Origin of the sequence: Mucilaginibacter polytrichastri (genome assembly GCF_001911425.1) — a bacterium.
GTDB classification, from domain to species: Bacteria; Bacteroidota; Bacteroidia; order Sphingobacteriales; family Sphingobacteriaceae; genus Mucilaginibacter; species Mucilaginibacter polytrichastri.
This window is the reverse complement of sequence record NZ_MPPL01000001.1, coordinates 2,290,616-2,341,492: the sequence shown is the minus strand read 5'-3', so window position 1 is coordinate 2,341,492 and position 50,877 is coordinate 2,290,616. Positions and strand designations below refer to the sequence as shown.

Below are 50,877 nucleotides of genomic sequence, written 5' to 3'. Positions count from 1 at the left end.
AATCCTAAGTTTGACAAAAAGGTAATCCGTGTCTTAATGTTTATGGCAGGTGCGGCAGTTTTGGGTTATTTAATAAATAGGGGCGTAGGTAACTTTGTGGTATTCGCCATTCTGTTATATCTGCTCAACCACTTTGTGTTGCTAAGAGTGATAGATAGTTTCCAGAAAAACCTTTGGCCACGTTTCCAAAATTGGTACGCACGTATATTGGAGAAAGCGGTTAAAAGCCCATGGTGGATACTGGGTGGTGTTATTGTACTATTTTTTGTGAGTATTGCGTTTACCATTGTGAGTAATCTTAAGGTAGAGCAATTTCCGTCAGGCGACCCCAACTTTGCTTATGTGTATGTAACCATGCCAATTGGTACAGATCAGAATTATACCAATGAAGTGATCGGTAAATTGGAAAAACGCGTTGCACAAGTTGTTGAACCTGATAAAGATGTGGTATCATCTATCATCTCGAATGTTTCCGTAGGTGTAACGGACCCAACGGATGAAGATCAGGGAACTTATTACAATAAGGGAAAGATCACTGTTGCGTTTGTTGAATTTGCCAAACGAAATGGGAAAGATACCAAGGCCATATTAAACAGAATCCGTGCAACAGTTCAGGGTGTGCCGGGGGCAAAGATCTCTGTAGCACAGGAAAACTCTGGCCCTCCGGTGCAAAAGGATATCAGTTTAGAAATAACAGGCGATAACCTGGATACATTGGTAAAAACGGCCGATCGGATGAAGAAATTTATTGATCAGCAAAAAATTGCAGGTATTGAAGGTTTAGTGCCCGATGTACAAAATGTTAAACCAGAGATTGTATTTGATATTAACCGTGAACGTGCTAATCGCGAAGGTATTACCACGCAACAAATCACTGGTGCTTTATTCACTTCGGTATATGGCTACAAAGCTTCTGATTTCAGGAATACGAAAGAAGATAATTATGAGATCGATGTGCGCGCACAAGAAGATCAGCGTTATAATATTGACTTGCTTCGCAACATGAAAATCACCTATCGTGATTTAGCTAGTGGTGGTGCTATACGCCAGGTGCCTATTTCGGCCTTTACAGACATTCGTTATACCAATACTTATGCTAATATTAAGCATAAGCAGTCGAGACGTGTACTTACCTTAGGGTCGAGCGTGATAAAGCCTAATAACCCAACAGAAGTTAATGCGGCCATAACTAATGCCCTTCGCAGCTTCAAATTTCCTGATGGGGTAACTTATAAAATGGGTGGCGCACAGGAAGACCAAATTGAAACAGCTACCTTCCTGGGTACAGCATTGATGATCTCTTTCGGGCTGATCCTCATTATCCTGATGGCACAGTTTAACTCGGTAGGTAAAACGCTGATTATTCTGAGTGAGATCTTCTTTAGTATTATTGGTGTGTTGCTTGGTTTAAGTGCCTTCCACATGACATTCTCTATCGTAATGACAGGTGTGGGTATTATTGCCCTGGCCGGTGTGGTGGTACGTAACGGAATTTTACTGGTAGAGTTTACAGATATGCTGATGGAGGAAACCCATAATGTGCATGATGCCGTTGTTGAAGCTGCCCGTACCCGGATGACACCGGTGTTGCTGACAGCCAGCGCCGCCATTATGGGCTTAATCCCACTAGCGGTTGGTTTCAATATCGACTTTGTAGGCTTGTTTACCAATTTTAAACCGCACATTTATTTTGGTGGTGATAATGTTGCATTTTGGGGGCCATTATCATGGACTATGATATTTGGTTTAGGTTTTGCAACCATTATCACATTGATATTAGTACCCTGTATGTACATCATCCGATTGCGTATTAAAGATCGGTTTAAAAAAACACCGGTTGTTAAGGAAGCAGAGTTGACCCCTGCGGTGTAATTCAAACATACCTATAAGAGACAGAAAGTATTGTGCCTCTACGACAAATAAAGGCCGGAATGCATTGCATCCCGGCCTTTCTAATATATTTTTACGTACGGGTATAGTACTTGAAGTGTCTCGTTATAGGGTATTATATATCAATTTACTAATCAAGCCTTTCAATTTTAATAATTTATTCAGCTTGCGTTTGTGTTTCAATCTTTTATATAAACAAGTAAGTAGCCTGTGGGTTATAGATAATAGAATTTTAATAGAAATATATGGCATTAAAAATAACAGATCAATTTTGGCAAACCCTTAGTTTGGGTATAATTGCTGGTATGCGTTCAATGGCGGCACCGGCAATAACCAGCCATATATTAAGCCATCACCATTCTAAAGCACTGGAAGGTTCGCCTTTAAATTTAATGCAGTCAGAAAAAGTAGCTTTAGTGTTAAAGGTATTGGCAGTTAGCGAGTTTGTGGGTGATAAAATGCCATCGGCACCTAACCGAATTAAACCAACTGCATTGGGCGCCCGATTTTTATCTGGCGCACTGGCAGGTGCAAGCATTTATAAAGCAGCAGGGGGCAACGCTATAACGGGCGCATTACTAGGAGGCGCAACAGCGGCGGCATCTACATTTGCCAGCTTTTATATCCGTAAAGCTACCGTTAAAAAAACCGGTATTTTAGATCCTGTTATAGGTTTTATTGAAGACGCTTTGGTGGCAGGTGGTGGCGCAAAGCTCATTACAACTGCTTAATCACATCATTCCCAAGTTCTGCCGAAGGGGGCGGTTGAAACAAATTACTGATCTCGGCACGTATCTTAGGCAGGCTTTCAGGGAAATTTTTCTGAATAAATGTGATCATGTTTTCGCGGATATAACAGCGCAGGTCAAACGCGTCAGAAGAATTACCGGAACTCATGAGTAAACGTATTTCAATAGTTTTTTCCTTGGCATCTGTAACCTGTAATACCTTTACTTTGCCATCCCAAAGTTTGGTTTTGGCAAGTAGATCGTCAAATTCTTTACGCAACGGTTCAATAGGGATGGAGTAATCCATGTAAATAAAAACTGTACCCAAAATATCGGCTGATATACGCGTCCAATTTTGGAAAGGCTTGGTTATAAAGTAATTGATGGGTAATATCATCCTACGCTGATCCCAAATCCGTAACACCACATAGGTGAGTGTAATATCTTCTACACGGCCCCACTCGTTTTCAACTATCAGTACATCATCAATACGTATAGGTTGCGTAAAAGCGATCTGGAACCCCGCTAAAAGGTTTCCCAGTGAGGTTTGTGCGGCCAAACCCACAATAATACCCCCAATACCAACACCGGTTAATAAACCTGTGCCAATTTTACGCATGCTCTCAAAGCTGAGTAAAATTATAGCAATGTTTACAAACACAATGATAGCCACCACAAGTTTGCGGATAAATGATAGTTGCGTCCGGATTTTTCGCTCTTTTAAATTATCAACTTTATTAAGGTCATAAACATGATATACATAATCTTCTGCTATACGTATGCAGTTAATTAGTATGTTGGCAAAGGCAAGGGTTAAAAGAATATCTATGAACTGATTAAGCGGGTCGTAATAGAGCTTATTCATGCGCATCAGCGGCAAAGCGATGTTTAGCAGAAATAGGGGTATAAAATAAGTAAATGGTACACCCAAGTGTATTATAAAAGACTTAAAAAATGAATAAATTTTATAGTCGGCTTTCTTCTCGTAATACTTTAATATGCGGGTAATAATAGCCTTGGCTATTAAACCAATAATGATAGAAACACTTGCAATTAATACATTCCATACAATAGATGGCATGCGTTCAGAAAATTCGAGCAGGTCTGGGGGTAGCTTGTTGGGTAAACTCATTTAGTATCAGCAAAGGTTCAATAGCAACATAAGGTACAAAACAAAAAAAAGTTTTAAATCAACTTAATTGTCGTTTAGACACAATGGGGGATATGTTTTTACGTTTATATAAGTATTTATGTATTATAACGGCCTTAAACCACTGTCATACAGAGGTAAAAACCAATAAATTAGTCAGGGGTACAAGTGTATAGTACGTATCTTTGTGTTATATTAATAAGTAAATAGCCGATACAATAGTATTGTTTATATAAAGAAACTTCTAAAGTTAGAGGTGATTGTTTTAGAGTGATTGAAGCAGGCCGGATTTATTCTGGTCTGCTTTTTTTATATCGTTATGATATTCTGGTATCTACCATAATATCACCAACCAATATTTTATGCACAGGGCAGGCATCGGCAATTTGTATTAGCCTTTTCTTTTGTTCATCGCTAAGTTCGCCTATAAACTGCAGGGTTCTTTCAAAGAGGGTTCCGCCTTCAATTCTAAAAAGTTCTACTTTAACGGTTATTTCATCTACTACCCACATCTTTCGGTCTATATACATACGCAAGGTAATGGCTGTACAGCTAGCCAGGCTGCCCGTTAACAAACCCATCGGTTCTATACCGGTATTAGTACCTTTAGAATCCTCTGGCTCGTCTACAACAATACCGTGCTTGTTGCTGGTAACAACTGTTTGGTACTGGGTTAAACCAGTTTTAGCCTGTGCGCTGCCTAAAGATTCGCGTATTAAATTCAAAGCCATTAGTAAATATTCAGGATCAATCTTTGTTAATATTCATCAAATCCCAGTTATTCTGATCGTCATTGGCGCCACCTTTATAACGCATGGTTACAGAAAAACTGCCTTTTTTTAAATCGCCACCATCCAAATGTTTCTCAAAAGTTGATCTGATAATATATATAGAATCTGTTTTTTTACCGAAGGAGAATCCGTCATCAGAGAAATCAATTCGTTCAGAACTCGGCGAATCTGCCTTTAAAAATGCTTTAGCGACCTTATAAGCATCTTCTTTTTCCGGTAACCCCCGGCTGCTTATCCTTACCTCACTGTTTTGTACATATCTTAATATCACAATAATAAAAATTATTGCTGCGGCTATGATAAACCACACACCCTTAAGTGCTTTACTCTTTTTTGTAGATTTTGTACCCAGGTAAGCGTTTTTGTCCATAGAGTATAAATATCAGATAAAGGTTTGAACTCTCAAAGCAGATTAATAAAAATCATAACATCTCCGGGCATCCTGGAATTTACGGTAAGGGTCTGTATGAGAGGGGAGTGTAGTTTCATAATCCAGGCTTCCTTCTGTAGTGCCGCTGGTATTGGTATAGTTTAATCTGGATGTTTGTGCATCATGGCTGATACCAAAACGGAATTTCTCGCCGGCATCTTTATTAGATGTATCTGCTGTGAAGTTTATATTGGTACCGGTAAATGGAATTGTGCCTTTATCTTTAAGAGACTGCTCATCATAAAAATTAGCGGTAACCACTGTACCCGCTGTTGAGTTATTGAGAAAGGTGTAATTATCTTTTAAATTAGCACTAACAATGCATTTACCAAAAACTTCGGGGTAACCTGACATTGTAGTAGTAGAAGTTATGGATGCCTGAACACCCGGTGAAGCGCCAATACTAAATGCTGCCGATGGTGCACTTACATATGCCGGTGCCGTGGTTTTAACCCTTACGCGGTAAGCAACACCCTGGATAATTTGGGCAGACGTAGGGATAGTACCATTAACAAAGGTGGCGTAAAGGCCGCCATTGGTAGAGCCATAACCGTTAAAAATGCCAATAGGCGTTTCATTGGTAAAATCGCCGCTTGCATCAGAAAGAAACAGGTTAAAAATGTTGGTCTTTTTCAGGCAATTGGCCCCATATGGGGTAGCAATTTTTACAGCTATTGACGACCCCGGGCCATAAGGGCCAGGATCAACATTAGTAATACTGACTGTTTGTGCGAATGAATTTGTAACAGCAAATAATAAAATAGTATAAGTTAAAATTCTCGATAACCCCTTAAGGCCTCTTTTCATCAAAATCTCTTTTTAAACAGGTAAGTTTTTAAGAGCGATAGAAGCAATAAGAATGTAGGAATTACACAATATTACTTTAATGTTTGGTTGAAATAGATTAAACGAAAAGAGCTTAACTCAAGTTTGTTAAATAAATATAATTCGAATTAATTATTTGATATACAGATTGTTATTTTATAGAGGAAAAACAATATTACGTTATGAAATCCTTTAATTACGTTAATAATTAAAGGGTTTCATTTAGCCAGTTAAAAAACTCTCTTTGCCAAATTATGGCATTTTGTGGCTTTAGTACCCAGTGATTTTCATCAGGCAGGTATAATAATTTAGATTTTAGCCCTTTTAGCTGGGCAGCCTGGTAGGCACCCAGTCCTTGTTCAATAGGTACCCGGTAATCTTTACCGCCCTGTATTATCATAATTGGTGTATTCCATTTATCAACAAGGTTGCTTGGATTGAACTTTTCGTATGATTTTTGGGCAATTTTATTGTCTTTATCCCAGTAATTACCGCCAAGGTCTTTGTTGGCAAACCAAAGCTCTTCGGTAGTGCCATACCAGCTTTTCAGATCGAAAAGCCCATCATGGGCAATAAAGGTTTTAAACCGATTATTATGCACGCCTGCCAGCATATAAACCGAGTACCCGCCATAGCTTGCACCTATACAACCCAGTCTGCTTTTATCAACATAAGGCTCTTTGGCAATATCATCAATCGCCGATAAATAATCTTTAATCGGTTGCCCGCCCCAGTCGCCGCTAATCTGGCGATTCCATTCTACACCATGGCCTGGCATGCCACGGCGGTTAGGGGCAATTACAATATAACCTTGTGCAGCCATTAACTGGAAGTTCCAACGGAAGGAATAAGCTTGTGTTAAAGCCGCCTGCGGGCCGCCCTGGCAAAATAAAAGGGTAGGGTACTTCTTTGCCGGGTCGAAATTTGGCGGGTAAATTACCCAGGCCAGCATGTCCTTATCGTCGGTAGTTTTAATATGGCGTTCTTCAACCCGGCTCATTGGCAAATGATCGTAAATCGATTTGTTGATGGTGCTTACCTGCATCATGCCACCATCTTTCAGGCTTACGGCATAAAGCTCTGTAGCGTGGTTAAGGTCGGCCCGTTGCACGTAAATGGTATTGCCACGCTGTGCTGCAATTCCGGCTACGTCAAACTGCCCTTTCGTGAGCTGCTTAATAGCCTGCGGCGATCCCGGCGCAAGGCGTAAACGCAGATCGATCTGGAACAGCTGCTCCGTACCATTTTTAGGGGCTATAAAGAAAATCCGGTTACCGTCATCGCTAAACTGAAATGATGATACAGTTTCGTCCCATTGTTCGGTTAGGTTTGTTTTGTTACCGGTTTTAATATCTTTAATTACAATGTCGTTTTTGTCAGACTCGAAACCATCTTCCTTCATGCTTAACCAGGCCAGCTTGTCGCCGGTTTTGGTGAAAGAGGGTGTGGTATCATACCCCATCATACCTACAGTTATATTTTGGGTTGTGCCTGCAGCAATGTCATATTGGTAAAGATCGGTATTTGTGCTTTGCGCATAATCCTTACCAAACTTCTTCTTGCATACATAAATAATGCTCTTACCGTCCGGGCTAAATAGCAGATCTTCTGCGCCGCCCGATGGCTTTTGAGGAGTATCATAAGGCTCACCGGCCATAATATCTTTCTCATTGCTTACTTTACCGTTATCATAATCGGCCACAAACACGTGCGAAAACTTACCGTCTTCCCAGGTATCCCAGTGGCGGTAATTTAAATCTGTAAAAACATAAGCATTTGATTTCGGCAAATCCGGATAGCGGTCTTTACCTAATATTTTTACAACCGGTACGTCAACTGTATAAATGATCTTTTTCCCATCAGGAGATAGCTGCACATTATCAGCATCTTTTAATGCTTTATCGCTCAATTTGCTCACCTGTTTTCCGGCAGCATCCATTTGCCAGATGTTGTCATCAAAAAAGTAGATGATACGGCCATCTGGTTCAATCTTAATGATCTGTCGGGATGCCGGGTCATGCGTAATGGCTGTAGCCTCGCCGCCGGTTACAGGTATGCTGTAAAGGTTAGCTTCAGATTTTGCCTCGGTTAAATTATAATGGGTAACGCTATATATCAGGTGCTTGCCATCAGGCGTTAGGTTGGTACTGCCTAAACGGCCTAATTTCCAAAGCAGTTCGGGTGTCATTTTTAATGGTGTTTGGGCCGAAGCATTGTAAATTGCCATACCTACTAATAAAATAGAAAGAAATCGTTTCATGATTTATAGAAAGAGAATATTAACCGAAAAATAAATAGCATATAAATATGCCCACAATAATGCCCACCAGATCACCAAATAAAGCTACCGGAACCACATATCTGGTTTTTTTTATGCCTACTGCACCAAAGTATAACGCAACTATATAGAATATCGTGTCGGATGAGCCATATAGAACGCTGGCTAAATGGCCGATAAAATTATCGGGGTTGGGTTTCATCAGTACAATCATCATTGCCCGTGCTGCCTGTCCGCTCATTGGGCGTATTAAAATGATAGGTATGGTATCAACGAACCTTGTGTCGATGGCTATTAATCCAAACAGATAACGAAAACCTTCTGTGATCCAGTCCAAAACGCCGCAGGTACGAATAAGGCTGATGGCGGCTAATAAACCCACGAGGTAGGGGATAATACGTACAGCGGTTTCGAACCCGCCTTTGGCACCTTCGATGAAGCTTTCAAAAACGTTGACCTTCTTATACAAGCCGCCAATTACAAATATGGTGGGTATGGCCAGCAGCATTACGTTACTGAACACTTTTGATACTTCGCTAATTTGTTGCTTTGATAAGTATTCTGCAAAATAATAAACCACACCTCCTATAAAAAGAGAAAGGCCGCCCAACCATGCCAATATCACCCTGTCGAACAGATTAATACCTTGCTTAATGGCCACAACAATGAGGCCGGTAAGGGTAGATACAAAAGTAACTATGATGATAGGGATGAAAATATCGCTTGGGTCTTTTGAGTGCAAAATAAAACGTTGTGTAATTACACCTACAGGTAATAAAGTAAGCCCCGATGCATGCAAAACCATAAACATCACCTGTGCGTTAGAGGCTTTGTCTTTATCCGGATTGAGTTCTTGTAAACTTGCCATTGCCTTTATGCCAAGCGGGGTAGCGGCACTATCCAGCCCAAGCAAATTTGCCGAGTAATTCATAAGCATGGCACCGTTGGCGGGGTGGTCTTTAGGAACTTCAGGAAAAAGGCGGTGAAAGAAAGGACCTACAATACGTGACAGTACGTTTATGGCGCCTGCTTTTTCCCCAATATTCATGATACCTAGCCAAAAAGCCATGGTACCTGCCAGGGGTAAAGCAAAATCCATTACAGATGCTTTGGTAGTATCGAACAACCCTTCTACCATTAGCTTAAATATTTCGGTATCACCTAAAAATATTAACTTTATAAGGCCAACAGTAAAGGCAACTATAAAAAAAGCTATCCAGATATAATTTAATGCCATGCGAATGATTAAGGGTTTGAAGTTAGTTTTTTTGTTTGATTTAGTAAAGCTGCATTTATGTAAATGAAATATGAACACGCTTTTAGCACAACTTGAAACCACTATTGATGATTTTATTATCTATACAAAATCTGCAGGCATTAACTGGGCAAATAAATCTTCGCCCGAAAAATGGTCTAACCAGGAAATTATAGGGCATTTAATAGACAGCGCACAAATTAATTTGCAACGCTTTATAAGATGCACTTTTGAAGAAAATTTTAAGCTTATATATTTTCAGAACGAATGGGTTATTGCGCAATGTTACCAGGATGCAGACCCGAACGAGTTGCTGGCCTTGTGGAGATTATTAAACAGACAAATGATAAGAGTACTGGCTAATTACCCGCCTCAACTTTTGGATGTAAAGTGTGATAATGGCAAAGATGAACCTAGTTTACATACTGTGAACTGGCTTGCTCATGATTATTTGTCGCACCTTCAGCATCACCTAAAACAAATAGGATAGTATTGCAGAATATTTGGCAATGATGATAACACGTAGTTACAGATAGTACCGGTTAAATACCGTCAATAATTAATTGATGGCTGTGATGTTTTTATCGGGAACGATCTGGATATCGTAGTCCTTTTTTAAAGGATCGTAAGGCATGCTATCGTTCACGGTGATGTAAATGCTGCCCAGGTCTTTTACCTGGTAAACCTGTACATCGCCCAAGTTTGATGTGCTTGTTTTATATTGTGAAATTGAGTTAAGCAACAGGTTATATTGTTCAATTACATTGGTTTGCATTGATATAAAGATCTTCTTTCCGTCAGACCGCATATCGATGTTATTGGTGGTATTGGGCGAATAGGCTAAGGTGTACTTTCTGTTTTTAGTTGCTTGCTTAATTTCTTTTAACGTGTAGCCTTTTGCCGCCATAAACGTGTCTGCTTTATTGAGGTTATTGTGCAGCAGATAGCGGATATCTTCGTAAGAAACTAATTGTTTTTGAGCAAAACCTGCAATCATGCTCGCTGACAGGATAATGGTAAAAAGAATTTTTTTCATAGAATAGTCATTTCAGATAGACAAAGTAGGCATTATATGTTTTATTTAGCTAAATAAAGCACAAAGTCATAACTTCGCAACGTACATTTTACACCGAATATCATGCCTGTAATAGAACTGAAAAGAGTAAAAGGGGATTTTGGTTTTGAAGCCACAGATTCAACCGGACACATTGTACGTATGGATAGCAGCCCCGAAAGTGGTGGCTGGGATTACGGCGTACGCCCAATGCAAATGTTATTAATGGGCTTAGGCGGCTGCGCCGGTATTGATGTGATCAGCATTTTAAAGAAACAACGCCAGGACGTTAAAGATTATAAAATGACCATCAGTGGCGAACGCGAGCCGGGCAAAGAGCCATCGTTATGGCAAACTATTAATGTTGACTTTCATATTTATGGTAAGGTTGATGAAGATAAGGCCAAACGCGCGGTTGACCTTGCACTGGAAAAGTATTGTTCAGTCGCCGCAACCTTAACAGGCTCTGGCACCAAAATCAACACTAAAGTTTTTGTACACGCATCTTAATATTATTACTATACATTTTTCTCATGCCACAACAATTAGATCCGGTTACCCAGGCCGTAAGGATACAAACAGTTAAAAGCCCGCAAAAGGAGCATTCTACGCCTTTATATTTAACCAGCAGCTTCATTTTTGAAGAGGCCGAAGCTATGCGCGCTGCATTTGCCGACGAATCTGACGCTAATATTTACAGCCGCTTTAGCAACCCTAATGTTGATGAATTTATTAAAAAAATGTGTGTGCTTGAAGGTGCCGAAGATGGCTTTGCCACCGCAACCGGCATGAGTGCTATTTTCTCATCATTTTTTGCCCTGCTGCAACAAGGCGACCACATGGTATGCTCGAGCTCTGTATTTGGCAGCACGTTTACCGTGGTAACTAAATACCTGCCTAAGTATGGGATTACATGCACACTGGTACCTGCCAATGATGAGGCTGCCTGGGAGGCTGCCATACAGCCCAATACAAAAATGATGTATCTGGAAACACCAACCAACCCACAATTAGAGATCATTGATTTGGAGTGGGCCGGTAAGTTTGCCAAAAAACATAACCTTATTTTAAGTGTCGACAATTGCTTTGCAACACCTTTGCTGCAAAAGCCAATTGAATACGGTGCCGATCTGGTAATCCATTCGGCCACTAAATGGATTGACGGACAAGGCCGCGTACTTGGCGGTGTTATTGTTGGCCGTGCCGACCTGATTAAAGAGATCTATTTGTTTTGCCGTAACACAGGCCCCGCATTGTCGCCTTTTAATGCATGGGTATTAAGTAAGAGCTTAGAAACACTTGATGTACGCATGGAACGCCATTGCAAAAATGCATTAGAGCTGGCCGAAGCTTTGCAACCAAATGCTAATGTAACCTGGGTAAAGTATCCTTTCTTAAAGGGGCATCCGCAATACGATATCGCCGTTAAGCAAATGACTGCCGGTGGTGGTGTAATTTGTTTAGAAGTTAAGGGCGGGGTAGAAGCAGGCCGCAAGTTTTTAGATGCCCTTGAAATGGTATCGGTGACTGCAAATCTGGGCGATAGCCGTAGCATTGCGTCGCATCCGGCAAGTACAACCCACTCTAAGCTTACAGAAGAACAACGTTTAGCTGTAGGCATTACGCCCGGTTTAATCCGTATTTCTGCCGGTTTGGAGAAGGTTAAAGATATTATTGCCGACATTGAACAGGCACTTATAAAAAGTGCTTTATAGCACATTATTAGCACTTTATAGCTTGATAGAAGTATTTATGCATCTATCAGGCATTTCAAATTTATTTTGCTGCTAACTTTTTTGTTACAATTGATAAACAATTATTCTGCTATATGGTTAATGGTAATAATTAATGGCACACATGTTGCTATGGATGGGACATGCGGGCCTAGCCTGTTATTTTCAATACTTAACCAAATAATATGAAAATCAATTTTAACAAAAAAACGCTTTTACTGGCAACTTCCTTGTTGGTTGGCGGAAAATTAATGGCACAAACAGATTCGCTAAGCAAAGGCGATTATGTACAACCATTTTCTAAGGGAGCAACTTTCCGTACATGGTCTATCGGTATTGATGGAGGTTTATTAACCCCATATACCATTTTTAGAGGTCATGAAGATTATGATACTCCTAACAGTAATGTTGGATACGGTGGATACATCAGAAACCAATTCTCGCACTCTTTTGGTGCACAGTTAAACTTTTTTAGAGGTAATGTAGAAGGCACAGGCCCGGTACCTGGTGGCAACACAACAATCCGTAATAGCTACAAAACACAAATCAATTATGCAGTTGATTTGGCTGGTCAGTTTACTTTAGCTAATATTAGCTGGAGAAATCAAAAGAATGCAATTCAGCCTTATTTCTCTGCCGGTTTCGGTTTAATGGGTTTTGCACCTAAATTAATTTCTGCAGGTGGTGCAGAAACAGATTTCAAATCAAGCGGAAGCGTAAAAGCAGCTTATATCCCGGTTGGTTTGGGTTTAAAAATGAATGTTGCTAACGGTGTTGCCATTGACATTGGCTACCAGGTAAACTTTGTTGACGGTGATAACTTTGATGGTTACACAGTTGGTTCAAGCAACGATAAATTTTCTTACGCGCATATTGGTTTAGAGTTTGCATTAGGCAATTCATCAAAACCTAAATTGATTACCCACAACCCGGTTAATTCAATGCGTAATGAGTATTTAATGAAAGATGCGCAGTTACAAGCTAAGCTTGATGCAGAGCGTTTGAAAAATGAGCAATTAAGATCAGATCTGAATGCTACCAATGCAACGGTTACTGCGCTTAACGCTAAGTTTACTGCAGATGCAGATGGTGATGGTGTTATCGATCTTTTTGATAAATGCCCTAATACACCAGCAGGTGTAAAGGTTGACGGTGCAGGTTGCCCACTTCCTCCGGCTAAAATTGTAATCACTGAAGAAGACAGACGTATTGTTAGAAATGCGATTGCAAACCTTGAGTTTGATTTCGGTAAAGCCACTATCAAAGAGCATTCACACGAAAGTCTTGATCATGTTGCTGAAATCCTGATCAACAAAAACTTTAGCTTGAAATTAGCTGGTCACACAGATAACGTAGGTTCTACAGATGCAAACCTTAAATTATCTAAAGACCGTGCTGAAGCAATTAAAGCTTATTTAGTAGAAAAAGGTGCTAACGCATCTAGAATTGAAGCTACAGGTTATGGTAAATCACAGCCAATTGCAACTAACAAAACCGCAGCAGGACGTCAGAAAAACCGTCGTGTTGAGTTTACATTGTTGTAAGCTACAATAAATAATAAACAAGAAAGCCGTCCCGATAATTATCGGGACGGCTTTCTTGTTTTATGTAAATTGATTAACCAGGGTTAATCAACAAATTATCTCAGTAACAAATTACCTACAATGTTCCGAAGAAATCATCCAGGCCGCTCAGGTAAGAATTTACCCAGCCTTCTGTAATGTCATTATAGGCATCATCCGGGATGTTTGTGTGCCGAATCTCTACAGAAGTACCATCATCATGAGCGTGAAGTTTTATTGTAACAATAGATGGCTCATCCTGCCCGTCAAAGTACCATTGCTGTACTATTTTCTTATTTTCTTCAAACTCCAGGTTTTTACCCACTATACTGTCTTCCCACAGGGAAAATTCAGATCCCGGTTCGGTAGACATGGTTGCCGGGTCACCAGTCCATAACTCCAGCGTAAGCGGGTTAGTGATGGCATTATACACATCCTGTGGATCGGCAGGAATGATGTAGTATTTTTTGAAATCTTTCACGGCTGCAAGTTAGTAATACCTTTTTATTTTGCGGCAACTGTACCTATGGGTAAAATAGATTTTCCATAAACCTCATTTAATAAATTTGCTATGCCTGTATAAATAGCAGATAGCCCGCAAATGATGCCCTCATATCCGGCCAAGTGTTTTATGGTTACGTTGCCCGTTGCATCGCCCGCTACCAGTAAAAAAAACAGTATGGTTAATGATGCAAATACAAATTGCAAAGCCCTGTTTAGCCTCAGCGTACCAAAAAACAGGCAAAAGGTAAATAACCCCCACATGCTTAAATAGGCAATCATTGCGGTTTCTGAAGCAGGGGCCGCCCAGCCCAGTTTGGGCATTACCAACAGGCCTACTAATGAAAGCCAAAAGAAACCGTACGAGGTAAAGGCAGTAAGGCCGAAGGTATTGTTCTTTTTCGCCTCAATTATGCCGGCAATAACCTGCGCCAGCCCGCCATAAAATATGCCCATGGCAAGTATCATGGTATTCATTTCAAAAAAGCCGGCATTGTGGATGTTGAGTAAAACGGTGGTCATGCCAAAGGCGCAGAGGCCAAGCGGGGCTGGGTTAGCAATGCCATCGCTATCTTTTACCGTAACTGGTGTAGTTGGGATAAAGCTCATAAAGGTTTTAAAAATTGGTTAACGCAATGTAGCTGATTTGTAAACAATTACCAACAATGAAAAACTGATGCGTGTAATTGCCGTTATTTGAGTTATGCAGAAACTGGTATTACTACGACACGGGGAGAGTGTATGGAACAAAGAAAACCGTTTTACAGGCTGGACAGATGTAGACCTGTCTGAAGAAGGTTTTGCCCAGGCCAAAAGAGCCGGACAGCTACTCAAAGAAAATGGATTTACATTTGATATAGGCTTTACATCTGTATTAAAACGTGCCATTAAAACCATGCATATTGCTTTGGATGAACTGGATATGCTTTGGATCCCGGTAGGAAAATCGTGGCGGCTTAATGAGCGCTTTTACGGTGCATTACAGGGCCTTAATAAAGCAGAAACCATAGAAAAATATGGCGAGGAGCAGGTGCATAAATGGCGCCGGGATCCGCTTGAGCACCCACCTGCAATTACCGAGGAGGATGAACGCTTCCCCGGCCATTATCTGCGCTACAATGATTTAACTTATCGGGAACTCCCGCTCACCGAAAACCTGAGCGAAACCATGAACCGTGCCTTACCTTTCTGGCACGAAAGCATTGTACCCGCGCTAAGGCAAAATCAAAAAGTGATTATCTGCGCGCATGGTAACAGTCTGCGTGCATTGGTGCAGTATATTGACAACTTAACGGACGAGGAGGTCTCCAACCTGGATATCCCAACCGCTACACCCTGGGTATATGAACTGGATGATAGGATAAACCAGATCAGGCATTATTACTTGAAATAATATTGTGAGCCCACAGATAGTAAAACAATAAATACCCTGTAGCAAAAGCACCTTTGTACCCGTAACCCTATTACAAATAATAGGATGAGGGTACATAAATTATTAGCTTTAACAGCCGCAGTTGTGTTATTAGGGAGCTGCAAAAAAAGTGAACTTAAATCATTAAAGTTAAATGGTACTTATAGCGGCCAGTTTAGCACCAGGAATAATCCTTTAACAAATAGTATAGTTGAGTCGCTGCACAGTGTTACCGTTAAATTTTCGGGAAGTAATTATCAATCGACAGCCAATCCGGACTATATGCCGGCAGGAGGGCAGGGTTCATTTTTGACAAAAAATGATGAGATAACCTTTAGAGATACCACCGTACACACTGCAAATTTTGATGCCAACCTTGTTTTAAATGGCACTTACAATTACAGCACCAAAGGCGATAGTTTGCTGATTGTAAAGCAAATCAATTACGTATTTTATACCTATAAGCTTAAACGGCAATAAAAAAGGGTTCGATACAATCGAACCCTTTTGCTGATATACAAATTATTTGTTCTATCAGTCTTTAATCTTTGTCTGTTATTTATCCAAAGTAAATCCCCAGTCTTTGCCCTTATCTACGGCAGGTACGCCTTTTTCTAACCAAGCCGGCATTGGTGCGCCTTTCAAAAAGTGATCAAAATACTGTGCTTCGCGGATAGAAATATCTTTGCGATTTTGGCGTAATACCAGGTTGTGGGCTTCGCCATTATACTCTAATAACCAAACTGGTTTACCCAGACGGCGCAGTGCAGTAAACATCTCGATACCCTGGTACCATGGAACAGCACCGTCGGCATCGTTAGACATGATTACTACAGGGGTTTGCACTTTAGGTAACTGAAATAGCGGCGAGTTTTCGATATACAATTGCGGATTGCTCCACAAATCTGTACCGATACGGCTTTGAGTTTTTTCGTATTGAAACTCGCGGCTTACACCACTTTCCCAACGGATACCACCATAGGCCGAAGTCATGTTGGCAACAGGGGCACCTGCCCATGCAGCAGCATACATGTTGGTTTGGGTAATTAAGTAAGCCACCTGATAGCCACCCCAGCTTTGGCCCTGGATACCAATATGTGCACCATCAACCCATGCGTTTTTCTTTAAGGCCTCAACACCAGAGTTAATAAACTCAACTGCAGATGCGCCCGGATGGCCGGTTTCGTAACTGATATCCGGCGCGAACACCAGGTAGCCATTACTTACAAAGTAAGAGATAGGCAAGCGTGATGGTGTTGGTGCTGCCGGGATATATCCATATAAACCATCGCTTAATTTCTCGTAGAAATAAACGAGCATCGGGTATTTTTTGTTCGGATCGAAGTTTTCTGGTTTGTACAGTATCCCGTCTGAATGGTAACCTTTAGGCGTGGTCCAATGAACCAACTCGGCAGTACCCCAGTTATATTGGGCCTGCTGCGGATTAATATTGCTTAATCGGGTTTCTTTCTTCAAATTGTCAGACACATACAGATCCGGCGATTGTACATAGCTTTGTTTGGTGTAAATAAATACATCACTGTTTTTTGCTTTTTGCAAGGTGCTGTAAGCAAACGGAGCTATTACAATTTCTTGCGGAGCAGCGGTTGTGCCGAATGATTTTTTATAGAAGCCCCATTGTTTGGTTTCATCGTTTTGTACCAGCATCCAGTAAGGTTTGTTAACCGGGATTGCTTTCTCCTCCTCACTTGCTGCGCTGAATCCTCGTTCCAGCGGTACACCGCTGCGGAAGATCAGTTTATTTTTGCGGCCTACGCCGTTGGTAAAGTTGGTAGCAGCGCCTGTTGCCGGGTCTATGCTCCAGATATCGTAACGATCGTAAATTAATACAGCTTTGTCGGCGGTGGTCCAGCCTGCTAATCCATAAGCATTGGGGTCGTCCGGCACGTCGTTATCTTCTTCGCCCAGTTTGGTGCCAGTAGTAGCGGTAAGGTTGGTTTTTTTACCGGTTGCAATACTATAGCTAAACCAGTTTTGAGCCTTAGGATCAAACCAAACTACATAGTTACCTCCCGGAGAAAGCTGGTATCGACCTTTAGAACGCTCGCTGATCTGTTTGCGCTCACCAGTTTGGGTATTAATTAGCCAGGCACTAAAGCGGCCTCCGCCTTCCCATTGCGATTGGATACGGGTACCGGTATCGGTTATACCTAATACATACTTAGCATCGTTATTAGCAGCTACTGCAACATCCTGTATACCCAAGTCTGCCAGTTGAATTAGTTTATTACTTTCTGCAGGTGCAATTACCGCGAGGTAATTACGGCGTAATTCGCGCTGCAAATTTTTAAGCTGTTGCGGTTGCAGGTAATCGTCTTTATAATTCCAGATATCCAGCTTAGCCACCTCGAAATCAACAATGGTAGTATCGGCTGCTTTAGGAATAGGCGCCGTACCGAAGAATAATTTAGCTCCGCTTTTGCTGAAATAAACACGACCGTCGCCGCTCACCGCCCATTTAGCAGGCATACCTTCAGAGGCAGGTGCAGCAATAACTTTAGCGCTATCAATACCTATGGCGTAATAGTAAAGTTTAAAAGGTTTAACCTGTGCTTTTTCTGGGTTCTTCTCGGCTGTAAAGGCCAGTTGTTTCCCTGTTTCATCAAAAGCGATGTTTTTGTAAGTACCACGGCCATTGCTAATGTCTTTCAGCTCATCCTTGTCTATATCATATACATAAAAAGCCGATTTTACGTCTTTAGATTTTTTTGGTGCAGTAACAGAGAAAGCTAATAGTTTGCCATTTTTAGCTAGCTGGTACTCAGTTACAAATTTAAAAGTACGTTGCTTGCCGTTTGGTAATTGTAACACGGTTAAGTTACCTCCGTCTTTGGTTGGCGGTGCAATAGTTGTCGCGATGGCTTTTTTAGAAGTATCGCCCGCCGCTGGTTTTTTAACGGTATCGGCAGGGGCAAGGTAGGCAATAACAGGCGCTGACTCTGCCATTTTGAATGATCGTACAGCAGGTACTTTGGTCACCGTTTTACCGCCCAGGGCTATGTAGCCTAAAGTATCTTTAGGCATGTCTTCGGGCTTTTTCTTTTTAATTTTAGCCTGGCGGATATCTTTATAGAACGGGCGGATCAGGAATACCGCATATTTAGAATCGCCGGTAAAGCGAACTGTATCGGCCCGCTGAACTTTAAACGGAGCCTTATTTTTGACATCGGTAATGGTTAGGTTGGCATCGCCTTGCTGAGGTTTAACCACGTAGGTAGCCCATTTGCCATCATTACTGATCCGTTCGTTGGCTACGCTTTGCCAGCCATCATACACAGAATGATCAATCGGTTTTTTGGATGCTTGCTGGGCATTGGCACCATAGGCTGCCGCAATACCAAGCGTAAGCAGTAAGAATTTACGCATAAATCAAGTTCAATTATCAATTAAGAGATTAAATATCTTAAAAATTGAACTCGTTTGTAGTAAGTGATTAAAAAGTTACATTAAGGGAGGTTAAAAGTGAAAGGGAAAAGGTGAAAGTAGGAAACCCTTTTGCTTTTCACCTTTTTCCTTTCGCCTCAACTCAAGCCATCGCTTTATTTAACGCTAGTATTGCTTTATCAAAATCATCTCGCGCTACCAAAAACTGGATGTTCACTTTGCGCAGTGCAAAGCCGCAGCTTTTAATATTGATACCATTTTCGGCAAATGCGTGCGCTGATTTTGCTAATAACCCGGGTTGATCCATATTAGAACCGATAAGGCACACCATGGCCATGTGTTCAACGGTAACTTTTTCAAACTCGTCTTCCAGTTCCTGGATCAGTTTTTTGCTGAAATCTTTTTCCCAGATCACAATAGAGATACTGTTGGCGCTGGTTGCCTTAAAGCTGTAACTTACCCCGTGTTTGTAAAACAACTGCATGATCTGTAAATCCGAACCCACGTTGCCCACCATCAGCGGGTCGTAAACATCAATCATCATTACTTTCTTAGTTCCGCTAATTACCTCTACCCGCTTGTGCGGAGAAATATAATCCTGGGTGATTAGGGTACCCGGATGCTCCGGCTCGAAAGTATTTTTAATCCGCAGATTAATGCCATTGATCTCCAGTGGTTTTGATGCTTTCGGGTGAATGGCTTCCATACCGATATCAGCTAACTGATCGGCTACATCGTAATTGGTGAACCCAATAGGCGAGCAGTTATCTATCCCAACCAAAACCGGGTCGGCGGTACATAAATGGTATTCTTTGTGAATGATGGCTTCTTCCGGCTTTACCGCAACTGCAATTTTACTGAAGGTAACCTCAGAGTAACCACGGTCAAATTCGCGCATAATACCTTCGGTGCCTTTGGCATAGCCGGTTACAATACAGATGGTTTTCTCAAAATCAATATCCTTAACCGACTTTTTAATCCGCTGATCGATGGTATAGGAATGATGGTCGTCAAAGCCGCTCAGATCAACCAGGGTGGCATTGATGCCCATGTTTTGCAGGATATTGGTAAAATTATAAGCCGAATGACTTTCACCAATAGAGGCCAGGATTTCTCGCGCGGCCAATAAAATACCGTCTTTGTTTACATAACCCGAAGCCAGAATGTTAGATAAGTTATCCAAATACCCTGCGGCTTTTTTAATGTGGTTCTCGATATACTGATCGGCCACGGGTACGTTTAAACCCAGGCCAGCATAACTTTTGTTAATTTCTTTTAAACGGGTAACCAGTGTTTTTAGTGGCTGATGGAAATTTTGAAAATTAGCCAGCTTATGGTAAACACCCGGTTTGCCTGTTTTTTTATCTTCAAGCAATAAATTTGTAACGCCAGAGAAAGCAGACACCACAAATATGCGGTTGTATAGCTGCTCATCTTTACGGTTAAATACAATGATGTTGTCAATTACATCTTGCAGGGCAGTCATGGATGTGCCCCCAATTTTTTCTACAGTTAACATTGAAATAGTTGTCAGTTGTCGGTTATCTGTTGTCAGCTTTTTATAGTTATCAGTTGTCTGCTGTGAGACTTACTGACAACAGACAACTCACAACAGACAACACATTTAGTCGTTCTTATATAATACGCCGGCCTTTTCTGCCGACATTTTAATCCCCTTAATCATAGCCGAGCTAAAGCCGTTGTGCTCCATCTCATTTAAGCCGGCAATGGTACAGCCTTTTGGCGATGTAACCTTATCAATTTCCTGCTCAGGGTGTGATGATAGCTGCAATAACAAGTCGGCAGCGCCTTTGGCCGTTTGAGCAGCCATTTTAAGGGCATCATGCGCATGGAAGCCAATTTCGGTGCCGCCTTGTGATGCCGCGCGGATAGAGCGCAGGAAGAAAGCTATACCACAAGCACAAAGTGCAGTTGCCGAAGTCATCAGCTCTTCATTGATCTGGATGCTTACACCCACGGTATCAAACATCGATTTTACCAGGGTAAGGTTCTCTGCCGATGCATTGCTGCTAGCCAAACAGGTCATTGACTGGCCAATGGCAATTGCCGTGTTTGGCATAGCGCGTACCACTTCGATATCAAAGCCCAAATGGTTACATACATCCTGGCAGTTTACGCCGGAAATTACGGAAATGAGTAAGTGCTTTTTAGGATCAAGTGACGGTTTAATTTCGTCTAGCAACTTATTGAGTTGCTGTGGCAAAACAGCCAGCACAATAATATCAGCTTTAGCAACGGCTTCTGGATTGTTAGCTGTGGTGTTATAACCCAACTCGGCATAAGGCTGTAGCGCTGCTACATTACGGCGTGTTAAAGTAATATTCTCTGGCTCAAATATGTTAGCCTTTACCAAGCCTTTGGCCAGTGACAGGCCTATGTTACCGCTGCCTAAAACGGTGATATGTTTTGTGTCCATGTTATTTGCTTAAACGTGTACCAAATGGTTTGTTTTTTTGTAAGGTACTTAATTCATCTGCCTTACCAATAATTACCGCCTTTACACCGCACGATATTGCTGTAAAAGCATTATCCAGTTTGGGTAGCATGCCACTATGTATAATCTCTGCTTTTTTCAATTCCTCATACCGGATAGGGTCAATCTCGCGGATTAGTGAGTCCTCATCATTAATATCCTGCAGCACCCCTTTTTTCTCGAAACAATAGATCAGCGTGGTTTCGTAATGCTTGGATAAAGCAACTGCAAGGGCAGAGGCAATGGTATCGGCGTTTGTATTCAGCATCTGGCCTTCGCCATCATGGGTAAGGGCGCAAAAAGCCGGCGTAAAACCTGCTTCCATTAAACGGCTGATAGCATCTGCATCAATTGACTTATCGTCCAGATCGCCCACAAAACCATAATCTATCGTTTTTACAGGGCGTTTAACCGCGCGGATAAAGTTACCATCGGCACCGGTTAAGCCAATGGCATTGGTACCGAAACGCTGCAGCTGGGCTACAATGTTTTTATTGATTAACCCACCATAAACCATAGTTACCACACGCAGGGTTTCAATGTCGGTTATGCGCCGCCCATCTACCAGTTGAGACTCTATACCCATGGTTTCGGCAATTTGTGTAGCCACTTTACCGCCACCATGCACTAATATTTTATGGCCTTTAAGCGCAGTAAAATCTTTTAGAAAATGGTATAAATTCTCTGAGTTATCTATTACGTTGCCACCAATTTTAATGACATGGAGTTGCTTTATATCAGCCATTTTATTTAGCTAAGAATGAATTAATTACAGTGAACTCTTTTTCTGGTTCTTCTACTTGTGGGTTATGTCCCGATTTTTCGAACATTACAAATTGGGCCTGCGGGCAGTATTCTTTATACTTTACCATCATCCAGGGTACAGCCACACGGTCGTAGCGGCCACCTATTATTAGTATGGGCATTTTAAGATTTTTCAGTTGCTTGCGGTAATCAAACGTGCCGATATCGCTGCCAACAATAAAGTCGCCATCTTTACCCACCATCTGGTAGTAAAGTTTGCTGTTCATGGGGTTAGGGTAGGGCTTATTACCCCCGCCTTCAAATTTAGACGGGTTGTAGGCATACAGAAAACCATAAGGTACGCGGCCATATATTTCCTGATGTTTGGCATCGCTTGATATAGCCCCTTGCTCGCGCAGTTCGCTTAGCTCCTTCCAAACTTCGGGGTAATTGGTTTTGATCTCGTGGTTAGAATTGTCGTCGTTTTCTTGCCACATTACAAAGCTGTGAAAGGTATCGGCTAATATCAGATGGCTCAGATGGGTAGCATATTTAACGGCATAACCTTGTGCAACTACACCACCATAAGAATGGCCTAATACGGTTATTTTGTCTAATTTGAGGGCTTTACGCAGGCCTTCGATGTCTTCAATATCGCGTTCGAGCGTGTATTCACTTACTACTTTAGCAGTATCAGATTTACCACGGCCAAATGCATCAAAGTAAATTAACTGATGATGGTTATCAGCCAGTTTATCAAAACTTCTTAAACCAAGATGAGCACCGCCGGGGCCGCCTGCTATAAATATAATTGGGTCTCCTTCGCCAACGGTAACTACCCATAATTTGGCACCATTTACATTAATGTACTTGCCGTCTGTCCAGCTGTCAACCGTTTTTTGCTGTGCAATTGCGGCGAAGTTTAATAGTAGTCCTGTCAGTAATAAGTAAATGTTTTTCATAAACGTTTAAATCGCGGCTAAAATACTAATTATGCATAATCAATTTCATAAAATTGGTTTTTATGAAACATAAGTTTGTGGCAGGGGTTAAAAGTGTGTCAATTGAATTTTTAAAATAGCTGTATAATCAATATATATGAATTTATCACAAACCACACCCGGGCTTCCCAGAATAGTAATTGTTGGCGGCGGGTTTGGGGGCATCCAGGTGGCTAAAAGATTGTCTGGTAAACCGGTTGAAGTAATTATGCTGGATAAGCATAATTACCACACCTTTCAGCCCTTGCTTTACCAGGTTGCCATGGGCGCAATTGATGGCGATTCTATCGGTTTCCCGATCAGGCGGATGTTTCACAATCAAAAGAACTTCACCTTTCATTTGGCCGAAGTAAAAAAGATTAACGCCGAAAGCAATACCATTACAGCCGACATAGGCGAGGTTAAATATGATTACCTGGTAATTGCGACTGGTGCCAATACCAACTTTTTTGGTAATAATGAGGTAGAACACTTTAGTTTGCCGATGAAGAATATCCCGGAGGCATTAAACATTCGTAGCTTAATATTGCAGAATCTTGAAAAGGCATTGGTTACCGATGACCCGTTGGAGAGCGAAGCTTTGCTTACGTTTGTAGTTGTGGGTGGTGGTGCCACAGGTGTTGAACTTGCCGGTGCCTTAGCCGAAATGCGTTTACACATGCTTACTGCCGATTATCCACAGCTAACCCCTGATAGGATGCGGGTTTTTATAGCCGAAGGCAAACCTGTACTGCTTGGTGCTATGTCGCCGGAGGCATCGGCCAAAGCCAAAAAATACCTGCTTGATAAAGGTGTAATTATTTATAATGATGTACACGTACAGCATTATGATGGCGATTGTGTGCAGATTGATAATGGTGTAAAAATTAAATCGCGCAATGTGTTTTGGGCAGCAGGTGTAAAAGGAGAGGTGCCCGAAGGTATCCCCGCAGAAATTATTGCCCGCGGACAACGGATACAAACAGACGAGATTAACCGGATAAAGGGCTTTCAAAATGTATTTGCCATTGGTGATGTGGCTCTTGTAACCACTCCCGAAACACCTAACGGCCATCCCGGTGTGGCACAGGTTGCTATACAGCAGGGTAAACAGCTTGCTAAAAACATTTTGAACCTCATTAACGGTAAGCCTACCCAGGCATTTAAATATGCGGATAGGGGTACGCTGGCAACTGTTGGCCGTAACCAGGCCGTGGCAGATTTGGGCAAAATAAAGTTTCAGGGCTTTTTTGCATGGGTGCTGTGGGTTATTGTACACATTATTTCATTGGCGGGTTTCAGCAATAAACTCATCGTGTTTTTTAGCTGGGCTATAAATTATTTCACTAAAAATAGTGACAATAGATTGATAGTAAGGTTTTTTGATAACAAGACCAGGATGGTTGATCCAATTTCTAAATAACTAAATTCAATTTTAGGTGTTACAGCATATATAAAGTGTAACACCTAAAATTAAAGGATGAATTTATTTGTAATTATAGCCTTATTGGTAATTGTAAGTGCAGGGTATTCTTACATTAATGCCCGCTTTATTAAACTTCCGGTTACGATAGGTGTTATGACCATCGGCACTATCGTTTCTATACTGATTATTGTTCTTGATCGCATTAATCCCGTTTTCCAGAAATATCTGACTGCGCTTGCTAAAAATATAGACTTTTCTGAAGCCGTATTAAATATTATGCTGGGTTTCCTGCTTTTTGCAGGGTCGTTTAACCTCGATACTGACAAGCTGAAACGCGAAATGCGCCCCGTGCTATTGCTAAGTACTATAGGTGTTATTCTTTCTACAGTAGCGTTTGGGTTACTGTTTTATAGCGGGATGCGGTTGTTTGATATTAAGGTACCGCTTATTTATTGCTTTTTATTTGGTGCTGTGGTGTCGCCAACCGATCCTGTAGCGGTATCGGCTATCATTAAAAAGACTAAATTGCCTTCACATCTTAGTACCATTATTACCGGCGAATCATTGTTTAATGACGGGGTAGGTTTAGTACTGTTTATTACCATCCTGGAAATTATCCAAACCAACAGTACCAAAATTGATATGATGCAAACCGTGATTTTGTTTTGCCGCGAGGTATTTGGCGGCATTGCGCTGGGTTTAATCTGCGGGTATTTTGTATATCGCTTAATGAAATCGATCACCGATTTTCAAACTATTGTACTGTTGTCGCTTGCCTTGGTGATGGGTATTTCACTCATCGCTACATACTTGCATTTGTCAGTCCCATTGGCGGTGGTATCGGCGGGGATCCTTACAGGGATTCGCTCTATCAACATCAATAGCAAAGAAACCTCTCATCAATCGCTCGAACGGTTCTGGAAACTGATAGATGAGATCCTGAATACGATATTGTTTGTGATGATAGGATTGCAGATCATCGAGCTGCCATTTTTGAATAACTACTGGATAACAGGAACAGTTTCTATCGTTTTGATACTGATTGCCCGGTGGATCAGCATTACCTTACCGCTCACTTTTTTAAAGCAATCACTTAATATCAGATACAAGGATGTAAACATATTAACCTGGGCTGGTTTACGCGGTGGGATTTCGATAGCACTTGCTTTGTCATTACCACATAACAAATACAGGTACATTATTTTAGCCGGAAGCTATTTTATAGTACTATTCTCTGTTATTGTGCAGGGTTTGTCGCTAAACAAACTCATTGGCAGAAGTTATAAAAGTAAAGAGGAAGAAGAATTACCTGCCTGATTCTGGCTGTTTGGCCATGTAAGCAGCTATCTCTTTTTCATTATCACTATTACCTGCATTAAATGTTTTAATGATGTTTTCTTTCTCCGTAAGGGTTCTATTCTGGCTTAACTTTTTTTTGCCTTGAAGATCATCAACTACAATATTAAAAGCAGTAATGCCTTTTGCCATTTTAAGCTTAAAATCTAAGGGCAGGGTAGCCCATTGGGCCAGGTAAGCGGTATCATTATAAAAACGGATCATCTCTTCGAGCATCACCAGTTTGGCTTGCTCATCTTCAATCAATTCTACTTTTCCGTAAGCGTGTACAGCCAGGTAATTCCAAGTGGGCACGCTGAGTTCTTTCTCGTAATGGGTAGGAGAGATGTAGGCGTGAGGCTCTGTGAAGATTACTAAAACCTTGTCGTTTAACAAAGTTTTAGATTGTGGGTTAGCTAGCGCGATATGTGAATTAAGGATCAACTCTTCACCGCGCAGCTTTATGGTAAATGGAATATGTGTAGCAATGGGAAAACCATTTTCGGTAGTAACCAGCGTACCAAAGCTGTAACGCTCGATAAAATCAATCGCTTCCTGGTGATCGCTGATCTGAAAATGTTTGGGTACGTACATCGTTTACAAGTTGTGTAACATTTGTTTTAACACGGCTTGCGCCGCCCATACACGGTTGCCCGCCTCGTGAATTACTATGGAGCTATCGCTATCTAATATCTCGTCTGAGAGCTCTACATTGCGCCTAACCGGCAAGCAATGCATAACTTTAGCATCGTTAGTCGGGTGTAGTTTATCTAATGTAAGCATCCAGTCTTCATTACCCGGCAAAACCTGGCCATAAGGCTCGTAAGCCGACCAGTTTTTTACATAAATAAAATCAGCGTCCTGCAATGCCTCATCCTGATTATTAGTGATCGTTGCGCCATTGGTAAAATCGGTATTCAATTCATATCCTTTTGGATGAGCGATCACGAAATCAACATCAGCCTTGCACATCCACTCGGCAAATGAATTTGGTACCGCCTGTGGCAACGCCTTAACGTGCGGAGCCCAAGTTAAAACCACTTTAGGGCGGGGTTTAGTCTTTAATTCTTCTATGGTAATTAAATCTGCCAAACTTTGCAACGGGTGGCGGGTAGCAGATTCTAAACTCACAACCGGCACACCGCAATACTTCACAAACTTGTTAAAGATTGATTCACTATAATCCTCGTCACGGTCTTTTAAACCAGGGAATGAACGGATACCAATAATATCACAATATTCGCCCATCACGGCAGCAGCTTCTTTAATATGCTCAACAGAGCCGCCGTTCATAATGGCACCGTCCTGCAGTTCTAAAGCCCATCCTTCTTTGTCCATATTAAGCACAATAACGTTCATGCCTAAGTTTAAGGCAGCTTTTTGTGTGCTTAAGCGGGTACGCAAGCTTGGATTCAGGAAAACTAAACCAATGGTTTTGTTTTTACCCAGATCCTGAAATGTATACGGATTTTGTTTAAGCTTCAAGCCTTCGGCTACAAGCTCATTGATATTAGTAACGTCGTTTACAGAAGAAAAAAGTTTCATAAAAGCCCCTCCCAACCTCCCCTGAAGGGGAGGAGGTATATTTTGATTATTTTACTAAAGTTGAAAATGCCTCTAAAAACCTATCGGCATAAGCTTTGGTTAAGTTAAGCGCAGGCAATAAGCGAATTACGTTTGGTTTGGCTTCGCCGGTAAAAATATGATGCTTAAACAGCAGGTCTTTCTTAACGTTGCTTAACTCGGCAGGTAAATCAATACCGATCATTAAACCACGGCCGCGTACTTCTTTAACTTCGCTGAATTTTTTAAGCTCTTCAATTAAGTATCCGCCAACTTCGGCAGCGTTTTGCATGAGGTCAAATTCAGACATCTCTTCCAATACAGCTAATGCCGCAGCGCAAGCCAAATGGTTACCGCCGAAAGTAGTTCCCAATATACCATAAGCAGGTTTAATTTTGGGCGCAATGCTGATGGCCCCGATAGGGAACCCATTGCCCATGCCTTTAGCCATGCTATAAATGTCGGCATTAACGCCGGCAAAATCGTGCGAGTAGAATTTACCTGTACGGCCATAACCACATTGTACACTATCGGCAATAAACACAGCATTGTGAGTATCGCAAAGGGTGCGGATCTTTTGCAAGAAGCTTTCTGCAGCTACCTGGATACCACCAACACCTTGGATACCTTCGATTATGACTGATGAAATTTCATCTTTATGGTCAACAAAAGCTTGCTCTAAAGCAGCCTCATCGGCCCAAGGCAAAAAGATAACGTTTGGCGTTTCATTAACTGGTGCAACAATCTTAGGGTTATCGGTGACCGCCACAGCCAATGAAGTACGGCCGTGGAAAGCGCCTGTAAATGCAATTACTTTCTTTTTACCATTGTAAAAAGAAGCCAGTTTCAAGGCGTTCTCATTAGCCTCGGCACCAGAGTTACAAAGAAACAGTTGGTAATCTGTTTTGCCAGAAACCTCACCCAACTTCTCGGCCATTTGCTTTTGCAAAGGGATTTCGATAGAGTTAGAGTAAAAACCGATCTGATGTAACTGATCTTCCAATCGTTTTACATATCGTGGGTTAGTGTGGCCTATAGAGATAACAGCGTGACCGCCATATAAGTCTAAATATTCAGTTCCTTTATCATCAAAAACTAAACTGCCCAGTCCTCTCTCTATGTTAATCGGATTGATAGGGTAAACATCAAATAAGTTCATTTCCTGCGTTGAGGTTAATGGTTAAAAAATATATTAAAAAGCTACGGCTTTAAGTCTGAGACCGGCGGTCTCGTCCAAGCCGAATATTAAATTCATGTTTTGTACTGCCTGGCCAGATGCGCCTTTCAACAGGTTATCCATAATGCTGATGATGAAAAGCTTATTACCTTTCTTTTGCACCTGGATAAAGCATTTATTGGTATTCACAATCTGTTTCAGGTCGATGTTACGGGTGGTTACGTGTGTGAATGGATGACCAGCATAATATTCTGTGTAAAGCTTAACAGCTTCTTCTTCGGTTAAATCACTGTTCAAGTACATTGAAGCGATGATACCACGTGTAAAATCGCCGCGGTATGGAATGAAATTTACTTCTTGATCGAAACCACTTTGCAATTGCGTAAGCGATTGTTTAATCTCCTTTAAATGCTGGTGATCAAATGCCTTGTAAACAGACAGGTTATCGTTTCTCCAGGTAAAGTGCGACGTAGGCGCAAGGCTCTGGCCTGCACCTGTAGAACCTGTGGTAGCGGTAATATGCACTTCACTTTTCAGTATGCCTTTAGCAGCTAGTGGTAACAAACCCAACTGTAAGCAGGTTGCAAAGCAGCCTGGGTTAGCAATGTTGGCTGCAGTTTTAATGGTTTCGCGGTTTAACTCGGGCAAGCCGTATACAAACTGACGTGCTGAATTATCGGTGCCCGGATAGTCGATAGTAGATTTCTCGGTATGGCGAAAATCCTGACTCAGGTCGATGATTTTTACACTGGCCGGGAAAGGATTAGCATCTAAAAACTTACGTGCATCACCATGGCCAACGCATAAAAATAATACATCGATGTTATAGTTGTACTCACCAGTAAATTTCAGTTCGGTTTCGCCGAAGAGGTCGGTGTGTACCTCGTGGATATAGTTACCGGCGTTACTGTTGCTGTGTATAAAAGCAATTTCTACCGATGGGTGGTTAATCAGGATCCGCAATAACTCGCCGCCGGTATAACCCGCGCCGCCAATAATTCCAGCTTTTACAATTTTCTGTTTAGACATTGTATTTAATTTATGGCTGAACTGTTAAACAGTTCAGCCAATTGACAAGAGCTTTATTGGCCCCCGTTTACTTTATGATAGATCATTACCTGGTTACCGAAGATCTTAGAGAATCCTTTAACATCTTCGCCGCTCCATGAATTGTTCATTTCGCCGTAAGTACCAAACTTGTTCGACATTAAATCGTGGTTCGACTCAATACCTGTAACCTGGAAACGGTAAGGGAATAACTGTACAAATACTTTACCGCTTACTTTATCTTGTGTACTAGTCAAAAACGCTTCGATATCACGCATAATTGGGTCGTGGAATTGGCCTTCGTGTAGCCAGTTGCCATAGAAAGCAGATAACTGATCTTTCCATGAAAGCTGCCATTTGGTTAATACGTGTTTCTCTAGGGTATGGTGCGCTTTGATAATTACCATCGGTGCCGCAGCCTCGAAACCTACGCGGCCTTTAATGCCGATGATGGTATCACCAACGTGAATATCGCGACCGATACCGTAAGGCTGTGCAATTAATTGTAAGGCCTGGATTGCTTTTGATGGGTGGCTGTATGTTTCGCCATCAATGCCAACCAGCTCACCTTTTTCAAAGGTTAACTCAATGTTTTTAGGCTCGCTTTCGGTAACCTGTGTAGGCCATGCTTCTTCCGGTAAACCTAAGTTAGAAGTCAGGGTTTCTTTACCGCCTACAGATGTACCCCAGATACCTTTATTAATAGAGTATTTAGCTTTCTCGAAGTTCATCTCTACACCATGCTCTTTCAGGTAAGTGATCTCTTCTTCGCGGCTCAGTTTTAAATCGCGAATAGGGGTCATGATCTCTACACCCGGAATCAGGATATTAAAGATCATATCAAACCTAACTTGGTCGTTACCTGCGCCGGTACTACCGTGTGCAACATACTCGGCACCAATTTCTTTGGCATAATTAGCAATTGCAGTTGCCTGGCTTACACGCTCGGCACTTACAGAAAGCGGGTAGGTGTTGTTTTTTAATACGTTGCCATAAGTTAAAAAGCGGACGCAGGTATTGTAAAAGTTTTCGGTTTCGTCAACCACGTGGTGCGAGGTAACGCCCATTTTAAAAGCACGTTCTTCAACGCCTTTTAATTCTTCGTCGCTAAAACCGCCGGTGTTCACAATTACAGAGTGGACTTCGAGGCCCAAATCCTGCGTTAAATAAATGCAGCAAAAAGAGGTATCCAAACCGCCGCTGTACGCAAGTACTACTTTTTTCTTCATGGTTGTATTAATCAAAAAGTTTGTGGATAAGGGCCGATGCCCCTACAATGGTTATTATTTTAGTCGAACGCAGTTTTAATGCGCTCTCGATCCGCTCCAGCAGGGTAGCTTTGTGCGTAATCTGTTTCAATTTATCTTCAGATTGTTTTTGCTTATCGGCCGGGTCGTATAGCATGGCGGTGCACATGCAGTTTTTACGGTCCTTGCTCATCAAAATGTCGTAGTTAACACAGCTACGGCAACCTTTCCAAAACTCTTCGTCCTGGGTAAGTTCAGAATAGGTAACCGGTTCATAACCCAGTTCTGAGTTAATCTTCATCACTGCCAAGCCTGTTGTTAAACCAAATATCTTAGCCTCGGGGTATTTTTGGCGCGATAACTCAAAAACCTCGTGTTTAATAGCCTTGGCCAAACCAACCTTACGGAAGTTTGGATTTACCACCAATCCAGAATTAGCCACAAAATCGCCATGGCTCCAGGTTTCTATATAGCAGAACCCTGCCCAGGTGCCATCGTGATGAAAAGCGATAACGGCTTTGCCCTCCAGCATTTTATTAGCAACATACTCCGGCGAACGCTGTGCTATACCAGTGCCGCGTGCTTTGGCAGACTCAGCCATTTCTGTTGTAATTTGCTCTGCAAAGTCAACATGCTTTTCTGAGGCTACAATAATATCAAAATCTTTTATGGTCATTGAATAAACCCTTTAAACGATGGCTTTTATGCCGTAAGTAAAAAATTTGTTTTAGGGAGAAAAGTGTTTTTACACTTTATGGGTAAAGATGAGTATAGCATCCAGCGCTACATTCAAACCCGGGGAATAAAGATCCGTCGTCGTGACGGTGTAATAACAAAATCAGTTAAACTCAAAACAGCAGCAACAGGAGCAAAATTTGCGCTGTAAGCCGGTCTATTTAAGTTTTTAACGTTCATTTTTCTAGGCGTTTTACTGTTTTGTATTTTTGTGCAAATTATTGCATTAATTTTTACTTATGCAAGTAAAAAATGCGATACTTTAATAATAGGTTGCTGAGGTGACATACTACATTGTATAAATATACTATAAAATAGTTCGTCAGATGTTTTGTAGATGTTATTATATCGTCAACCCGATAAGATAGAAAAAGGGATATATACTTAAGGCGGGGGCTTTTTTTTGTGCGTTGCCTACGGCCGGGCTATACGTTGCAAGTCCTCGCTACGCTCCGGGCTTTCCACTGCTATCCCTAACGCAAATAATTTTTAAATTCCCTGCTATAAATTTTAGTAAAAACCGGTTACTTTGTAATCAGATATGTGTGTATTTATAGCCTCATTAAATTCGGGAAGTAATGGCAACTGCTATTACGTGGGTAATGAGCAGGAGGCGGTATTAATTGATGCCGGTATTTCTTGCAGGGAGACGGAGAAACGGATGGCCCGTTTAGGCTTATCCATGAGTTTGGTAAAGGCGGTATTTATTTCGCACGAGCATTCAGACCATATTTCGGGTATCCCTGTACTTGCTAAGAAATACCAGTTGCCGGTTTACCTTACGCCGCGCACTACATTTACTGGCAGGCAATTTTTAAACCCGCAAATGGTTTATCCCTTTGTGGCTTATCACCCGGTAAAAATTGGCAATATCACAATAACTGCCTTCCCCAAATTTCATGATGCTGCAGAGCCGCATAGCTTTATTGTAAGTTGCGGCGATATTAACATTGGTGTAATTACCGATATAGGTAGTGCCTGCGAACATGTGATCCGCAATTTTGCGCAATGCCATGCAGCATTTCTGGAGGCTAACTATGATGAGCAAATGCTGGCTGGTGGCCGTTACCCTTACCACTTAAAACGCCGCATCAGCGGGGGTAGGGGGCACTTATCCAATACCCAGGCTTTGGAGCTTTTTATTAAGCACAAGCCAGAATATATGAGCCACCTGTTATTGTCGCATCTTTCGAAAGACAACAACAATCCCGAACTGGTAAAGCAATTATTTGATGAGCATGCAGATGGTACAGAGATTATTGTGGCCTCCCGCTACCAGGAGTCGGCGGTTTATCAGATTGGCAATTTGGTTGTACCTGTTACCATGCCACACCACGAATATATACCTGCAAATGTACAATACTCGTTGTTTCAATAGTAGAGAACAACGAGTATTGAGTTTTTATATATTTCAGCATAAATTAGACACATATGCTGAACAGGCCGTTTAGTGGCTTTCTTCCAGGTATGGAGAGCCTTTAGTAAAAATTCCCATCACAAAAAGCAATAGGCCTAAAACCACCTGTGGTAAAAACACGATATGTGCAAAGCCGTATAAGAAAGGCGAGATCAATAACCAGAAGCCAATGTAGGTGTTTAAAAATAAGTGCATACGCAGTGGGAATACTTTAATCATACCTAATTCGTAATTGGTGAAAATGGTCATAATTAATTGCATAGCGCCCAGAAAAACAGGAATAAATAATGCAGCACTGCTAATGTTATAATAACCAAACAACCACGGAGAAGCCCCGATAATGATGCTGGTTGCATAGTCTAATACGCCTAGAACTTTAGTTGAGATAAATGCGGTCATGATGATGTTAATGATTGATATTGTATTGTAAAAATGTATACGGCAAAAGAACACACTTTTTTTAACTTTTGTTTATTTAAAATTGCGTTTTAAAGCTCACAATTGCAATATATCAGAGATTAATAATTTTCAACCGAATAATTGCCTTATTGGTTTTTTAAGTTTAGATGTAACCCCAAACCCGCGGCTGTTAGATTACATGGTGGCTTTACTAATCGTTATGAGGAGTAATAATCAATTTGCTCCAGCCCAAGTTACTGCTTCTTTTTCCTCTTTTACGTTCATCCATCACCTTTTTTACTTTAATGGCATATTGCCAGCAAGTGCTTTGCCGTATGCTCAGTTTTTCTGAAAGTTGATAAGATGATAGGGTACCCTTGCTGGTATATATTAAATATAACAGGTAAAATGCCTTATTTATAGGTATTCGGCTGTTTTGAAAAATGGTATTAAACAGCACAGATTCTTCGTACCCGCATTTGGTACACCTGCGACTGTAAGGAGCGCGGCCCTCGTGATACGTTGTATTATTACACTTTACACATTCAAAGCCCTTGGTCCACTTAATCTCTGCTAAAAACTTGTTGCATTTTTCCTGATCGGGATACTTGGCGCTAAATTCTTCGAAAGACAACTCGGTAGACATGGCCCGGGCATCAGTTACCTTTTCTATATTATCTTTCAGCTGGATATTGTCTTTCTCGAGCAATACATTCATCCTCGAAATTTCAGCTGCCTGTAGTTCTAATTGAGTATTAATGGCCAGCAGGCTATGGTTTTGCTGCTCAATAATGTGAGCCTGTTCAAAAACCTCCTGCGATTTTTCTATTACCTCTTTGGTGCGGATCTTAACTTTCTTTTCAAGCTCCTGGTTTATCGAGTCTTTAAGCTCATTATTGATGCTCAATTGCCTCAAAGTTTCTTCCTGTGCCGCATCTTTCTCTTTGCGCAATAACCTCACCTGGTCGCCAATGGCAAAAGAGAGGAATACCATTTCCAATATAAAACTATAGCTTAAGCTGTAATGCCCAACAACACCCGGTACGTACTTATTATACCCCAAAACGCTGATAGCCTTACTTAAAAAGCCGAGGAATAAAAAAGTATAACCGAGTACAAAAAAGCGGGCAGGCTTGTATCCTCTGCTCCAGATGGTGATGCCTGTTACAAAGGCTGTAACCAGTGGTACAAACTCAACAAATTTGTAGTAAAATAAACTATTAGCAAAGCAGAGGCAAAATACAAAGTAAATGGTTCGCAGTATTAAAATGCCATTGATAATACGGTAAAGCACAGGTGCTTTGGTCTTTACATGCAAAAGTTCTTTGGTAAATATCAGTGCAAATATGCTGATGAAATATAGTGCTGTGCCATAAGCATACTCATTCCACCGGGGGGCGCCCGGCCATATGTATTGAAATGCAATGCCATCGGTGCTCATTTCAAACAGCCCGATGCTTAAAATATATAATACGTAAAATAAATATTGCCGCTTTTTAACTGCTATAAACATCAGCAGGTTATGAAAGCAAAAGATCAATATCATACCATAGAACAAGCCGTATGTTAAATACTCGGTTAAGGCATAGTATATAAAATAGTGGACGGTACGATAAACAATAATTACGTTAACAGCCTGCCTGGAGCTTACTTTAAAATAATAAGTATGTACCCCTTTTTGCTGACTGGGGATAAAGAACTCGAAATTTTTATGTTTGAAAAGCCTGTTTTCAAAATTGAATGAAGCACCTGTTTTACTGGCAATATACTGGCCGTTTACGTTAGGGATATAGGCGGTAATATTATCAGTTGTTTGGTCAAAAAACTCGAAAATAGAAGGGTTATCTACAATATTCTCTGTAAAATTCAGCTTGATTTTATACCAATAAGTAGACGAGTGGTGCTGGTTTCGGGGGTAATAATCTTTATTCGGCTCAAATGAATTTTTAAAAGGACCGGTTATTACATCTTTGATCGTGAATGAATTAGAAGTGTCTTCAAGACAGTATATCTGTTGCTGAAAGAATATTTTGTGCTCCAGTTTGCTGTTGATGTCAACCACATCCTGCGAAAAGGCACGTACAGATAGTAATACGAAAATAATTAAAACGTTAATAATGCGTTTAATCATTGATTTTAATCAAAAGCCTAAAATGTTGTTATAAATGGTTTTTATACGCCTTGGACGGGTATGTAAAACAAAGCTAATGATTAAAAAATATAATCAAATATGTTGATGTATTATTTAATGTTATATATAATCGTGTATAAAAGACACAATTAAATAATGATCTCTAAAAGGCAATTTCTGCCGCTGAATTCAACTTTTTTTTAATGTGATTTAACCGTATTGCTGCACTTATAGTCTTTAGGCTTAATAGTGCCTTTAAACGTAACTACAACGTTTTCATTGGTTTTATTTACAAGTTCATTAAGCGTATTAAAAATATTGTAAAATATTAATTATCAATGTTTTACGATAAATTTTATTTGTTTTTATCATTTCTGTTTCGATAATTTTGGTCGAAACAAAGGCGCTCAACCTCACAGCAGCACCTCCGTTCATAACCAATTGTAATTAACATGTTTAACTTTTTAACCCATTCTAATGCCTATGGCTAAACGCGCCCGTATGGATTATTTTTTGGCAGCAAAGCGCTGCAAATTGACAATAGACCCTAAATATTAAATTATGAGAAAAAAATTTACGCTATTCATTTTCTTGCTTTTTATCAGCTGTTCTATCGTAATGGCTCAAACTACTATCAGAGGTAAAGTGACCGATAACACGGGTCAGATACTTCCGGGTGTTACTGTTAAAGCAAACGGAACTCCAAATGCTGTGGTTACAGATGCTACAGGTAACTATTCTATTAAAGTACCGCCTAATGCCACGTTAACCTTTTCTTTTATTGGCTTTGCAACTCAAAACGTACAGGTTGGCAGCCAGGAGATACTAAACGTTACACTTACCATTACTCAAAATAACCTAAACGAGGTTGTGGTTGTGGGGTACGGTACACAAAAGAAAAGTGTGGTAACCGGTGCTATATCCGGTGTAAAAGGCACCGATCTGGACAGCCAGCCCGTAACCCGTATCGAGCAATCATTACAGGGCCGTACATCAGGCCTTACCATTGCAGCTTCATCGGGGCAGCCCGGTTCTGCGTCAACGGTGCGTTTAAGAGGTTTTACCTCATTCGGTACCGGTAAAAATGATCCGCTATGGGTTGTTGATGGTGTGGTTATAGATGCCGGCGGTATTGGTTACATTAACCAAGGCGATATCGAATCTATCGAAGTTTTAAAAGATGCAGCTTCTGCTGCCATTTATGGCACAAGGGCAGCTGCCGGTGTTATCCTGGTAACTACAAAAAAAGGTAAATCGGGTAATCTAAGCATCAATTACAGCGGTTACTATGGTTTACAGGAACCGGCCAAAAGGCTCGACTTACTAAATGGTACCCAATATGCAACGCTTAGAAACTCGGCTTTGGTTGCTGCGGGCAAAGCGGCTCCGTATGCTAACCCAGCTTTATTTGGCGCGGGTACAGATTGGCAATCGCTTGTATTTAACAATAGCGCTCCTAAGCAAAACCACGAGTTTAGTATTAGCGGCGGTAGCGAAAAAGCGACGTTCTTTACTTCATTTGCATATAGCGATATCAATGGTATTGTTGCAACAGATATTTCTAAATGGAACCGTGCCAACATCAGGCTAAACGCTACTTATAAACCTGCAAAATGGATTTCTTTTGGTGAAAACTTAGGTTACAGCCATTCTGTTAACAGCGGCGTCGGCGAAACTAACCGGGAGTACGGAGGTGTATTAAGTTCTGCAATTAATCTCGATCCGCTTACACCGGCTATTATTACAGATCCTGCTGTGGCAGCAACCTACCGCGCCGATGCGGTAAGAGACCCACAAGGCCGCCCTTATGGTATTTCTACAGCAGTATTGCAGGAAATGAAAAACCCACTGGCCTATATTCAAACCAGGTTGGGCAATTACGGTTGGGATCATAATATTGTAGCTAATGCATTTTCTGATATCGAACCGATAAAGGGCCTGAAGTTACATACTTCACTGGGTACCAAAATGGCTTTTTATGGTGGGGATACTTTTACACCGGTTGCGTTTTTTAATACCTCAACAGCACCAAGCAGGTCTTCTTTATCCCGCAGTATCACTTATGTTATTAACTGGAACATCGAGAATATACTGTCGTATACACGCAACTTCGGTAAGCATAATGTTACCCTGTTAGCAGGTGAGGGCGAGTATAAAGACGGAAATGCAAGAGGTACCACTACCACCTATCTGGATATTCCTGCAACTACTTTTGATCAGGCATCGTTCAGGTTCAATACCTTGGCTGCCAACAGAACCACAAGCGGGTCTGACGGTACAGACCATCGTATCAACTCTTTATTTTCACGTGTACAGTACAACTACGATGAAAAATACCTGGCAACGGCATTGATCAGGCGAGATGGTTCTTCCCGTTTTGGTTCAAACAACAGGTTTGGTTATTTCCCTTCAGCATCAGTGGGATGGGTACCAACCTTGGAGTCGTTTTTCCCTAAAAACAATGTGGTTAACTTTCTAAAAATACGTGGTAGCTATGGCATTACCGGTAATGATGGTATTGGCGATTTTGCCTTCGTGCCTACAATTGGTAGCGGTGGCCAGCGTAATTACACTTTTGGCTCAACCAATACCGAGGTAATTAACATTGGCTATAGCCCTAATGCACCGGCAAACCCGGACTTGAAATGGGAGCAAACCTCGCAAACCGATATCGGTTTTGATGCAACCCTATTTCAAAACTTTACCCTAACTGTTGATGTGTACAAAAAGAAAACCACAGGTATTTTGGGTAACCCGCCAATACCGGCTTACACCGGCTACGGCAGCTTTGCTCAAAACATATCTGACATGGAGAACAAGGGTATCGAGTTTGAACTGGGCTACAGAAAACAGTTGGGTAACTTTAACCTGGGTGTAAATGGTAACGCTTCATTCTTTAAAAACAAAGTAACCAAGCTGGTTGCAGGCCAAACCTATATCGATGATAATTCGGCTACTTTTCAAACACTCGGTAACATTACCAGGACTTACATAAACCAGCCTTATAACCAATATTATGGTTATAAATCTGCCGGTATCTTCCAATCTCAAGATGAGGTAAACAACTACAAAAGTACTAACGGTACTATACTACAGCCTAATGCCAAACCGGGCGATACCAAGTTTGCTAACTTAAATGGCGACAATATCATTGACGCCAATGATAAAACAATTCTGGGCAATCCAAACCCAACCATGAGCTATGGTTTAACCATCAACCTTTCTTACAAAGCATTTGATTTTATTGCATTTGGTAGTGGTGTTGGTGGTGCTAAGATCTTTCAGGGATTAAGACGCCTTGATATTTCTGCGGCAAACTATCAAACCAAATATTTAAATGCCTGGAGCCCAACTAACACATCGGCCACGTTGCCAAGAATTGTTGACGGCGACCCTAATCAAAACTACTCGAAGTTTACAGACCTGTATCTGGAGAGCGGAAACTACTTTAGGTTGAGAAGTGTACAGTTCGGCTATTCATTCCCACGGTCAATGATCAGCAAGATTGGAATGAAAAAACTACGTGTTTACGTTTTGAGCGAGAACCTGTTCACCATAACCAAATACAGCGGTTACGACCCGGAACTGGGTGTTAGTAACGATGCAGGCGGCGGTGCTGTTTACGGTATCGACCGTGGTGCTTATCCGCAGGCACGTTCGTTTTTGGTGGGTTTAAATGTTGGATTTTAATTAGATGAGAACAATGAAAAAGAAAATTGCTTATGTAGCCGCATTAGCACTTACGGTGCAATTACTGGGCTCATGTAAAAATGAACTGGATGTAAACCCGCAAGAGCGTGTTACTTTAGATAATTATTATAAAACACAGGCAGATGCATTTGCTGCATTAGTATCTGTTTATGACCGTTTTGGTTTTCAGGCTGGTGGTTTGTACGATAAGATAGCTATTATGGATGCCGCCTGCGACGATCATTTGGCCGGTGGTGGCGGCCCTTCGGATATCAATGATTTGCAGGTGATGTCTACCTACACCCTAAACTCTAATGTAGGGCCCGAAAGTTACCTTTGGAGCAAAGGCTATTCTGGTATTTATCGTGCCAACGTATTGCTTTCAAAAATTGATGCTATACCAATGGATGCTGCTATAAAAAGCCGATACATAGCAGAAACCAAAACATTGCGTGCTATATTTTACTTTGACCTGGTACGTTTTTTCAAAAACATACCGCTGATAACCGGCACCATCGACCCATCTCAGATGTTTGATGTGGTACAAGCGCCGCCGGCAGATGTATATACGCTTATCATCAAGGATCTTACAGATGCAATACCTGTATTACCTGCAACCGTGCCTGCTGCTACAGAAGGTGGCCGTATTACCAAGGGCGCTGCGCAGGCATTACTGGGTAAGGTATACCTACAGCAGCAAAAATGGCCCGAAGCTGCTGCACAGTTTGCCATTGTGAACGGTACCACGCCGGGGCAGGCCAACTCAACCTATGGTTACAAATTACTGCCAAAGTATGCAGACTTGTGGAACCCTTTAAACAAGTTTAACAGCGAGTCAATTTTAGAGATTGTACACAGTGCTAATTCGCAGGGTGGCTGGGGAGATGCAGGTGCTTCTGAAGGTAACTTGCTGGATATTATAACAGGCCCGCGTGGTTACTCGCAATTAAATTCTACCGCACCCGATTATTATTCTGGTTATAGCTTCCTGGTATTTACGCCGGAGTTTGCCAGCTTTATCCACAATGATCCGCGTAATTTCCCTACTGTGGCTAACTTAGATAGTCTTCAAAATATTGCTAAGAGCGCAAAATACACACCGGGCTATAACAATACGGGTTTCTTTCTTAACAAGTTTATTGCGCACGTAGCCAACAAAACTAGCGTTGGTACCAACTACGATTTAAATTTCCCGCAGGATAACTATGAGATCCGTTTGGCTGATACGTATTTATTAGAAGCAGAAGCTTTAATGAAAGCAGGCCAGAGTGGTGTTGGCTCGAGGGCTTATCAATTATTTAATGCAGTTAGGGCGCGCGTAGGCTTAAACCCTGTGGAGTTAAATATGGATAACCTGATGAAGGAAAGACGGCTTGAACTTGCAGGCGAAGGCCAGCGTTGGTTAGATCTTGTACGGTGGGGCATTGCCGGCCAGGTATTACAGAAAAGGGGTTTTATTACCGGGCGTAATGAGATATTCCCGATACCGCAAAGCGAACTTAATAACACCAAACTCCAGCAAAACAAGGAGTGGGGCGGTACTTTATAACAATTTATCACACTTAAAATCAGAAGGCAGGCAACTGCTTTCTGATTTTATTTTGTAAGCAGATGAAATACCAAACCGGTAAGCTTCTTATTTTTTTATCAAGCATTGCATTTATTTTAATAATATGCTTTTCTCAATGTATTGATAAGCACCAAACTAAGGTTAACGTAAGAGGGCAGGCCTATGCCGATCCTAAATCGTGCATAAAGTGCCATAGCAATGTTTATGCATCTTACACGCAAACAGGCCATTTCCATACATCTAAACAGATTACCGGGGATGGATTGCAGCGCGATATTGTAGCTGATAGCAGCACATTTAACTTTAATAGCCAGCTTAAAATAAACATCGAAAAAAGAGGGACAGCGATTTACCAGGTAGCTTATTACAATAATCAAAAAATTAAGGAAGCGCAATTTGCTGTAGCATTTGGTTCGGGCGAAAAAGCGCAGACTTACGGTTATTGGAAAGGTAACAAATTATTTGAGCTACCATTGTCATACTTTAAAATTATTCACAATTGGGCCAATAGTCCGGGTTTTCCACCCAACGAAGCCTATTTTAACCGGGAAATTGTTAGCCGGTGCTTTAATTGCCACGGCAGTTACCTCGAGCGGAAATTTGTTCAAAGCGGATCATTATCCGTGTCTGAAGAATATGATAAAAACTCAGTAATCTATGGCATTGACTGCCAGCGTTGCCACGGCCCGGCTGCAGAACATGTAAACTACCAAGCCGAGAACCCGCAGGATAAGCAGGCCAAGTTTATTACACCCTACAAGGCTTTAACCCGGCAGCAAAAGGTAGATATGTGCTCGGTTTGTCACTCGGGCAATGATCTTAAAGTAACCAGATCTGTTTTTAGTTTCCGTCCCGGTGATACCACAACTAATTTTTATGAGCCCAATTTTGGTTTTAGCGAAGAGCCGGATGTGCACGGCAACCAATATAATTTACTTAAAAACAGCAAGTGTTTTGCCAATAGCGTCACCATGACCTGTACCAACTGCCATAACAGCCACGAAAAAGAGACCGGCAACATGGTCAACTATTCGCAGAAGTGTATGAGTTGCCACAAAACAGAAGACCACAATTTTTGCAAAATGGCACCACAGCTGGGTAATGCCATCAACACCAAATGTGTGGATTGCCACATGCCTGCTATGCCATCAAAAGTTATTTCATTTAAAATGACGGATGCTAAAAACAGCTCGCCGTACTTATTACGCACACACCGTATAGCCGTTTACCCCCAACAAACAGCGCAAGTACTGCAAATGCTCAGAAAATTCAACAAACAATAAGTTAACAGCCTACCCATGATCATCAACCCTATAACTAAACGAATTACTTATGCAATTTTGCTGTCTGCGGCTTTACTCTTAGCAGGCTGTAAAAAGGAGAAAGGGGCAGTAGGAAGCATCACTGACCCTGTTACTCCACCCATAACGCCGGTAGCGCCTGTAAAAACGGATGTAACAATGTGGCTTACCCAGAGCGACCAGAGCGCGTTGCTGCAAAAGCAAAACCAAAGCTTAATTTTTAACACCGGTACCAATACTAATCCTACCATTGAGGTTGATACCACACAAATTTATCAAGCTATTGATGGCTTTGGTTTTACCCTAACAGGCGGTAGCGCTACCGTAATTAACAAGTTGCCGGCAACACAACGGGATAATTTATTGAAAGAATTGTTCTCAACAGATAGTACGCATATTGGCATCAGTTATCTGCGGATTAGTTTAGGCGCGTCTGATCTCAGCGCTGCCCCGTTTACTTATGATGAAGGGCCAATTGATGCCGACCTTCAAAACTTTAGCATTGACGCCGAGCGTGCCGATCTGCTCCCGGTTTTAAAGAGCATTATTGCTTTAAACCCAACTATTAAAATTCTGGCCTGCCCATGGACGGCGCCGACCTGGATGAAGACTAACGGCAGTTTTAAGGGAGGAAGTTTAAATACAGCTTATTACGATGCCTATGCACGTTATTTTGTAAAATACATACAAGCAATGAAAGCCGAAGGCATTACAATAGATGCCATTACGCCGCAAAATGAGCCATTAAACCCCAATAATAATCCAAGCCTTGTTATGCAGGCCAGCGAGCAAGCTAACTTTATTAAAAATAACCTTGGCCCGCAGTTTAAGTCTGCGAATATTGCCGCAAAAATTATTGTGTACGATCATAATGCCGACAGGACCGACTACCCATTAGCTATTTTGGCTGATAACGATGCCGGTAAATATGTAGATGGTTCTGCATTTCACTTATACGGTGGTTTAATCAGTGCTCTAGGGCCGGTACATGATGCCTTCCCTAATAAGAACATTTATTTTACCGAGCAGTGGGTTGGTGCGCCGGGTAATTTTTCAAGCGATTTTCAATGGGCAATAAATAACCTCATTATTGGTGCCACCCGCAACTGGAGCCGCAACGTATTGGAGTGGAATTTGGCAACAGATGCCAGCTATGGGCCACACACAGTTGGGGGGTGCAGTACCTGCCAGGGGGCGCTAACAATTACCAATGGGGTTACCCGTAATACATCGTACTACATTATTGGGCAGGCTTCAAAGTTTGTGCGGCCCGGTTCTGTACGTATTGCTTCTAATAACTTTGATAATCTGCAAAATGTTGCTTTTAAAACACCCGATGGGAAAAAGGTGCTTATCGTATCTAATACAACAAGTAGTATACAAGCCTTTAACATTAAGTTTAACGGCAAAGTAGTATCAACTACGCTTGCAGGCATGTCTGTAGCAACATTTATCTGGTAAAACTATCTCCCTATGATCCTAATAATAATTAAATGCTAAACATTAAAAAATTAACACTGGCAGCAACAATCTTCTTGGCTGCTACATCCACCTTTGCCCAGCAAAAAGGAGCCGTACAAACCTGGTTAACCAATGCAGACCAGTCGGCTTTGTTTGAACACCAGAAACATGAAATGTCTTTCGGTAAGCAAATCGATCAAAACCCGGTCATCGAGATCAACGAAAAAGAAAGTTATCAAACTATTGACGGTTTTGGCTTTTGTTTAACAGGCGGCAGCGCTCAACTGATCATCAAAATGGACCCGGCTAAACGTGCTGCTTTGCTCAGAGAGTTATTTGCTACAGATGGTACCAATATAGGCATCAGCTATTTGCGGGTAACTATAGGCGCGTCAGATTTAAATCCGTATGTGTTCTCGTATGATGATCTGCCCGTAGGCGAAAGCGACCCCAACATGGCTAAGTTTGATTTAGGCCCTGATAAAAAGGATGTGATCCCTGTTTTAAAAGAGATTTTGAGCATTAATCCTAAGATCAAAATTTTAGGTTCGTCGTGGTCACCACCCGTATGGATGAAAACCACAGGCGATACGCGTGGCGGTAGCTTAAAGCCCGAATATTTTGATGCCTACGCCAAATACCTGGTAAAGTATGTGCAAAGTATGAAAAAGGAAGGAATCTCGATTGACGCCATGACGGTGCAGAACGAACCATTACACCCCGGCAATAACCCCAGCATGCTGATGCTGGCTGCAGATCAGGCTAGCTTTGTTAAAACCAACTTGGGGCCGATGTTTAAGGCAGAAGGCATCAAAACCAAAATTATTGTTTATGACCATAACTGCGATAAGCCCGAATACCCAATCTCTATCTTAAACGATCCTGAAGCTAAGAAATACGTGGATGGCTCGGCGTTTCACCTGTATGCAGGTAAAATTGAGGCGCTGACCACCGTACACGATGCACACCCGGACCGCAACGTATATTTCACTGAGCAATGGATGGGTGCGCCCGGCAACTTTAAAAGAGACTTGGCAGACCATATTACCAAGTTAACAATTGGCGCAACCCGTAACTGGAGCCGCAACGTTATTGAGTGGAATTTGGCTGCCGACCCGCAAAGTAACCCACATACCGACAGGGGAGGCTGCGACCGTTGTATGGGCGGTATTACTATTGATAAAGACAGCGTAACCCGCAACCCGGCTTATTATGTGGTAGCACATGCAGCTAAGTTTGTACGACCGGGTTCGGTACGGATCAGATCTAATTTGATTGACAACCTACCCAATGTAGCATTTAAAACACCGGATGGCAGTAAAGTATTAATTGTGATAAATAAAGGCGTTACTGCACAAACTTTCAGCATTAAATATAAAGGACAGCAGGTGAGTGAAGTTTTAAATGCCGGTTCGGTAGCTACTTACGTTTGGAAATGATGGATGGGGCTAAGGTGCTATAAAACTATAAGTTACTGTAGTGTTATAAGTGCCCGCAGGTTTACCTAGTAATTGAGGCGATTTGGCTGCTGGTATAGCATAGCGCACATTCAGGATTTTATCTACCGCAGGTACCGTTCCCGAGAGTATTTTTTGCGCAGTTGCTGATAAATTAACGGAAGTAAAGCTACCCGGGTAAGCAGGCATTGGCGCAATGGTAATTACACTTACAGGTAAGGTGTTAGCCCCATTGCTGAGGGTGCTGCTGCTTGCTTTTACATATACATCAAACGGATTGGTATTACTTAGGGTGAGATGGCCGGAGGCATCTGCGTAAATACCATTAGTATAATCGGCAGATCCGGTGTAGTTGAGATTGATATCTGCTTGGTTTACCTTTAGTTCAGATAGGTCACTCACCGTTATGGTAAGCGGGCAGGTGAGTGTTTGGGTAGTGGCTGTGGGTGTAGTTTGCGCATCAAAAATCTCGAATGTAACCGTTGTTGTGTAAATGCCTTTTTGCAGAAAGCCAGTTTTTAAATTGGTAGGTTTAATACTCAGGGTTATTACATTGGTTTGCAGGTTAGCGGTGGGCACAGCTAATCCGGTTATCAGGTTGGTGAAACTAGTGCCCCCTGTAATGGCGGTACCTGTTGCCGGTGCTGTAGCTTGTGCTGTTAACAGGGTTGTTGGTGTTGCCGGGTCTGTAGCGCCCGAGTAACCATTACTGTAAGAAAATGTTGCCGCGTTGTTTTTTAAACGGATACTATAGGGTACCGTAGTGGTAGTGGCGATACTGTACGTACCCGATATGGTAGAAGCCCGGTAATAATCGAGCGAATTAATAGTAAATGCCAGGCTGGTAGGTGTGGGGACTGCCGAAATAAAGGCTGCCACATTAAGGTTTAATGACCCTTGTAAGGGGCTTACAGAACCCGAGCTAATGCCGGTTATGCCAAAGTTTAATTCAGAAGTATAACTACCTGCTATCCAGGTATTGGTATTAACGCCACTTAATGTATATCTAAAGTTTAGCGCCCCGCCTGGTAATGCACCCAACACCGTGCTGTAGATACTTTGTGCTGTAGAAGTTAAGGTAATGCTGGGGGCTGTGCCTAAAACATTAATTAAATTACCACCGGTACCAATAAGTTTAACGCTAAATATATTTGCCAAAATACCTGTACCTCCACCCGTACGCGCAAGTAAACCGCTTGGCGATGATTTTAATGTAATGTTAGGTATGAGGGCAACAACAGGTTGGGTATAAACGGTTGTAGCATTATCTACGGTCAGGGGTGATGTTGTTGTAATATTAGCCGAGGTAATATTAAAGTTCACCTGTCCGCATGTATCTGTTATTACCAGTAATAAAACCGAGCAAATACAAATACTAATAAATGAAATCCAGTTCTTTTTTTGCAACTTTTAAATTTGTTTCTTCTCCGCCGTCGAGCAGCGCAACCAGTAAATAAGGGCCTTTAAGTGTAATTGGCAGATCGACATAGATCACCTGCTCGTCATTGGGCAGCATGCTAATGGCTTTTGCAGGGATTTTAAATTCTTCGCCGGTAGATTTATTGGTTACTTCAAAACTGATAAAGCCATCGGTCATTACGTCGCCCTGGTTTTTTACTTTTACAGCAACCCGGCGTACCTGCACAGTGCCGGATGTTTTAATGCCATCATAGTAAAACGTTAAAAAATCAAGGTCTTTCTTGATCGTTAAAGGCGGGGTATAGTAAATGTGTATGCCAAATTCGAGCTTCACAATTACACCTATCGAAGCATGTGTTGCATTGGCTTTACTGCCGCCCTGCTCATTAATTTGCGTAAGAAACAGCATCGAGTGTGTTACTGCATCGGCAGAAGCCCCTGCAGGTACATGCATGGTTACCGTAAGCTGTTGTTTAGCACCTGACGGTATTTCTACCACATTGGGAGCTACCTCCAGCCATTGTGCATTTGATAAAGCATTTGTACCGGGCTGGGCGTATTGTTTTTCACCTATACTATCCCTTGCCCAGTCCATTAAGGAGGCTTTAAATGATAATGCCGTTGTGCCGGTATTGGTTAAGGTTACTTGCTGGGTTAGTTCCTGGCTTTTTGCACCTGTAAAAAACATGCGCGAAGGGCTTATGGATATAGCCTGGGCCTGGGTGTGCTGGCCGTCGATTGTTATAAGAAGCAAAAACACAAAAAAACACCAGCAAGCCCTGGCTATGTTTAAGTGCTTGTGGTGCTTTTTTATTTGTTGCATAGCAGTTGTATACTATTTTAAAATTTACTGAGTAATAGTATAAGTAACTGTGGTAGTGTAAGTATCAGCCTTTTTACCAAGCAACGCCGTGGTAGCTGATATGGATGACGGTACCGAGTAGTTTACATCAACCAATTTTAGTAAACCGGGCGATGCGCCGGTAACCAATGCGGCGTTGGTTGTTGTTAAACCTGCCACAGTTGTTGGTACAGCACCCAGCGTAGTATTGTTACCCGTGGTAGGCAGGGCAACTGTTAAAATGGTTGGTGCAAGCACGTCTGTATTAACACCGGTACCAGCAAGGTTGCCTGCTGCTTTTACATTTAAAGTGTAAGCCTGGTTGCTGGTTACAGTAAGGTGACCAGCCATGGGTACGCTTACTCCGTTTTGATAATCAGACGCTGTATTAAAGTTGATATTGACGTCTGTATTGTTGACCGCAAGGGCCAAAATATCAACCAATTTAACGTGTACACTAGTGGTACCTGTTACCTGTGCTTTAGCTACACCAAAGCATGCCAAAATAATTGACAATGAGATTGTTAAGAATTGTTTCATAAGAAATAATTAAGGGTTTTTGATAAACATTTATATATTAACTTTCGTAAAAGCAAACTAATTTAGCCGCGGTAAAATTTTATTTCCTAAGTAAAATTTCCGTTGCCGATACCTAAGATTATTTGCTTTGAACTGTTTTAAAATCTTTGTTCTGTTCTTCATTTTAATTGAGTTACCCACTTACTCATCAGGCCAATCTACTGGTGTATCGTGTGCGTTTATTTCTGATACTGTAGCAGTTGGTTACGGGCAAACTTTCGCTAATAAAATAAGGTTCGAAAACAAAAACAGCCAGGCAATAACCCTCGTTCTGACAACTACTACGGCGGACGTTTTATTAAGGTTACCCGATACGGTGGTGATCAAACCCGGAGTGGTTGTTACTTTCCCTGTTAAATATTTTGGTTCGGCGGCTTTGTTAGCCGATCAGTCGAGGCGTATAAATGTTACTTATGTAAACCTTGCCGACGGCAAAAAAGTAGCGACCGGGTTTGCAGTTAAGGTAAATCAGACAAATAAAATACAGCTCAATTTACCCGGGCAAATTGTGTATCTCAATAGTGTAACCGGGCTGGCACACTTTAGGCTCAACTGCTCAAACAAGGGATATTCACCCGTAGGTATGGCCATCAAAACAATAGTAAATCCATCTGGATTACAGCTGGTTACACCAAATAGGAATATTATTATCGCAGCCGGAACAGATCAGATGATTGATTTCGATGCGAAGCTTTTAAGCAGCAATACCAATTATTCTACCAATTATAATGTGACGATAGAATGCACAGATGAGCACGGAAATAGCCTGGCTACAGCCACATTACAAATTGTAGAAATTGGAAGTAATAAGCGTCAGCAAGCTGCCGAATCCGGCCAGTATTTTAACCAGTTAACCAACACCGCCGAGCTAAGTTATAGCACTATAAACCGCTCTTATTCATTTTATTCATTATTGGCAAATGGTAAACTTGCCCTAAATGCCGATAGCCATTTGAGTTATAACCTCAACGTTAACTACTATGATAAGCAACATGCCTTTGATGCTTATGACACTTGGGTTAATTACACAGGTAAGCATGTTGGTATAGCATTGGGTAACTTAATGGAAAACCTCGATTATTCATTATTTGGCCGTGGAATAAAAGCATCGGCATTCTTTAACTCGCACAACAGCGTAGATCTGTATTATGTGCAAAATAGCTATGTGTTGTTTTCTCAGCTTATTAACCAGTATCCGGGTGCAAAGGTGTTTGCAGGGAGTTATAACTTTAATTATAATGGTAACGTAGCAAAGGTGTCTGTACTTTACAGCCGTAACCCTATAACAGGTATAGATACACGCTTTACCAACGGATATGCTCACATTGCTTTAAAAGGTAACCAACGATTGGATATTAAGGCCGGTTACAGCAGCGAAATGCAAGACTCAACCGGGCAGGCAAAAGCAGGTATAGCGGGCGGGTTCTATTACAGTTACCGTAATAACCGTTGGGACCTGAGCTTAAACAACTACTACAGTTCGCCTTATTACAGTGGTTTGCAGCGGGGCACAACACAAGCAGATAACTTGCTCAACTATCACATCACACCCAAAGTAAGAGTATATGGCCACTACGAACTAATTAAAAACGCGCCTAAATATTTACTGGATACTCTAACTATTACCGGGTTCTATAATAATACCTTGAAGTACGAAGTGGGTTTTAATTTTACCAGGCGGGCATTTAGTTTAACATTACACCCTTACTTATTTAAACAGGATATAAACCAAACTTACAATACGCCTTTTTTCGAGGTTAATAGCCCGTTATCTTCCAAATCTTACAGAGCCGGGTTAGATCTTAATTATGCGCTGGGGCATGGGCAGCAGTTTTCGGCACTTACAGATTGGGGTTATACGCAAACCAATAACCCGCAATTGCTTAAGCAAAAATATACGGGCTTCCGTATTAACACCAATTATTTTAACAAATGGTGGGGGCTAAGCATGCTGTTACAAAATGCCCCATACTACCTTGCCGAAGAAGTTGTTACTGCTTATTCCAATCAGCAATATCATAATTATTCATTCGGACCCAATATTCATTTTACAGGTTTAAATAACAGGCTAAATGTCACGGTTAATGATTATTTAAATTTTACCAGCTATAATATAAAACGTAACAATGCTTTAAATGCCCAGGCATATTACAAATTTAAGAGCGGTTGGCAAATGTCGGGTCAGGTTTTTTATAATAGTTATCCATCTTACACCAACAGTTACAATTTGCAAACAAGGGTAGGTATCAGTAAACAGTTTATCAGAACCAGTACTCCAGGAACTCATAGCCTGGAAATGCAGTTTTTTGAAGACGAAAACAACGATGGTATTTTGAATAATAGCGACAAACCAATTGAGGGTTTAATTATCAACATGTCTACAGATAAAGGATCAAGCAATAGTGACTTAACTACAATAAGCGATGGTAGAGGTGTGGTTAAATATAGCAATCTCCAAAAAAATACCTATGTATTATCTGTTGTGCGTGGCAATGGCTGGCATCTGGGGCAACCTGTTAAAATAAACCTGGTTCATAATCAAAAAATGATGATCCCGCTGGTAAAGAGCGGTTGGCTAAAAGGCACAGTTAAAGCAGTATTACAAGAATATGCTACCACTAAACCTAATTTAGAAGGTATGAGGATAATAGCTACTGATGATAAGAACCAAATATTTTCTACACTAACCAACAATGAGGGAGAATTTGAATTTGCACTGCCCGTAAATAGTTACCATGTTAATGTTGATACAGACAAACAAAAGTTTATAGTTAATAACCCCAATCAGTCAATTAAAATAAATGCGCAAATGAATAAAGATATTTATTTCAATATTGTTGATCAGGTACAT

Annotated in this window: 43 protein-coding genes; 18 read left to right on the top strand and 25 right to left on the bottom strand. The window is 41.5% G+C overall.

Annotation, left to right across the window (positions count from 1 at the left end; all coding sequences use genetic code 11):
- Positions 1-1,872 (top strand): efflux RND transporter permease subunit (locus tag RG47T_RS26685; protein WP_253187509.1); only part of this gene is annotated, 1,872 nt, incomplete at its 5' end.
- Between the two features lie 263 nt (positions 1,873-2,135).
- Positions 2,136-2,621: a DUF4126 family protein gene (locus tag RG47T_RS10085; protein WP_074489299.1), complete on the top strand. Its 486-nt coding sequence runs from the start codon at positions 2,136-2,138 to the stop codon at positions 2,619-2,621.
- Here RG47T_RS10085 and RG47T_RS10080 read toward each other — a convergent pair.
- The 6 genes from RG47T_RS10080 to RG47T_RS10055 all read right to left on the bottom strand — a co-directional run bounded on the left by RG47T_RS10080 (position 2,608) and on the right by RG47T_RS10055 (position 9,329).
- Entirely contained in the window at positions 2,608-3,750 is a 1,143-nt protein-coding gene (locus RG47T_RS10080) for a mechanosensitive ion channel family protein (protein ID WP_083627361.1), read from the bottom strand. The two genes, RG47T_RS10085 and RG47T_RS10080, sit on opposite strands and share 14 nt — an antisense overlap.
- 335 nt (positions 3,751-4,085) lie before the next feature.
- Positions 4,086-4,499 (bottom strand): OsmC family protein, encoded by a 414-nt coding sequence (locus tag RG47T_RS10075; RefSeq protein WP_074489298.1) that lies wholly within the window; start codon positions 4,497-4,499, stop codon positions 4,086-4,088.
- Positions 4,500-4,515: 16 nt separating this feature from the next.
- A complete protein-coding gene (locus tag RG47T_RS10070) occupies positions 4,516-4,929 on the bottom strand; it encodes a hypothetical protein (RefSeq protein WP_074489297.1) in 414 nt (137 codons plus the stop codon).
- Positions 4,930-4,971: 42 nt separating this feature from the next.
- Positions 4,972-5,796 (bottom strand): hypothetical protein, encoded by an 825-nt coding sequence (locus RG47T_RS10065; protein WP_074489296.1) that lies wholly within the window; start codon positions 5,794-5,796, stop codon positions 4,972-4,974.
- Positions 5,797-6,022: 226 nt separating this feature from the next.
- Complete coding sequence (locus RG47T_RS10060) at positions 6,023-8,074, bottom strand: S9 family peptidase (protein WP_074489295.1); 2,052 nt, start codon at positions 8,072-8,074, stop codon at positions 6,023-6,025.
- A gap of 19 nt (positions 8,075-8,093) precedes the next feature.
- Positions 8,094-9,329: a nucleoside recognition domain-containing protein gene (locus RG47T_RS10055; RefSeq protein ID WP_074489294.1), complete on the bottom strand. Its 1,236-nt coding sequence runs from the start codon at positions 9,327-9,329 to the stop codon at positions 8,094-8,096.
- Between the two features lie 70 nt (positions 9,330-9,399).
- Here RG47T_RS10055 and RG47T_RS10050 point away from each other — a divergent pair, with 70 nt between their 5' ends.
- Positions 9,400-9,837, top strand: a complete 438-nt coding sequence (locus RG47T_RS10050) for a DinB family protein (protein WP_074489293.1) — start codon at positions 9,400-9,402, stop codon at positions 9,835-9,837.
- A gap of 69 nt (positions 9,838-9,906) precedes the next feature.
- Here the strand turns inward: RG47T_RS10050 and RG47T_RS10045 are convergent, their stop codons facing one another.
- Positions 9,907-10,383: a hypothetical protein gene (locus tag RG47T_RS10045; protein ID WP_074489292.1), complete on the bottom strand. Its 477-nt coding sequence runs from the start codon at positions 10,381-10,383 to the stop codon at positions 9,907-9,909.
- A 102-nt stretch (positions 10,384-10,485) separates the two neighbouring features.
- On the opposite strand from RG47T_RS10045, the gene RG47T_RS10040 reads away from it, so the two are divergent.
- The 3 genes from RG47T_RS10040 (at position 10,486) to RG47T_RS10030 (ending at position 13,678) form a co-directional block, all read left to right on the top strand.
- A complete protein-coding gene (locus RG47T_RS10040) occupies positions 10,486-10,911 on the top strand; it encodes an OsmC family protein (RefSeq protein WP_074489291.1) in 426 nt (141 codons plus the stop codon).
- 23 nt (positions 10,912-10,934) lie between these two features.
- On the top strand, positions 10,935-12,116 hold the full coding sequence (locus RG47T_RS10035) for a trans-sulfuration enzyme family protein (RefSeq protein ID WP_074489290.1): 1,182 nt from the start codon (positions 10,935-10,937) through the stop codon (positions 12,114-12,116).
- Positions 12,117-12,319: 203 nt separating this feature from the next.
- The gene (locus RG47T_RS10030; protein ID WP_074489289.1) at positions 12,320-13,678 is read left to right on the top strand and encodes an OmpA family protein; all 1,359 of its coding nucleotides are present in this window, start codon (positions 12,320-12,322) and stop codon (positions 13,676-13,678) included.
- Positions 13,679-13,793: 115 nt separating this feature from the next.
- Here RG47T_RS10030 and RG47T_RS10025 read toward each other — a convergent pair whose 3' ends face one another.
- Both RG47T_RS10025 and RG47T_RS10020 read right to left on the bottom strand, forming a co-directional pair.
- A complete protein-coding gene (locus RG47T_RS10025; RefSeq protein ID WP_074489288.1) occupies positions 13,794-14,177 on the bottom strand; it encodes an SRPBCC domain-containing protein in 384 nt (127 codons plus the stop codon).
- A 23-nt stretch (positions 14,178-14,200) separates the two neighbouring features.
- Positions 14,201-14,806 (bottom strand): acetate uptake transporter, encoded by a 606-nt coding sequence (locus tag RG47T_RS10020; protein WP_074489287.1) that lies wholly within the window; start codon positions 14,804-14,806, stop codon positions 14,201-14,203.
- Positions 14,807-14,900: 94 nt separating this feature from the next.
- Here RG47T_RS10020 and gpmA point away from each other — a divergent pair, with 94 nt between their 5' ends.
- Both gpmA and RG47T_RS10010 read left to right on the top strand, forming a co-directional pair.
- Positions 14,901-15,590, top strand: a complete 690-nt coding sequence (gpmA, locus tag RG47T_RS10015; protein ID WP_074489286.1) for a 2,3-diphosphoglycerate-dependent phosphoglycerate mutase — start codon at positions 14,901-14,903, stop codon at positions 15,588-15,590.
- 84 nt (positions 15,591-15,674) lie between these two features.
- Positions 15,675-16,088 carry a hypothetical protein gene (locus RG47T_RS10010; RefSeq protein WP_074489285.1) on the top strand — a complete coding sequence of 138 codons (414 nt, stop codon included), beginning with the start codon at positions 15,675-15,677 and terminating at the stop codon, positions 16,086-16,088.
- Positions 16,089-16,163: 75 nt separating this feature from the next.
- On the opposite strand, the gene RG47T_RS10005 is transcribed toward RG47T_RS10010, so the two are convergent.
- The 5 genes from RG47T_RS10005 to RG47T_RS09985 all read right to left on the bottom strand — a co-directional run bounded on the left by RG47T_RS10005 (position 16,164) and on the right by RG47T_RS09985 (position 23,213).
- Positions 16,164-18,995: a S9 family peptidase gene (locus tag RG47T_RS10005; protein ID WP_074489284.1), complete on the bottom strand. Its 2,832-nt coding sequence runs from the start codon at positions 18,993-18,995 to the stop codon at positions 16,164-16,166.
- 160 nt (positions 18,996-19,155) lie between these two features.
- Entirely contained in the window at positions 19,156-20,532 is a 1,377-nt protein-coding gene (locus RG47T_RS10000) for an aspartate kinase (RefSeq protein ID WP_074489283.1), read from the bottom strand.
- 105 nt (positions 20,533-20,637) lie between these two features.
- Positions 20,638-21,450 (bottom strand): pyrroline-5-carboxylate reductase, encoded by an 813-nt coding sequence (gene proC, locus RG47T_RS09995; RefSeq protein WP_074489282.1) that lies wholly within the window; start codon positions 21,448-21,450, stop codon positions 20,638-20,640.
- A gap of 1 nt (position 21,451) precedes the next feature.
- Positions 21,452-22,252, bottom strand: coding sequence for an acetylglutamate kinase (argB, locus tag RG47T_RS09990; RefSeq protein ID WP_074489281.1), 801 nt, complete (start codon positions 22,250-22,252; stop codon positions 21,452-21,454).
- Between the two features lies 1 nt (position 22,253).
- Positions 22,254-23,213: an alpha/beta fold hydrolase gene (locus RG47T_RS09985; RefSeq protein ID WP_074489280.1), complete on the bottom strand. Its 960-nt coding sequence runs from the start codon at positions 23,211-23,213 to the stop codon at positions 22,254-22,256.
- Between the two features lie 136 nt (positions 23,214-23,349).
- On the opposite strand from RG47T_RS09985, the gene RG47T_RS09980 reads away from it, so the two are divergent.
- Positions 23,350-24,654 carry an NAD(P)/FAD-dependent oxidoreductase gene (locus tag RG47T_RS09980; protein ID WP_074489279.1) on the top strand — a complete coding sequence of 435 codons (1,305 nt, stop codon included), beginning with the start codon at positions 23,350-23,352 and terminating at the stop codon, positions 24,652-24,654.
- Between the two features lie 57 nt (positions 24,655-24,711).
- Positions 24,712-25,974, top strand: coding sequence for a cation:proton antiporter (locus tag RG47T_RS09975; protein ID WP_074489278.1), 1,263 nt, complete (start codon positions 24,712-24,714; stop codon positions 25,972-25,974).
- Here RG47T_RS09975 and RG47T_RS09970 read toward each other — a convergent pair.
- The 6 genes from RG47T_RS09970 to RG47T_RS09945 are packed head-to-tail and all read right to left on the bottom strand — an operon-like array spanning position 25,963 to position 31,702.
- A complete protein-coding gene (locus tag RG47T_RS09970) occupies positions 25,963-26,586 on the bottom strand; it encodes an FMN-binding negative transcriptional regulator (protein WP_074489277.1) in 624 nt (207 codons plus the stop codon). The two genes, RG47T_RS09975 and RG47T_RS09970, sit on opposite strands and share 12 nt — an antisense overlap.
- 3 nt (positions 26,587-26,589) lie before the next feature.
- On the bottom strand, positions 26,590-27,537 hold the full coding sequence (locus RG47T_RS09965; protein WP_074489276.1) for a Rossmann-fold NAD(P)-binding domain-containing protein: 948 nt from the start codon (positions 27,535-27,537) through the stop codon (positions 26,590-26,592).
- 46 nt (positions 27,538-27,583) lie between these two features.
- Positions 27,584-28,714 (bottom strand): aspartate aminotransferase family protein, encoded by a 1,131-nt coding sequence (locus RG47T_RS09960; RefSeq protein WP_074489275.1) that lies wholly within the window; start codon positions 28,712-28,714, stop codon positions 27,584-27,586.
- Between the two features lie 33 nt (positions 28,715-28,747).
- The gene (gene argC / locus RG47T_RS09955) at positions 28,748-29,761 is read right to left on the bottom strand and encodes an N-acetyl-gamma-glutamyl-phosphate reductase (protein ID WP_074489274.1); all 1,014 of its coding nucleotides are present in this window, start codon (positions 29,759-29,761) and stop codon (positions 28,748-28,750) included.
- 53 nt (positions 29,762-29,814) lie between these two features.
- A complete protein-coding gene (argG, locus tag RG47T_RS09950) occupies positions 29,815-31,008 on the bottom strand; it encodes an argininosuccinate synthase (RefSeq protein WP_074489273.1) in 1,194 nt (397 codons plus the stop codon).
- 7 nt (positions 31,009-31,015) lie between these two features.
- Complete coding sequence (locus RG47T_RS09945; RefSeq protein ID WP_074489272.1) at positions 31,016-31,702, bottom strand: N-acetyltransferase; 687 nt, start codon at positions 31,700-31,702, stop codon at positions 31,016-31,018.
- 78 nt (positions 31,703-31,780) lie between these two features.
- Between RG47T_RS09945 and RG47T_RS26970 the strand changes: the two genes are divergently transcribed.
- Together RG47T_RS26970 and RG47T_RS09940 are read left to right on the top strand one after the other, a co-directional pair.
- On the top strand, positions 31,781-31,912 hold the full coding sequence (locus RG47T_RS26970; RefSeq protein ID WP_262493248.1) for a hypothetical protein: 132 nt from the start codon (positions 31,781-31,783) through the stop codon (positions 31,910-31,912).
- A gap of 390 nt (positions 31,913-32,302) precedes the next feature.
- Positions 32,303-33,139: an MBL fold metallo-hydrolase gene (locus tag RG47T_RS09940; RefSeq protein WP_074489271.1), complete on the top strand. Its 837-nt coding sequence runs from the start codon at positions 32,303-32,305 to the stop codon at positions 33,137-33,139.
- Between the two features lie 69 nt (positions 33,140-33,208).
- On the opposite strand, the gene RG47T_RS09935 is transcribed toward RG47T_RS09940, so the two are convergent.
- Together RG47T_RS09935 and RG47T_RS09930 are read right to left on the bottom strand one after the other, a co-directional pair.
- Positions 33,209-33,577 carry an SPW repeat domain-containing protein gene (locus tag RG47T_RS09935; protein ID WP_074489270.1) on the bottom strand — a complete coding sequence of 123 codons (369 nt, stop codon included), beginning with the start codon at positions 33,575-33,577 and terminating at the stop codon, positions 33,209-33,211.
- 211 nt (positions 33,578-33,788) lie between these two features.
- On the bottom strand, positions 33,789-35,708 hold the full coding sequence (locus RG47T_RS09930; RefSeq protein ID WP_074489269.1) for a 7TM diverse intracellular signaling domain-containing protein: 1,920 nt from the start codon (positions 35,706-35,708) through the stop codon (positions 33,789-33,791).
- Between the two features lie 561 nt (positions 35,709-36,269).
- On the opposite strand from RG47T_RS09930, the gene RG47T_RS09925 reads away from it, so the two are divergent.
- From RG47T_RS09925 to RG47T_RS09905, 5 genes are all read left to right on the top strand, one after another.
- Positions 36,270-39,398, top strand: coding sequence for a SusC/RagA family TonB-linked outer membrane protein (locus RG47T_RS09925; RefSeq protein ID WP_074489268.1), 3,129 nt, complete (start codon positions 36,270-36,272; stop codon positions 39,396-39,398).
- A gap of 13 nt (positions 39,399-39,411) precedes the next feature.
- Entirely contained in the window at positions 39,412-40,947 is a 1,536-nt protein-coding gene (locus RG47T_RS09920; RefSeq protein ID WP_216351038.1) for a RagB/SusD family nutrient uptake outer membrane protein, read from the top strand.
- A gap of 62 nt (positions 40,948-41,009) precedes the next feature.
- The gene (locus RG47T_RS09915; protein ID WP_074489266.1) at positions 41,010-42,251 is read left to right on the top strand and encodes a cytochrome c3 family protein; all 1,242 of its coding nucleotides are present in this window, start codon (positions 41,010-41,012) and stop codon (positions 42,249-42,251) included.
- 15 nt (positions 42,252-42,266) lie between these two features.
- Entirely contained in the window at positions 42,267-43,730 is a 1,464-nt protein-coding gene (locus RG47T_RS09910; RefSeq protein WP_074489265.1) for a glycoside hydrolase family 30 protein, read from the top strand.
- A gap of 32 nt (positions 43,731-43,762) precedes the next feature.
- Positions 43,763-45,169, top strand: coding sequence for a glycoside hydrolase family 30 protein (locus tag RG47T_RS09905; RefSeq protein WP_074489264.1), 1,407 nt, complete (start codon positions 43,763-43,765; stop codon positions 45,167-45,169).
- A 9-nt stretch (positions 45,170-45,178) separates the two neighbouring features.
- Here RG47T_RS09905 and RG47T_RS09900 read toward each other — a convergent pair whose 3' ends face one another.
- From RG47T_RS09900 to RG47T_RS09890, 3 genes are read right to left on the bottom strand one after another with little or no spacing between them, the layout of a single operon-like run.
- Complete coding sequence (locus tag RG47T_RS09900) at positions 45,179-46,510, bottom strand: hypothetical protein (RefSeq protein ID WP_139235673.1); 1,332 nt, start codon at positions 46,508-46,510, stop codon at positions 45,179-45,181.
- A 52-nt stretch (positions 46,511-46,562) separates the two neighbouring features.
- On the bottom strand, positions 46,563-47,429 hold the full coding sequence (locus RG47T_RS09895) for a fimbrial biogenesis chaperone (RefSeq protein WP_083627360.1): 867 nt from the start codon (positions 47,427-47,429) through the stop codon (positions 46,563-46,565).
- Between the two features lie 24 nt (positions 47,430-47,453).
- Positions 47,454-47,987, bottom strand: coding sequence for a hypothetical protein (locus tag RG47T_RS09890; RefSeq protein ID WP_074489262.1), 534 nt, complete (start codon positions 47,985-47,987; stop codon positions 47,454-47,456).
- Between the two features lie 127 nt (positions 47,988-48,114).
- On the opposite strand from RG47T_RS09890, the gene RG47T_RS09885 reads away from it, so the two are divergent.
- Positions 48,115-50,877 (top strand): SdrD B-like domain-containing protein (locus tag RG47T_RS09885; RefSeq protein ID WP_216351037.1); only part of this gene is annotated, 2,763 nt, incomplete at its 3' end.

Excerpts from the sequence above, each read along its gene's own strand:
- RG47T_RS10085 (WP_074489299.1), top strand. The coding sequence starts at position 2,136 with ATGGCATTAAAAATAACAGATCAATTTTGGCAAACCCTTAGTTTGGGT.
- RG47T_RS10080 (WP_083627361.1), bottom strand. The coding sequence starts at position 3,750 with ATGAGTTTACCCAACAAGCTACCCCCAGACCTGCTCGAATTTTCTGAA.
- RG47T_RS10075 (WP_074489298.1), bottom strand. The coding sequence starts at position 4,499 with ATGGCTTTGAATTTAATACGCGAATCTTTAGGCAGCGCACAGGCTAAA.
- RG47T_RS10070 (WP_074489297.1), bottom strand. The coding sequence starts at position 4,929 with ATGGACAAAAACGCTTACCTGGGTACAAAATCTACAAAAAAGAGTAAA.
- RG47T_RS10065 (WP_074489296.1), bottom strand. The coding sequence starts at position 5,796 with ATGAAAAGAGGCCTTAAGGGGTTATCGAGAATTTTAACTTATACTATT.
- RG47T_RS10060 (WP_074489295.1), bottom strand. The coding sequence starts at position 8,074 with ATGAAACGATTTCTTTCTATTTTATTAGTAGGTATGGCAATTTACAAT.
- RG47T_RS10055 (WP_074489294.1), bottom strand. The coding sequence starts at position 9,329 with ATGGCATTAAATTATATCTGGATAGCTTTTTTTATAGTTGCCTTTACT.
- RG47T_RS10050 (WP_074489293.1), top strand. The coding sequence starts at position 9,400 with ATGAACACGCTTTTAGCACAACTTGAAACCACTATTGATGATTTTATT.
- RG47T_RS10045 (WP_074489292.1), bottom strand. The coding sequence starts at position 10,383 with ATGAAAAAAATTCTTTTTACCATTATCCTGTCAGCGAGCATGATTGCA.
- RG47T_RS10040 (WP_074489291.1), top strand. The coding sequence starts at position 10,486 with ATGCCTGTAATAGAACTGAAAAGAGTAAAAGGGGATTTTGGTTTTGAA.
- RG47T_RS10035 (WP_074489290.1), top strand. The coding sequence starts at position 10,935 with ATGCCACAACAATTAGATCCGGTTACCCAGGCCGTAAGGATACAAACA.
- RG47T_RS10030 (WP_074489289.1), top strand. The coding sequence starts at position 12,320 with ATGAAAATCAATTTTAACAAAAAAACGCTTTTACTGGCAACTTCCTTG.
- RG47T_RS10020 (WP_074489287.1), bottom strand. The coding sequence starts at position 14,806 with ATGAGCTTTATCCCAACTACACCAGTTACGGTAAAAGATAGCGATGGC.
- gpmA (WP_074489286.1), top strand. The coding sequence starts at position 14,901 with ATGCAGAAACTGGTATTACTACGACACGGGGAGAGTGTATGGAACAAA.
- RG47T_RS10010 (WP_074489285.1), top strand. The coding sequence starts at position 15,675 with ATGAGGGTACATAAATTATTAGCTTTAACAGCCGCAGTTGTGTTATTA.
- RG47T_RS10005 (WP_074489284.1), bottom strand. The coding sequence starts at position 18,995 with ATGCGTAAATTCTTACTGCTTACGCTTGGTATTGCGGCAGCCTATGGT.
- RG47T_RS10000 (WP_074489283.1), bottom strand. The coding sequence starts at position 20,532 with ATGTTAACTGTAGAAAAAATTGGGGGCACATCCATGACTGCCCTGCAA.
- proC (WP_074489282.1), bottom strand. The coding sequence starts at position 21,450 with ATGGACACAAAACATATCACCGTTTTAGGCAGCGGTAACATAGGCCTG.
- argB (WP_074489281.1), bottom strand. The coding sequence starts at position 22,252 with ATGGCTGATATAAAGCAACTCCATGTCATTAAAATTGGTGGCAACGTA.
- RG47T_RS09985 (WP_074489280.1), bottom strand. The coding sequence starts at position 23,213 with ATGAAAAACATTTACTTATTACTGACAGGACTACTATTAAACTTCGCC.
- RG47T_RS09980 (WP_074489279.1), top strand. The coding sequence starts at position 23,350 with ATGAATTTATCACAAACCACACCCGGGCTTCCCAGAATAGTAATTGTT.
- RG47T_RS09975 (WP_074489278.1), top strand. The coding sequence starts at position 24,712 with ATGAATTTATTTGTAATTATAGCCTTATTGGTAATTGTAAGTGCAGGG.
- RG47T_RS09970 (WP_074489277.1), bottom strand. The coding sequence starts at position 26,586 with ATGTACGTACCCAAACATTTTCAGATCAGCGATCACCAGGAAGCGATT.
- RG47T_RS09965 (WP_074489276.1), bottom strand. The coding sequence starts at position 27,537 with ATGAAACTTTTTTCTTCTGTAAACGACGTTACTAATATCAATGAGCTT.
- RG47T_RS09960 (WP_074489275.1), bottom strand. The coding sequence starts at position 28,714 with ATGAACTTATTTGATGTTTACCCTATCAATCCGATTAACATAGAGAGA.
- argC (WP_074489274.1), bottom strand. The coding sequence starts at position 29,761 with ATGTCTAAACAGAAAATTGTAAAAGCTGGAATTATTGGCGGCGCGGGT.
- argG (WP_074489273.1), bottom strand. The coding sequence starts at position 31,008 with ATGAAGAAAAAAGTAGTACTTGCGTACAGCGGCGGTTTGGATACCTCT.
- RG47T_RS09945 (WP_074489272.1), bottom strand. The coding sequence starts at position 31,702 with ATGACCATAAAAGATTTTGATATTATTGTAGCCTCAGAAAAGCATGTT.
- RG47T_RS26970 (WP_262493248.1), top strand. The coding sequence starts at position 31,781 with ATGGGTAAAGATGAGTATAGCATCCAGCGCTACATTCAAACCCGGGGA.
- RG47T_RS09940 (WP_074489271.1), top strand. The coding sequence starts at position 32,303 with ATGTGTGTATTTATAGCCTCATTAAATTCGGGAAGTAATGGCAACTGC.
- RG47T_RS09935 (WP_074489270.1), bottom strand. The coding sequence starts at position 33,577 with ATGACCGCATTTATCTCAACTAAAGTTCTAGGCGTATTAGACTATGCA.
- RG47T_RS09930 (WP_074489269.1), bottom strand. The coding sequence starts at position 35,708 with ATGATTAAACGCATTATTAACGTTTTAATTATTTTCGTATTACTATCT.
- RG47T_RS09925 (WP_074489268.1), top strand. The coding sequence starts at position 36,270 with ATGAGAAAAAAATTTACGCTATTCATTTTCTTGCTTTTTATCAGCTGT.
- RG47T_RS09920 (WP_216351038.1), top strand. The coding sequence starts at position 39,412 with ATGAAAAAGAAAATTGCTTATGTAGCCGCATTAGCACTTACGGTGCAA.
- RG47T_RS09915 (WP_074489266.1), top strand. The coding sequence starts at position 41,010 with ATGAAATACCAAACCGGTAAGCTTCTTATTTTTTTATCAAGCATTGCA.
- RG47T_RS09910 (WP_074489265.1), top strand. The coding sequence starts at position 42,267 with ATGATCATCAACCCTATAACTAAACGAATTACTTATGCAATTTTGCTG.
- RG47T_RS09905 (WP_074489264.1), top strand. The coding sequence starts at position 43,763 with ATGCTAAACATTAAAAAATTAACACTGGCAGCAACAATCTTCTTGGCT.
- RG47T_RS09895 (WP_083627360.1), bottom strand. The coding sequence starts at position 47,429 with ATGCAACAAATAAAAAAGCACCACAAGCACTTAAACATAGCCAGGGCT.
- RG47T_RS09890 (WP_074489262.1), bottom strand. The coding sequence starts at position 47,987 with ATGAAACAATTCTTAACAATCTCATTGTCAATTATTTTGGCATGCTTT.